The organism is Glaciihabitans sp. GrIS 2.15 (assembly GCF_035984695.1).
Lineage (GTDB): Bacteria > Actinomycetota > Actinomycetes > Actinomycetales > Microbacteriaceae > Lacisediminihabitans.
This window is the reverse complement of sequence record NZ_JAXCHU010000006.1, coordinates 173,014-230,684: the sequence shown is the minus strand read 5'-3', so window position 1 is coordinate 230,684 and position 57,671 is coordinate 173,014. Positions and strand designations below refer to the sequence as shown.

The 57,671-nt window shown below is 63.1% G+C and carries 50 protein-coding genes, 4 tRNA genes and 1 pseudogene (2 of these 55 only partly in view); 38 read left to right on the top strand and 17 right to left on the bottom strand.

Translation table 11 applies throughout. The features are described 5' to 3' along the window. Positions 1-35 (top strand): annotated as a pseudogene (locus RCH11_RS18180) (Tn3 family transposase); its annotated part reaches 184 nt to the left of the window's first position; the annotation flags it as partial. 267 nt (positions 36-302) lie between these two features. On the opposite strand, the gene RCH11_RS10820 reads toward RCH11_RS18180, so the two are convergent. From RCH11_RS10820 to RCH11_RS10810, 3 genes are all read right to left on the bottom strand, one after another. Beyond that, complete coding sequence (locus RCH11_RS10820) at positions 303-1,979, bottom strand: 2-oxo acid dehydrogenase subunit E2 (protein ID WP_327056998.1); 1,677 nt, start codon at positions 1,977-1,979, stop codon at positions 303-305. A gap of 72 nt (positions 1,980-2,051) precedes the next feature. Next, a complete protein-coding gene (lpdA, locus tag RCH11_RS10815; RefSeq protein WP_327056997.1) occupies positions 2,052-3,425 on the bottom strand; it encodes a dihydrolipoyl dehydrogenase in 1,374 nt (457 codons plus the stop codon). A gap of 103 nt (positions 3,426-3,528) precedes the next feature. Continuing rightward, entirely contained in the window at positions 3,529-5,040 is a 1,512-nt protein-coding gene (locus RCH11_RS10810) for a leucyl aminopeptidase (protein WP_327056996.1), read from the bottom strand. A gap of 125 nt (positions 5,041-5,165) precedes the next feature. On the opposite strand from RCH11_RS10810, the gene RCH11_RS10805 reads away from it, so the two are divergent. The 7 genes from RCH11_RS10805 (at position 5,166) to RCH11_RS10775 (ending at position 12,950) form a co-directional block, all read left to right on the top strand. Then, positions 5,166-6,095 carry a proteasome assembly chaperone family protein gene (locus tag RCH11_RS10805; RefSeq protein WP_327056995.1) on the top strand — a complete coding sequence of 310 codons (930 nt, stop codon included), beginning with the start codon at positions 5,166-5,168 and terminating at the stop codon, positions 6,093-6,095. Between the two features lie 46 nt (positions 6,096-6,141). Then, entirely contained in the window at positions 6,142-7,500 is a 1,359-nt protein-coding gene (locus tag RCH11_RS10800) for an MFS transporter (protein ID WP_327056994.1), read from the top strand. Positions 7,501-7,591: 91 nt separating this feature from the next. Continuing rightward, complete coding sequence (locus tag RCH11_RS10795) at positions 7,592-9,085, top strand: RNA polymerase sigma factor (protein WP_327056993.1); 1,494 nt, start codon at positions 7,592-7,594, stop codon at positions 9,083-9,085. An 8-nt stretch (positions 9,086-9,093) separates the two neighbouring features. Next, on the top strand, positions 9,094-10,443 hold the full coding sequence (locus RCH11_RS10790) for a MurT ligase domain-containing protein (protein WP_327056992.1): 1,350 nt from the start codon (positions 9,094-9,096) through the stop codon (positions 10,441-10,443). Next, the gene (locus RCH11_RS10785; RefSeq protein ID WP_327056991.1) at positions 10,440-11,207 is read left to right on the top strand and encodes a type 1 glutamine amidotransferase; all 768 of its coding nucleotides are present in this window, start codon (positions 10,440-10,442) and stop codon (positions 11,205-11,207) included. Before RCH11_RS10790 ends, RCH11_RS10785 begins: the two co-directional genes overlap by 4 nt. Positions 11,208-11,238: 31 nt before the next feature. After that, positions 11,239-11,910 (top strand): alanine racemase, encoded by a 672-nt coding sequence (locus RCH11_RS10780; RefSeq protein WP_327056990.1) that lies wholly within the window; start codon positions 11,239-11,241, stop codon positions 11,908-11,910. Then, positions 11,907-12,950, top strand: coding sequence for an alanine racemase (locus RCH11_RS10775; protein WP_327056989.1), 1,044 nt, complete (start codon positions 11,907-11,909; stop codon positions 12,948-12,950). Before RCH11_RS10780 ends, RCH11_RS10775 begins: the two co-directional genes overlap by 4 nt. A gap of 80 nt (positions 12,951-13,030) precedes the next feature. Here the strand turns inward: RCH11_RS10775 and RCH11_RS10770 are convergent, their stop codons facing one another. Continuing rightward, complete coding sequence (locus tag RCH11_RS10770) at positions 13,031-13,267, bottom strand: DUF7455 domain-containing protein (protein WP_327056988.1); 237 nt, start codon at positions 13,265-13,267, stop codon at positions 13,031-13,033. 223 nt (positions 13,268-13,490) lie between these two features. Here RCH11_RS10770 and RCH11_RS10765 point away from each other — a divergent pair, with 223 nt between their 5' ends. Further along, on the top strand, positions 13,491-15,590 hold the full coding sequence (locus RCH11_RS10765) for a DNA gyrase/topoisomerase IV subunit B (RefSeq protein WP_327056987.1): 2,100 nt from the start codon (positions 13,491-13,493) through the stop codon (positions 15,588-15,590). Between the two features lie 688 nt (positions 15,591-16,278). Here RCH11_RS10765 and RCH11_RS10760 read toward each other — a convergent pair. Then, complete coding sequence (locus tag RCH11_RS10760) at positions 16,279-18,741, bottom strand: DNA gyrase/topoisomerase IV subunit A (RefSeq protein WP_327056986.1); 2,463 nt, start codon at positions 18,739-18,741, stop codon at positions 16,279-16,281. 12 nt (positions 18,742-18,753) lie between these two features. On the opposite strand from RCH11_RS10760, the gene RCH11_RS10755 reads away from it, so the two are divergent. Then, entirely contained in the window at positions 18,754-19,911 is a 1,158-nt protein-coding gene (locus tag RCH11_RS10755; protein WP_327056985.1) for an alkaline phosphatase family protein, read from the top strand. Here the strand turns inward: RCH11_RS10755 and sepH are convergent. Next, positions 19,908-21,008: a septation protein SepH gene (gene sepH, locus RCH11_RS10750; protein ID WP_327056984.1), complete on the bottom strand. Its 1,101-nt coding sequence runs from the start codon at positions 21,006-21,008 to the stop codon at positions 19,908-19,910. The two genes, RCH11_RS10755 and sepH, sit on opposite strands and share 4 nt — an antisense overlap. Before the next feature lie 200 nt (positions 21,009-21,208). Between sepH and RCH11_RS10745 the strand changes: the two genes are divergently transcribed. After that, on the top strand, positions 21,209-21,502 hold the full coding sequence (locus RCH11_RS10745; RefSeq protein WP_327057050.1) for a DUF4193 domain-containing protein: 294 nt from the start codon (positions 21,209-21,211) through the stop codon (positions 21,500-21,502). A 16-nt stretch (positions 21,503-21,518) separates the two neighbouring features. Here the strand turns inward: RCH11_RS10745 and RCH11_RS10740 are convergent, their stop codons facing one another. Beyond that, the gene (locus RCH11_RS10740) at positions 21,519-21,998 is read right to left on the bottom strand and encodes a DUF3093 domain-containing protein (RefSeq protein ID WP_327056983.1); all 480 of its coding nucleotides are present in this window, start codon (positions 21,996-21,998) and stop codon (positions 21,519-21,521) included. Between the two features lie 103 nt (positions 21,999-22,101). Between RCH11_RS10740 and dut the strand changes: the two genes are divergently transcribed. From dut to dxs, 5 genes are all read left to right on the top strand, one after another. After that, positions 22,102-22,545 (top strand): dUTP diphosphatase, encoded by a 444-nt coding sequence (gene dut, locus RCH11_RS10735; RefSeq protein ID WP_442789041.1) that lies wholly within the window; start codon positions 22,102-22,104, stop codon positions 22,543-22,545. Positions 22,546-22,571: 26 nt separating this feature from the next. Next, positions 22,572-23,210, top strand: coding sequence for a DUF3710 domain-containing protein (locus RCH11_RS10730; protein WP_327057049.1), 639 nt, complete (start codon positions 22,572-22,574; stop codon positions 23,208-23,210). A gap of 5 nt (positions 23,211-23,215) precedes the next feature. Beyond that, complete coding sequence (locus tag RCH11_RS10725) at positions 23,216-23,935, top strand: DUF3159 domain-containing protein (RefSeq protein ID WP_327056981.1); 720 nt, start codon at positions 23,216-23,218, stop codon at positions 23,933-23,935. Positions 23,936-24,204: 269 nt separating this feature from the next. Further along, positions 24,205-27,033, top strand: a complete 2,829-nt coding sequence (locus tag RCH11_RS10720; protein WP_327056980.1) for an aconitate hydratase — start codon at positions 24,205-24,207, stop codon at positions 27,031-27,033. 9 nt (positions 27,034-27,042) lie between these two features. Next, complete coding sequence (dxs, locus tag RCH11_RS10715; protein ID WP_327056979.1) at positions 27,043-28,989, top strand: 1-deoxy-D-xylulose-5-phosphate synthase; 1,947 nt, start codon at positions 27,043-27,045, stop codon at positions 28,987-28,989. 119 nt (positions 28,990-29,108) lie between these two features. On the opposite strand, the gene RCH11_RS10710 is transcribed toward dxs, so the two are convergent. The 4 genes from RCH11_RS10710 to RCH11_RS10695 all read right to left on the bottom strand — a co-directional run bounded on the left by RCH11_RS10710 (position 29,109) and on the right by RCH11_RS10695 (position 34,472). Then, positions 29,109-31,247, bottom strand: a complete 2,139-nt coding sequence (locus RCH11_RS10710) for a 3-hydroxyacyl-CoA dehydrogenase NAD-binding domain-containing protein (RefSeq protein ID WP_327056978.1) — start codon at positions 31,245-31,247, stop codon at positions 29,109-29,111. Then, the gene (locus RCH11_RS10705) at positions 31,244-32,449 is read right to left on the bottom strand and encodes a thiolase family protein (protein ID WP_327056977.1); all 1,206 of its coding nucleotides are present in this window, start codon (positions 32,447-32,449) and stop codon (positions 31,244-31,246) included. The genes RCH11_RS10710 and RCH11_RS10705 overlap by 4 nt, the downstream gene beginning before the upstream one ends. Positions 32,450-32,526: 77 nt before the next feature. Further along, positions 32,527-33,705, bottom strand: coding sequence for a ribonuclease D (locus tag RCH11_RS10700; RefSeq protein ID WP_327057048.1), 1,179 nt, complete (start codon positions 33,703-33,705; stop codon positions 32,527-32,529). Between the two features lie 167 nt (positions 33,706-33,872). Further along, positions 33,873-34,472, bottom strand: coding sequence for a DUF3000 domain-containing protein (locus tag RCH11_RS10695; protein WP_327056976.1), 600 nt, complete (start codon positions 34,470-34,472; stop codon positions 33,873-33,875). A gap of 22 nt (positions 34,473-34,494) precedes the next feature. Between RCH11_RS10695 and RCH11_RS10690 the strand changes: the two genes are divergently transcribed. After that, a complete protein-coding gene (locus RCH11_RS10690) occupies positions 34,495-35,688 on the top strand; it encodes an alpha/beta hydrolase family protein (protein ID WP_327056975.1) in 1,194 nt (397 codons plus the stop codon). A gap of 2 nt (positions 35,689-35,690) precedes the next feature. Here the strand turns inward: RCH11_RS10690 and RCH11_RS10685 are convergent, their stop codons facing one another. The 3 genes from RCH11_RS10685 to RCH11_RS10675 form a co-directional block, all read right to left on the bottom strand. Then, positions 35,691-36,404, bottom strand: a complete 714-nt coding sequence (locus RCH11_RS10685) for a dihydrofolate reductase family protein (protein ID WP_327056974.1) — start codon at positions 36,402-36,404, stop codon at positions 35,691-35,693. Further along, positions 36,401-36,841: a SufE family protein gene (locus RCH11_RS10680; protein ID WP_327056973.1), complete on the bottom strand. Its 441-nt coding sequence runs from the start codon at positions 36,839-36,841 to the stop codon at positions 36,401-36,403. Before RCH11_RS10680 ends, RCH11_RS10685 begins: the two co-directional genes overlap by 4 nt. A gap of 91 nt (positions 36,842-36,932) precedes the next feature. Continuing rightward, positions 36,933-37,832 (bottom strand): sulfurtransferase, encoded by a 900-nt coding sequence (locus RCH11_RS10675; RefSeq protein ID WP_327056972.1) that lies wholly within the window; start codon positions 37,830-37,832, stop codon positions 36,933-36,935. 161 nt (positions 37,833-37,993) lie between these two features. Here RCH11_RS10675 and zapE point away from each other — a divergent pair, with 161 nt between their 5' ends. Continuing rightward, positions 37,994-39,019 (top strand): cell division protein ZapE, encoded by a 1,026-nt coding sequence (gene zapE / locus RCH11_RS10670; RefSeq protein WP_442789037.1) that lies wholly within the window; start codon positions 37,994-37,996, stop codon positions 39,017-39,019. A 21-nt stretch (positions 39,020-39,040) separates the two neighbouring features. Here zapE and RCH11_RS10665 read toward each other — a convergent pair whose 3' ends face one another. After that, positions 39,041-40,171, bottom strand: a complete 1,131-nt coding sequence (locus RCH11_RS10665; protein WP_327056971.1) for a Na+/H+ antiporter NhaA — start codon at positions 40,169-40,171, stop codon at positions 39,041-39,043. Between the two features lie 273 nt (positions 40,172-40,444). Between RCH11_RS10665 and RCH11_RS10660 the strand changes: the two genes are divergently transcribed. Both RCH11_RS10660 and RCH11_RS10655 read left to right on the top strand, forming a co-directional pair. Next, the gene (locus RCH11_RS10660; RefSeq protein ID WP_327056970.1) at positions 40,445-41,740 is read left to right on the top strand and encodes an ammonium transporter; all 1,296 of its coding nucleotides are present in this window, start codon (positions 40,445-40,447) and stop codon (positions 41,738-41,740) included. Positions 41,741-41,850: 110 nt separating this feature from the next. Further along, positions 41,851-42,873, top strand: coding sequence for a hypothetical protein (locus RCH11_RS10655; RefSeq protein ID WP_327056969.1), 1,023 nt, complete (start codon positions 41,851-41,853; stop codon positions 42,871-42,873). A gap of 39 nt (positions 42,874-42,912) precedes the next feature. On the opposite strand, the gene RCH11_RS10650 is transcribed toward RCH11_RS10655, so the two are convergent. Next, positions 42,913-43,812 carry an alpha/beta hydrolase gene (locus RCH11_RS10650; RefSeq protein WP_327056968.1) on the bottom strand — a complete coding sequence of 300 codons (900 nt, stop codon included), beginning with the start codon at positions 43,810-43,812 and terminating at the stop codon, positions 42,913-42,915. Positions 43,813-43,834: 22 nt separating this feature from the next. On the opposite strand from RCH11_RS10650, the gene RCH11_RS10645 reads away from it, so the two are divergent. Continuing rightward, the gene (locus RCH11_RS10645) at positions 43,835-44,656 is read left to right on the top strand and encodes a YqjF family protein (RefSeq protein ID WP_327057046.1); all 822 of its coding nucleotides are present in this window, start codon (positions 43,835-43,837) and stop codon (positions 44,654-44,656) included. On the opposite strand, the gene RCH11_RS10640 is transcribed toward RCH11_RS10645, so the two are convergent. Next, positions 44,616-44,688: transfer RNA gene (locus RCH11_RS10640), tRNA-Val, on the bottom strand. The genes RCH11_RS10645 and RCH11_RS10640 overlap by 41 nt on opposite strands. Before the next feature lie 120 nt (positions 44,689-44,808). Between RCH11_RS10640 and RCH11_RS10635 the strand changes: the two genes are divergently transcribed. From RCH11_RS10635 to RCH11_RS10555, 17 genes are all read left to right on the top strand, one after another. After that, positions 44,809-44,880: transfer RNA gene (locus RCH11_RS10635), tRNA-Gly, on the top strand. 46 nt (positions 44,881-44,926) lie between these two features. After that, a tRNA-Cys gene (locus RCH11_RS10630) sits at positions 44,927-44,997 on the top strand. Between the two features lie 23 nt (positions 44,998-45,020). Beyond that, positions 45,021-45,092, top strand: a tRNA-Val gene (locus RCH11_RS10625). 128 nt (positions 45,093-45,220) lie between these two features. After that, positions 45,221-45,709: a hypothetical protein gene (locus RCH11_RS10620; protein WP_327056967.1), complete on the top strand. Its 489-nt coding sequence runs from the start codon at positions 45,221-45,223 to the stop codon at positions 45,707-45,709. A 221-nt stretch (positions 45,710-45,930) separates the two neighbouring features. Then, positions 45,931-47,847 (top strand): threonine--tRNA ligase, encoded by a 1,917-nt coding sequence (thrS, locus tag RCH11_RS10615; protein WP_327057045.1) that lies wholly within the window; start codon positions 45,931-45,933, stop codon positions 47,845-47,847. 74 nt (positions 47,848-47,921) lie between these two features. Beyond that, a complete protein-coding gene (locus tag RCH11_RS10610; protein ID WP_327057044.1) occupies positions 47,922-48,449 on the top strand; it encodes an HIT family protein in 528 nt (175 codons plus the stop codon). An 86-nt stretch (positions 48,450-48,535) separates the two neighbouring features. Then, on the top strand, positions 48,536-49,441 hold the full coding sequence (gene pdxS, locus RCH11_RS10605) for a pyridoxal 5'-phosphate synthase lyase subunit PdxS (RefSeq protein ID WP_327057043.1): 906 nt from the start codon (positions 48,536-48,538) through the stop codon (positions 49,439-49,441). Further along, positions 49,431-50,051 (top strand): pyridoxal 5'-phosphate synthase glutaminase subunit PdxT, encoded by a 621-nt coding sequence (gene pdxT, locus RCH11_RS10600; RefSeq protein WP_327056966.1) that lies wholly within the window; start codon positions 49,431-49,433, stop codon positions 50,049-50,051. The genes pdxS and pdxT overlap by 11 nt, the downstream gene beginning before the upstream one ends. 195 nt (positions 50,052-50,246) lie before the next feature. After that, complete coding sequence (locus RCH11_RS10595; protein WP_327056965.1) at positions 50,247-51,008, top strand: YebC/PmpR family DNA-binding transcriptional regulator; 762 nt, start codon at positions 50,247-50,249, stop codon at positions 51,006-51,008. A 31-nt stretch (positions 51,009-51,039) separates the two neighbouring features. Further along, on the top strand, positions 51,040-51,618 hold the full coding sequence (ruvC, locus tag RCH11_RS10590) for a crossover junction endodeoxyribonuclease RuvC (protein WP_327057042.1): 579 nt from the start codon (positions 51,040-51,042) through the stop codon (positions 51,616-51,618). Further along, the gene (gene ruvA / locus RCH11_RS10585) at positions 51,615-52,229 is read left to right on the top strand and encodes a Holliday junction branch migration protein RuvA (RefSeq protein WP_327056964.1); all 615 of its coding nucleotides are present in this window, start codon (positions 51,615-51,617) and stop codon (positions 52,227-52,229) included. The genes ruvC and ruvA overlap by 4 nt, the downstream gene beginning before the upstream one ends. After that, positions 52,229-53,257, top strand: coding sequence for a Holliday junction branch migration DNA helicase RuvB (gene ruvB, locus RCH11_RS10580; RefSeq protein WP_327057041.1), 1,029 nt, complete (start codon positions 52,229-52,231; stop codon positions 53,255-53,257). Before ruvA ends, ruvB begins: the two co-directional genes overlap by 1 nt. A gap of 71 nt (positions 53,258-53,328) precedes the next feature. Next, positions 53,329-53,754, top strand: coding sequence for a preprotein translocase subunit YajC (yajC, locus tag RCH11_RS10575; RefSeq protein WP_327056963.1), 426 nt, complete (start codon positions 53,329-53,331; stop codon positions 53,752-53,754). Positions 53,755-53,860: 106 nt separating this feature from the next. Continuing rightward, positions 53,861-55,600, top strand: coding sequence for a protein translocase subunit SecD (secD, locus tag RCH11_RS10570; protein WP_327056962.1), 1,740 nt, complete (start codon positions 53,861-53,863; stop codon positions 55,598-55,600). Further along, positions 55,600-56,595 carry a protein translocase subunit SecF gene (gene secF, locus RCH11_RS10565; RefSeq protein ID WP_327056961.1) on the top strand — a complete coding sequence of 332 codons (996 nt, stop codon included), beginning with the start codon at positions 55,600-55,602 and terminating at the stop codon, positions 56,593-56,595. The genes secD and secF overlap by 1 nt, the downstream gene beginning before the upstream one ends. Continuing rightward, positions 56,592-56,930 carry a rhodanese-like domain-containing protein gene (locus RCH11_RS10560; RefSeq protein WP_327056960.1) on the top strand — a complete coding sequence of 113 codons (339 nt, stop codon included), beginning with the start codon at positions 56,592-56,594 and terminating at the stop codon, positions 56,928-56,930. Before secF ends, RCH11_RS10560 begins: the two co-directional genes overlap by 4 nt. A gap of 113 nt (positions 56,931-57,043) precedes the next feature. After that, positions 57,044-57,671, top strand: partial view of a RelA/SpoT family protein gene (locus RCH11_RS10555; RefSeq protein WP_327056959.1) — the 5' portion only. Its footprint extends 1,664 nt past the window's final position; the window shows 628 of its 2,292 coding nt (coding positions 1-628); the start codon lies at positions 57,044-57,046; its stop codon lies beyond the right edge, outside the window.

Below are 57,671 nucleotides of genomic sequence, written 5' to 3'. Positions count from 1 at the left end.
GGAACGTCCGCTATATCGACACCGTCTCGGACGAGCTCCGCGGGGAAGGGCAACGGTCGGCCGACGATGTGAAAGTCTTGTCGCCCCCGGCCATGAACTCGCCAACTTACTCGGGCGATGCCAATTCAGCGTGCCGGAGCTTCCGCCCCACCGACTTCACCCGCTGCGCGTTCCGAACAGCCAAGACTCAACGACCGAGCCCGCGACCGACGCGTTCGTTCCACTGCCACTGGAACCGCGAACTGTTCCGTCGTGGCGGGCTGCTATCCAGCGATGTAGCCGAGGTCGCAGTAGTCGGCGTCTCAGTAGCCGAGATTGGCAGCGAAGTCGCCGCCCTCCAGCCGCGCCTTCACTGCGACGAGGAATCGGGCCGCATCCGCACCGTCGACGATGCGGTGATCGTACGAGAGCGCGAGGTACACCATTGAGCGGATCGCGATGGCATCGAGGCCGCCACTCGAGACGACGACCGGCTTCTTGGCAACGATTCCCGTTCCGAGGATCGCGGACTGGGGCAGGAAGACAATCGGGGTATCGAACAGAGCGCCACGTGAACCGGTATTGGTCAGAGTGAAGGTGCCTCCGGCCAGTTCGTCCGGCTTGAGCTTATTGTCGCGGGTGCGGGCGGCCAGATCGGCAATCTGCGCGGCCAGGCCGGCAAGATCGAGTGAACCGGCATCCCGGATCACCGGAGTCAGTAGCCCACGCTCCGTGTCGACAGCGATAGCCATGTTTTCCTGCGACGGGTACACGATCGAGTCCCCATCGATCGTCGCGTTGATAATCGGGAAAGCCCTGAGGGCCTCGGCGGCGGCCAGCGCGAAGAACGGCAGGAACGACAGCTTCTGGCCAGTCTTGGCCAGAAACTCCGCCTTCACTGCATCGCGGAAGTTGGCGACGATCGTGACGTCAACCTCGACCACCGAGGTGAGCTGTGCCGAGGACTGCATTGAGATGACGGCTCGTTCCGCGATTACCTTGCGGAGACGCGACATCGGAACGCTTGTGCCGCGGAGAGGTGAGGTCTCGAGGGCCGCCGCCGGAGCTACTGGTGCCACATCGGCAGAGCCGACAGCGGTGGCGATCTCACTCTGGACGGCGAGCAGGTCTTCCTTGCGGATGCGTCCCCCAACGCCAGAACCGGTGATCGTGGAAAGGTCGATGCCCTTTTCGTTAGCGAGTTTGCGCACCAGCGGGGTGAAGTAGCCCGGTTTTGAGTCGAGGGCCGGAGCGGCCGGTGCTGGGGTAGCCGGTGCTGGAGTAGCCGGGGCAGGAGCAGCCGGGGCAGGAGCAGCCGGTACTGGGGTAGCCGGTGCCTCCGGTGCGGTGGTGGCGGCAGGCGGCAAAGCGACGGGAGCGACTGCGACGGGAGCGACTGCGACGGGAGCGACTTCGACGGGAGCGACTGCGACGGGCGCCGCTGCGACGGGCGCCGCTGGCGCGTGTTGTTCGGGCGCAGGGGCGTACGGGGACGGCGCTTGAGCTACCGGCTCGGCGGCTGCAACCGGCGGCTCCTGTGGAGGATCGGGGATCTGCTCAGGGAGGGCAACGGGAGCTGCCACGGGTTCAACAGTGGCTGGTATGGCTGGGGCTGGTACGGCGGGGGCTGCTACGGCGGGGGCTGCTACGGCGGGGGCGGGCGCTACCTCTGCGGCGGGCTGAGCATCCTCCGGGAGAGTGGGTGTGACAGCCTCGGTGGCATCTGCCGCCGGTACCTCCGGGGTCGCATCCGTGGAACCGGATCCATCGCCGATGGTCACGAGGGGAGTACCCACCTCGACGGTCTCGTCCTCGGCCACAAGAATGGCTTCGATCACACCGGCGATTGGCGAAGGGATTTCGGTGTCGACCTTGTCGGTAGAGACTTCGAGCAGCGGCTCGTCCACCTCGACGCGGTCGCCCACGTTCTTCAACCAGCGGGTTACCGTGCCCTCGGTGACACTCTCTCCGAGTGCCGGGAGGTTGACGGATTCGCTCATCAGTGATGCTCCTTTAGACCAGTTCTATTTACTTAGCTTAGTTTGAGTACAGTGCGCTCCTCGGAGCGACGCTTACATCGCGTGAAGCGGTTTTCCGGCAAGCGCCAGGAAGGCTTCCCCGAGCGCCTCGTCCTGCGTGGGGTGCGCGTGCAGCAGCGGAGCCAGATCTTCCGGGTAAGCCTCCCAGTTGACGACAAGCTGGGCTTCACCGATGAGTTCGCCGACGCGGGCTCCGATCATGTGCATACCAACAATCGGCCCATCGTTCACCCGTACGACTTTGATCGAACCAGAGGTGCCAATGATGTGACTCTTCCCGTTGCCGGCGAGGTTGTAGTCGTAGGTGGTCACTTTATCGGCGCCGTACTTCTCCTGTGCCTTGGCTTCGGAGAAGCCGACCGAAGCAACCTCTGGGTCTGAGTAGGTGACCTTGGGAATGTTGAGGTCGTCGATCACGATCGGGTTTAGTCCGGCGATCTCTTCCGCCACGAAAATGCCGTGTTGGAAGCCGCGATGAGCGAGCTGAAGGCCGGGAACGATGTCTCCCACGGCATACACATGGGGAACGCTCGTCAACAGTCGGTCATTGGTTATGACGAAACCGCGATCCATCGTGACACCGACTTCTTCATATCCGAGGTTTGCGGTCGCGGGCCCCCGACCGACGGCCACGAGCAAAAGCTCGGCGGCGAAAGTCTGACCGTCTTCGAGCGTCACGACGACCCCGTCGTCGTTCTGGGTCACACTTTGAAAGCGGATCCCGAGGCTGAAGCTGATCCCGCGCTTACGGAACGCGCGCTCGAACTGCTTGCTGATCGACTCGTCCTCATTGGGAACAAGGTGCGGGAGTGCCTCGATAATTTGAACGTCGGTACCCCAGGACTTCCAGACGCTCGCGAACTCGACGCCAATCACGCCGCCGCCGAGCACGAGCACCTTTTTCGGCACAAAGTCCAGTTCTAGCGCCTGTTCAGAGGTGATGACGCGGCCCCCGATCTCGAGACCGGGCAGTGTACGCGAGTAAGACCCGGTAGCGAGGACCACGTTTTTGCCCACGATGGTGTCGTCGCCGACCGTGACGGTGTTGGCAGCGGTGAGACGACCTTCACCCTCAACTACCGTGATGCCGCGAGCCTTGATCAAGCCCTGGAGTCCCTTGTATTTACTGGCGACGATTCCCTCGCGGTAGGTCGTGACCGCGGCGATGTCAATACCCTCGAACGTGGAGGTGACCCCGTATTTCGCGGAATCGCGGGTAACATCCGCAACTTCGGCGGAGTGGAGCAGCGCTTTGGTCGGGATGCAACCGACATGCAGGCACGTACCGCCAACCTTGCCCTTCTCGACAAGGGCTACCGACAACCCCAATTGGCTTGCTCGCAGTGCGGCGGCATATCCGCCGCTTCCCGCTCCGAGGATGACTACGTCGAAGTTTTGCTCAGGCACCCGGCGACTCCCTTGGGTCTCTTTGGCTTTTGCGTTGGTCCGGCTCACGAAGGTGGGCTGCGGACCTGTGCAGACCGATTATTTTCCGGCCATAAAGACCTTACTACGAGAGCGAAATCTCCTCGGCCAGCGCGATCAGTGTTCGCACAGCCACACCGCTTGGACCTGGGCCAACGAAGCCGTAGCCGCCGCCAGCATTGTGGGCCGGCCCGGCGATATCGATATGCGCCCACGGGATACGTCCGGCTGTGGTGTCAGCGCGGGGTCCGATGAATTCCTGCAAAAAGACCCCCGCGAGCAACATTCCCGCAGCAGTGTTCCCGATCTTCGCATTCGCGATGTCCGCGACATCCGATTTCAGCATTGCTCGAAGTTCTCCGGGCAGGGGCATCGCCCAGAATTGCTCACCGACGGCGCGCGCCGTCGCTGTCACCTGGCCGACGAGACTCTCGTCCCCCATCACTCCTGAATACCGGTCGCCGAGTGCAACGCGCTGGGCCCCGGTGAGGGTAGCGATGTCGATGATCGAATCCGGAAACTCCTCACTCGCCGCAACGAGGCCGTCTGCCATCACGAGACGCCCTTCCGCATCGGTATTGAGCACTTCCACCGTCGTTCCACCGCGAATCGTGAGTACGTCGTTGGGGCGCACGGCAGAGCCCGACGGCATGTTTTCTGCGAGACAGAGCCAGGCGGTGAGGCGGATGTCGAGGCCGAGCCGCGCCGCAGCGAAGACCACGGCCATCACAGTGGCCGCCCCGGTCATGTCGTACTTCATGCCGACCATGCTGGCCGGCGGCTTGAGTGACAGCCCGCCGGTGTCGAAGGTGATGCCTTTGCCCACCAGGGCGATGTGTTGGCGCGCGGTAGCAGGGGAGTAGCTGATCTTCACCAGCCGGGGGCCACGGCTGGAGCCCTGACCGACGCCGAGAATACCGCCGAATCCTCCTGCAAGAAGTTCGTCATCCGCAAGCACATCGATGTCGACGGGAATGTCCTCGGCGAGTTCGAGCACCGCGTCGGCGAAGGTCTCGGGGTAGAGGTCCGAGGGCGGCGCGTTGACAAGATCGCGTACCGAGTGGATGGCGCCAGCAACAATTGCGGCGCGGGCTACCAACTCGTCGTCTGATTCGATTCGGGCCGCAAAGGTTGTCTCGCTGGCGATGGTGATCTCGGGGGCAGGCGGCTTTGTCTTCCCGAGGGACGTTGACCGATACGTCGTGTAGGCATATCCGCCGATCGCCGCGCCTTCCAGCACGGCAAGAAGCTCTGCGGATGACGTGGTGGGCAGAGCGATCACGAGAGAGGAGACGCCTGTAATGCGACGAGCAGCCGTTCCTGCGGCGTAACGCAGGTTGTCGGCTCCGGGTGCGGAGCTGCCGAGCCCGACGAGCGCGATGCTGCGAGCGTTGCCGATTGACGTGGGTAGGCGCACCAGTTCGTCTGCGCCACCGGTAACGCCGATCGCAGCGAGACTCGACGCGAGCTCGGCGAACGTAGCGTCAGCCCAGAGCAGCTTGGGGCCGTCATCCGTGTCACGAACCCCCAAAACGAGCACATCTGTGTCGAGGGAGAGAGGAGATTTGCGAGCGATCGAGAGGAAGGGAACCGTCATTTTGCCATCGTATCCGCCGACCTCGCCGCTCGACGCCTCGTCCCGGTTGTGGTGTTCGCTACGGGCACCAAGCCAGGAGGGCGCCCTCCGCTCTGCCGCGCGCACGCGGCGATTAGAGTTAATGCATGCAGAATTCCGACGGTCTTTACGAGCTGAATCCGGCCGTTGACGACGTTCCGGAAGGGCTTCATCTCGTCGCGGGCCTCACTGGGTTTGCCGACGCAGGTTCGGCTGTCACCCAGTTGAGCGAATATCTCGTGACCAGGGTGGATCACCGGGAGCTCGCGACCTTCGACGCCGACATTCTCTTGGACTATCGCGCTCGTCGTCCCACGGTCTATTTCGATCAGGACCACCTCGCTGACTATCGGCCCCCTAAACTCGCGCTATATCTCGCGACCGACGAGATCGGCCAGCCTTTTCTCTTCCTCACCGGGTTTGAACCCGATTTTCAGTGGGAGCGATTCAGCGCGGCGGTGATACAACTCATCGCGCGCTACAAGGTCAAGACCACGACCTGGGTACACGCCATCCCGATGCCTGTGCCCCACACCCGCCCCATTGGCGTGACCGTGAGCGGAAACCGCACCGAACTCATCGACGCGATGTCGATCTGGAAGCCGCGCACCCAGGTACCGGCCAATGCTTTGCACCTGGTTGAGTACCGTCTGCAGCAACAGTTGCACCCCATCGCGGGTTTCGTCTTGTTGATTCCCCATTACCTCGCTGATACGGAGTTTCCGGATGCCGCGGTGAAGGCCTTGGAGACGATCAGCGCCGCCACCGGGCTCATCTTCCCCACTGATTCCCTTCGCGAGGACGGCCGTGATTTCCTCTCCAAGATCGACAGCCAGGTCGAGATTAACCCGGAGCTCGCGCGCCTGGTGGGAAGTCTCGAAGAGAGACACGATTCCTATATGGAGGGCAATCCGTTACGGTCGCCACTCACCGACATTGACGGCGAACTGCCCTCGGCCGACGAGATCGCTGCGGAACTCGAAAGCTTCCTCGCCGCCCGCCACAACGGCGAAGACAACGAGCCGTTTTCTCGCTAGTGTGCGCTCCGCCGGAGGGTGAGGTACCCCGGGCTACAGTGGACAGGTGAATTCGCGGCGGTCCTGGCTTGTTTGGAGCGTCGCGGTTTTCGCGTACATCGTTGCGGTGATGCAGCGGACCTCCCTTGGTGTCTCCGGCATAGAGGCCGCTCATCGCTTCGATATCTCTGCGTCGGCGCTGTCGAGTCTCGCCGTGGTGCAGCTGGTGGTCTATGCCGGTCTTCAAATCCCCACCGGAGTCCTGCTTGATCGTGTGGGGCCCAAGGCGTTGATCTCTGTCGGTGCGGTCTTGATGCTCGGCGGTCAGCTCACTCTCGCCGTCGCACCGTCGATCGGCATCGCTATTTTCGGACGCATCCTTGTGGGTGCGGGCGACGCGCTCACTTTCATCTCCGTGATCCGTTTGCTTGCTTCCTGGTTCCAAGGCAGACTCCTTCCCCAGGTCTCCCAGTGGACCGGAAATATCGGCCAGCTTGGCCAGGTGCTCTCCGCAATTCCGCTTTCCCTCCTGCTGCACCAATACGGGTGGACGCCAGCCTTCCTGTCTGCGGCAGCCCTGTCTCTCATCGCTGCGGTGCTCGTCATCATGCTCCTGTCCAATGGCCGCGTCCCCATCCGAGTCGCGGAGGAGGCTGGATCCGACCGCGCCGCTAGCTGGCCGGCAGCCTTTCGACAGTTGCGTGAATCCCTCGCTCGCCCGGGCACGCAGCTCGGCTTCTGGTCGCACTTCGTCACCCAGTCGTCGGGAACTGTGTTCTCCCTGCTCTGGGGATTCCCAATGCTCACCGCCGGGCTCGGCTACTCGCCGGGCGCGGCGTCGGGGCTGCTCACGCTCATCGTCGCGGCCGGAGTGGTGAGCGGGCCGATACTGGGCATTCTCACCGCTCGTTATCCCCTGCGCCGCTCCAATTTGGTGCTCGGCATCGTGTCGATGATCGGGATTGTTTGGTCGACGGTGCTGCTCTGGCCGGGTCATCCTCCCGGGTGGCTTGTGGTCACGCTCGTCATCGTGCTCGGCATCGGGGGTCCCGGTTCTCTCATCGGTTTCGACTTTGCGCGCACATTCAATCCGATGCGAAGTCTCGGCTCGGCGAGTGGAGTTGTCAACGTCGGTGGCTTCCTCGCGAGCTTCGTGATGATGTACCTGATCGGGCTTGTTCTCGACATAGCGGATACTGCACGGGTCTCTGGGGGTGGTGCGAGCGACGTCTTCGCCTGGGACTCCTTCCGAATCGCGCTGCTCGTGCAGTACCTCGTGATCGGCGCCGGAACGGTGTTTCTCATCCGGGCGCGGCGACGCACGCGCCTCCAATTGCACGCCGACGAGGGAATAGAAGTGGCCCCGTTGTGGGTTTCACTGGCAAGGTCGTGGACACGCCGCACGCGAAAAGGTCGCTCTATATAGCGATCTAGTCGAATTGGCAAGGGTGATCGTGAATCCGTGCAATAATTGCGGTAAGGCCCGTTCAGATTCTTACACTTCGTAGCCAGTTGCAATGTGCGAAGCGCAAAGACTTGACATGGGTCTTAGTGCTGCCCGAAAAACCCGTTGGATCAGCGCAATGGGCGAGAGTAGTCCTACCAGTGATGGGCGTGTAACGCCTAAAGAGAAACTAGTGAAAGGTGTCCAGATGGCCACCCAAACCAAAACCTCCGCGATTGCGGAAGCGGAAATCACCACTGGGGTCAATGTCGACCTCGCCAATACCGCCGTCGCGCCCGGAAAGAAGACGGCGACGCCCGTGAAGAAAGCGGCTCCCAAGACCGCCGCTGCGAAGACCGCCGCTGCGAAGGCCCCGGTTGCGGCGAAGGCCGCGATTAAGAAGGCGCCGGTCAAGCGTGGAACGAAAATAGCGGCACCCGAGGACGAAGAGGGTGGCCCCGACGACGAAGCAGAAGCAGAAGTCGTCGTCGTAGAAGACTCTAAGGGTGACGATTCCAAGGACGACACAGCTGAGGACGTGGACGACGAAAAGGAAGCCGCATCAGCCGAAGTGCTGCCGTCGGGTGCGCTCGTACTATCCCTAGTGGATGACGAAGACGAGGTACCGGTCTACTCGTCCGCCATCACCGGCGCGACTGCCGACCCGGTCAAGGACTACCTGAAGCAGATCGGGAAGGTCGCGCTGCTCAACGCGGCGGAAGAGGTCGAGCTCGCCATGCGTATCGAGGCCGGACTATTCGCCGAAGACAAACTTGCCGACATGACGCCAGCAGAGCTCAAGTCGCAGCTCGGTCGCGAACTCTCGTGGGTTGCCAAGGACGGGCAGCGGGCCAAGAGCCATCTGCTCGGTGCAAACCTCCGGCTGGTTGTCTCGCTCGCCAAGCGCTACACCGGCCGCGGAATGCAATTCCTCGACCTCATCCAGGAGGGCAACCTCGGTCTCATCCGTGCCGTGGAGAAGTTCGACTACACCAAGGGCTTCAAATTCTCGACCTATGCCACGTGGTGGATCCGACAGGCCATCACCCGCGCCATGGCGGACCAGGCCCGCACCATCCGTATCCCGGTGCACATGGTCGAGGTCATCAACAAGCTCGCGCGCGTCCAACGCCAGATGCTTCAGGATCTGGGTCGCGAACCCACTCCTGAGGAGTTGAGTCGCGAGCTCGACATGACCCCGGAGAAGGTCATCGAGGTCCAGAAGTACGGTCGCGAGCCGATCTCCCTCCACACGCCTCTCGGCGAGGATGGCGACAGCGAGTTCGGTGACCTCATTGAGGACACCGAGGCGGTCGTTCCCGCGGACGCCGTTGGCTTCACGATGCTGCAGAAACAGCTCGAGTCCTTGCTCGACTCGCTCTCCGAGCGTGAGGCCGGCGTGATCCGCATGCGCTTCGGACTCGGGGACGGCATGCCGAAGACGCTCGACCAGATCGGCGACACATTTGGGGTCACGCGCGAGCGTATCCGTCAGATCGAGTCCAAGACAATGGCGAAACTTCGGCACCCCTCACGGTCGCAGTCACTGCGCGATTACCTCGAGTAAACCGCGCTGTGAGCCAGTCACAATCGAGTACGGCACGGCAGCGTGTACCCAACGGGCTGAAGTACTTCCTTCCGGTTGTCGCGGGGAAGGCGGTGCGCGCCCTCGCGAAGCTTCGCGGTGGGGGGTCCGCCTTCCCCGGCTACGTCACGACGAAGCTCGCGCCGAACTTCCTCCGGGATGTCACGAGCCAGTTTCGTTACGGCATCGTCTACGTCCTCGGCAGCAACGGCAAATCCACGACGACTCATATGCTGACCGAGGTACTGCGTTGGCACGGTCTGAAGGTCTTCACCAATCCCTCCGGGGCTAACCTGCCGCAGGGCATCGCGTCGTCGATCCTCGGGGAATCCAGCGTGCTCGGTCGGCTCGATGCGGACATCGGAGTGCTCGAGGTGGATGAGGCGTTTGCGCTTGAGTTCGCCGCCGTTGTGCCTCCGTCCACCGTGTTGGTGCTCAATACCCAGGTCGACCAGCTCTACCGGTTCTATGAGACCGAGCGCGTCGCTGACATGATGCTCGACACGGCCCAGCAGGCATCTCTGCACGTCGTGACCAATCGCGAAGATCCCTATCTTTCGAAGATCGCTCGACGCTACTCCGACGGGGACCAAACAACCGCGCCGGACATCACCTACTTTGGGGCGTCGCGGGAGGTCATCGCAAGTGCGCCCCATGGCCTGTTCAACGCCACGGATTACCGCGATGCCACCGTCGCGCCCGAGTCTCATCATGCGCTGGCAGAACTGGTGGCTACCGATCGCGTGGGAGCGAAAATCATCGTCGACGGCACACCGGTCGACGTGACCCTTCCGGCCAAGGGCCTCCACTACGCGATCGACGCGGCGGCGGCGCTGGCCACGGCGGCGGTCATCCTCGGAGATCGTTTTGATGGTGCGTCCTCGGCCGCGGCGTTCGCCGCGATGAAGCCCGCTTACGGCCGGGGCGAGCTGCTCGACTTCAGAAACCGCGATGGCGTCAACGAACAGGTCGAATTCGTGATGTTCAAGAACGCCGCGAGCCTTCAGCTCAACCTTGATGCGCTTCCAGAGCCTCCGCAACAGGTGCTGCTCGCCATCGACGAGGGGACGCCTGACATCTCCTGGATCTACGACATCGACTTCGCCGCGCTCGACCACGTCGACGTGATTACCGGTGCGAAGGCCTGGCAGATCGCCCTACGTCTTGAGCACGAAGGAATCGCCATCGGCGCTGTCGAACCCGACCTCAAAAAGGCGATCGACATCATGCGTGCGCTTGCTCGGCCGTCAACGGGGCTCAAGACCTGGATCGTCAACTATGAGATTATGATGCTTGCGCGGAAGCAGATCGGTTTCCTCGAAATGGAAAACCAGCGATGAGCGACCTGACAATCGTGCAGCTCTATCCCGACGAGCTCGGCGTGGCCGGTGACCGGGGTAATGTCATGGCATTGACAGCCCGACTCACGCACGCTGGGCATTCCGTTACTGTCGTCGCCCACGAGGTTGGATCTAAACTCCCGACGGATGTAGACCTTGTCATCGTCGGTAACGGACCGCTGTCGGCGATGCGAAACATCCATGCCGACCTGCTGGCGAACGGTGACCGGCTTCGCGCGCTCCGCGCGAGCGGCGTGTCGGTGTTCGCTTACGGGTCCGGTGCCGAGCTACTCAGCCATTCGATCACTCTCATCGATGGCACCTCGCTCGAGGGGCTCGGCATCCTGCCGTTCTGCGTGACACGCATTTCCACTCGTGCGGTTGGCTATGTGATCGTCGGTTCGCCGTTTGGCCAGATCGTCGGGTTCGAAGACAATGCGTCTCGCTGGACACTTGATACCGGCGCAAAGCCCCTCGGCATCCTCGACGCCGGAAGCGGCAATGGCGAGGGTTCGATCGAGGGCGTCCTCGACACGGGTACCGTCGGCACCGTAGCGAGCGGCACGATCGCAATCGGTACGCAGGTCGGTGGCCCGGTATTGCCCCTCAATCCGCTGATCACCGATGCGATCATCGCGTCGATCGGTAAGCGCCGTGGATTCACCGTTGTTCAGTCAGAGCTGAACGAAAGCCTCGAGCACTACGCCACGCGGGCCCGAGAAGTGATCATCGCCCACGCGAAGCACGTATTCTCAAGGATCTAGGTTCTCGAGCATCGTTTGTTCAGTCCGAAAGGTGACGATACTGCCCGTTTCACGCATTCACAGTGCGAGCATCGATCTCTTGGCGATCCGCGACAACGCGGCCGTGCTCGTTCGCCGGGCCGGTTCTCGAATCGTCGTGGCCGACGTCAGGGCGGATGCCTACGGTCATGGCCTCACTGCGGTGATTGGCGCCGCCGTCGATGGTGGTGCCGGTGCACCTGACATCGATTCCGCCGCGTCGTTGGGCCCCGATGCGAAGTTCGTTTCTGCGGGTTCGGCTCTCTATGGACTTTCGCCGGATCTCGAGCTGAAGCCGGCGATGCGGGTCAGCGCTTTGGTGGTGGGCACAAAGACCATCGACGCCGGCGAAAGCGTCTCTTACGGATATACCTGGACCGCGATCTCGCGCACCAATCTCGCGCTCGTGGGAATCGGATATGCCGATGGCCTGGATCGCATCGCGAGCAACAGAGGATCCCTCCGACTCCGTGGAGCGCTGCGTCGCATCGTCGGTCGCGTGGCGATGAATGCCCTTGTGCTCGATATCGGGCAGGACTCGGCACTGATCGGTGACGAGGCGGTCGTTTTCGGGGACCCTTCCACTGGCGAGCCTGCCGTCTGGGACTGGGCGAAAAGCCTCGGGCGCCCGAGTGCGGAGATCGTCTCCGTCTTCGGCAGTCACCTGCCTCGGGTGTATCGATGAATGGGCCAACGGCCACGATCGACCTCCCCGCCTACCGACGTAACCTCGCTCGGCTCGCGGAGAGGGTCGCTCCGGCCGCCCTGATGGCCGTCGTCAAAGCGGATGCTTATGGGCACGGTCTCCTGCCGGTTGCGCGCGCGGCCGTCGCGGCCGGGGTCGCTTGGATCGGTACCCTCGACATTGAAACCGGCCTCGAGTTGCGGGAGAACGGTATCCCGCGCGATGTGGCCGTGTTCACCTGGCTACTCGGGCCCAACGAGGACTACAGCAGGGCGATCGAGGCCGAGCTTGACTTCGGGGTCTCGACACTCAGCCAGTTGGAGGCGATTGCGCGGGCCAGCGTGTCCGGTCGGGCGCGGGTGCACCTCAAGATCGACACCGGCCTTCACCGAAACGGCGCCAGCATCGAGGACTGGCCAGGCCTGGTGACTCGCTCGCTCGCGTTATCTGACCGCATCGAGCTCGTCGGTATCTGGACTCATATCGCGGAGGCATCCGACGGCGACGACACCGTGGCGATTGAGCGGTTCCGCTCGGCGATCGCGGTCGCGGAGAGACTCGGAACGAGCGTCACCGTGCGGCATCTTGCGGCCAGTGCCGCCGCGTTCGGTCGCGCCGATTCTCGGTTTGACCTGGTGCGGATCGGCGCCTTCTCCTACGGAATCTCGCCTGGCGGGGGGGTCAGCCCGTCTTCGCTCCGGCTCGAACCGGTAATGACGCTTACCGCACCGGTAATCGCGAAGGAGGAGGGCCTTGCGACCCTCGGAATTGGTTACGGTGACGGAATCCCCAGCTCGGCTGTGGGCACGGTGCAGGTCTCGATTAACGGAGCGCGATTCGAGGTCGTCTCGGTGCAACTGGACCGGCTGACGGTGGACACAGGGGATTCCCCCATTCAACTCGGTGATACTGCAGTGCTCTTCGGTAGCGGCACGGCCGCTGAGCCGACGCTACAGGAGTGGGCAGACCAACTCGGCACGATCGGCGAGGAGATCGTCACCCGCCTGAGTCCGCGCATCCGCCGCCGCTTCCTCGAGTGACGTCTCATTCGCTAAGAGGAGACAACACAGCGCCCCCGGTATAACCGAGGGCGCTGAAAGATCACGGGCGGAAAATGAAATCAGGAGCGGTTGCCCTGAAGCAGGCGGTCCGACTCGTCGTGCCAGTTGCTAGCGATGGTCGCTAGCTTCTCCTGGTACTTCTTGCCGTGGTGGGCGCAGAACAACAGTTCGCTTGAACCGATGGCGACTCGGATGTACGCCTGCGCGCCACAGCTGTCACAACGGTCCGATGCGGTGAGCTGGTGGTTTGCGTCGAGCATTTCCACCGACGTCGTGTCGGGTGCACTCTGAGTCATGAGTTGCTCCTCGTTTCCTATCAATAACTTGTTCCTCCTATACAAACACGGCTGTGTTGAATCACGACGACAAAACCTGCGTATTTCGCTGTACGCGTACGCACCCAGTCGTGGGGGTGTCGGATGCCGGCGAGCGCATCCGCTGTCATTAGTGTTGAACCCGGCCCGGCCACCAACCATTCCCTGCTCTGACGATGACGGCGGCGCCACGAAGGAGATTCACGTGGCGAGCTCAGACTATTCCGCACGACACCTGTCGGTGCTCGAAGGACTCGAGGCCGTACGCAAGCGTCCCGGCATGTACATAGGATCCACCGACTCGCGGGGCCTGATGCACTGCCTGTGGGAAATCATTGACAATTCTGTCGACGAGGCGCTTGGAGGCAGCGGCGACAAAATAAGCGTCGTGCTGCACAAGGACAACAGTGTAGAAGTGCGTGATCGCGCCCGGGGTATCCCGGTTGATATCGAGCCGAAAACCGGACTTTCTGGAGTCGAGGTGGTGTTCACCAAACTCCACGCCGGCGGCAAGTTCGGCAGCGGTTCGTATGGCGCCTCCGGGGGCTTGCACGGAGTCGGTGCATCCGTCGTCAATGCTCTCTCAGAGCGCCTGGATGTCGAAGTTGACCGCGATGGCAAGACTTGGGCGATGTCATTTCACCGTGGTGAGCCCGGCATCTTTGCCGACACCGCCGAGGGGCCGAGAGTGGACGCGGTGTTCACCCCGTTCGAGAACAAGAGCGAATTGCGCGTGGTCGGCAAGGTAGCTCGCGGTGTCACCGGCACCCGGATCCGCTACTGGGCGGATCCGCAAATATTCAGCCGCGGTACGACCTTCCAAACGGAGGAGCTCGCGGCCCGTGCGCGTCAGACCGCATTCCTGGTGCGTGGCCTCGGCATCGACATCACCGACGAGCGTGGCGCCGAGCCCACCCATGAACTGTTTCGCTTCGACGGTGGCATCGCTGAGTACGTCGACTTCCTCGCCCCGGACAGTGCCCTCACCGAGACCTGGCGAATGACCGGCTCCGGCACGTTCCACGAGACCGTTCCCGTGCTCGACGACAAGGGCCACATGGTCGCAACCGAGCTTGAGCGCGAGTGCGAGGTCGATATTGCCCTCCGCTGGGGCACCGGGTACGAGACGGTGTTCCGAAGCTACGTGAATATCATCGCCACCCCGAAGGGCGGCACTCACCAAGCCGGTTTCGAAGCGGGAATGCTCAAGTTTCTCCGCGCGCAGGTCGAACAGAACGCGCGACGGCTCAAGGTCGGTACGGGCGCGAACAGCACCGAGAAGATCGAGAAGGACGATGTGCTTGCCGGCCTCACGGCGGTGTTGACCGTGCGCCTGCCTGAGCCACAGTTTGAGGGGCAGACGAAGGAGATACTCGGAACTCCCGCAGTTCGAAACCTAGTCGCCGCAGTGGTGGCAAAGACCATGGCGGAGAAGTTCGGCTCATCGAAGCGCGACGACAAGACGCAGTCGGCTCTCGTGCTCGACAAGATTGTTGCGGAGATGAAGTCCCGCATCTCGGCGCGCGCGCACAAGGAAACCCAGCGACGCAAGAATGCCCTCGAGAACTCGTCCCTTCCGGCGAAGCTCGTTGACTGCCGAAGCTCGGATGTCGCCAATAGTGAGCTCTTCATCGTGGAGGGCGACTCGGCGCTCGGAACGGCGAAGCTGGCCCGCGACAGCGAATACCAGGCCTTGCTCCCGATCCGGGGAAAGATCCTGAACGTGCAGAAGGCCACCGTGTCGGACATGCTCGGAAATGCCGAGTGCGCTTCGATCATCCAGGTGATTGGCGCCGGCTCCGGCCGCAGCTTCGACCTCGCGACCGCGCGGTACGGCAAGGTGATCATCATGAGCGATGCGGATGTCGATGGCGCGCACATTCGCACGCTGCTGCTCACTCTGTTCTTCCGTTACATGCCCGACATGATCCGCGACGGACGCGTCTACGCCGCGGTGCCGCCACTGCACCGGGTTATCGTGATGAATCCGGGTACGAAGCCGAATGAGACGATCTACACCTACTCCGAAGCCGAGCTCAACGGGGTGCTCGCCGGACTCAAGAAGGCGAACAAGCGCTACCAGGATCCGATCCAGCGTTACAAGGGTCTCGGCGAGATGGATGCCGACCAGTTGGCAACCACTACCATGGACCGGCATCACCGCACGCTCCGTCGCGTGCAAATCACCGACGCTGTCAACGCCGAGCGAGTGTTCGAGCTGCTCATGGGCAACGATGTCGCCCCCCGCAAGGACTTCATCATTGCGGGGTCGGACGGGCTGTCACGCGAACGCATCGACGTGTAGCCGGCGACGCATCCGTGAGGCTTGCCAATCGATCGGCCCCCGATTCGGTGTGCAGACCGGATTGTCCAGCGCATGGCGCTGTTGCGCGTGCAGGTTTCCGCACCTGTTGTGCACAGCCCTGTTGCGCATCCAGCCGTGTCGCGCATCCAGCCCTGTTGCGCATCCAGCCCTGTTCGAAATGCAGGATCGGGTGTGACGGGTGTTGCGGATGAGGCACTCCCGTCACTCCTGTCACGCAGAGTCCTGCATTTCGCGCGGCTCTGTTCACCGCACCAGCCAGTCGTGCCTACCTCTGTTCACCGCACCAGCCAGTCGTGCGTACCTCTGTTCACCGCACCAGCCAGTCGTGCGTACCTCTGTTCACCGCACCAGCCAGTCGTGCGTGCAGCCCCGTTGCGCATCCAGCCCTGTTCGAAATGCAGGATCGGGCGTGACGGGTGTTGCGGATGAGGCGCTCCCGTCACTCCTGTCACGCGGAGTCCTGCATTTCGCGCAGGATGTGTTCAGCGCGCCAGCAGGTTGCGCATCCAGCCGTGTTGCGCATCCAGCCGTGTTCGAAATGCAGGATCGGGTGTGACGGGTGTTGCGGATGAGGCGCTCCCGTCACTCCTGTCACGCGGAGTCCTGCATTTCGCGCAGGAGACGGCACCGGAGTTCGTACCGCGGGAAGTCACGATCGACGCAGCGCTCAACGGATCGGGGCGCCGATCGACTCGACGATACTCTCGAGCGGCGTGCCCGATGCGTCGCGTTTGGCACCGGCATCCGGAAGAGTCCGCACCCCGCCATCAGTTCCCACAGCGAGCGCTGGGGACGGCCCTGCCCACGCCACGGAGAGCATATCTTCGCCTCTGAGAAAGGCGTGGGCTCGCACACCACCGGTCGCCCGCCCCTTGCCAGGGAACTCGGACAGCATCGAGACCTTCGCCCGTCCGGAGTCCATCCCGGCGATAGTCGCGCTGCTGCTCGACACTGTCGCTACGGCGACCTCAGCTGTGGGGTCGACCGAGCCGAAGAAGATTACGGTGGCCTTCGCGCCAAGATTGATGCCAGCCATTCCACCGGCGGAGCGCCCCTGCGGTCTCACCGTCGATGCGGGAAAATGCAAGAGTTGCGCCTCCGAGGTGATGAAGAGCAAATCATCCGTCTCCGCGGACTGGCGCGCCCCAACCACCGCGTCCCCCGGCTTCAGCGCGATCAGCTCGAACTCGGGCCGGTTGGCCCAGTCTCCGGGAGTTAACCGCTTGACCACGCCCTGCCGGGTACCGATAGCGATCGCATCAGAGGATGTGAGCGAGACAAGCGCGAGCACCCGTTCCTTCTTGGCGTCGATAGCGAGGTAGTCCGAGATCCGCGTGCCTGCGGCGAGCTGGATCGAGTTCTCCGGTACGACCGGCAGGTCGACAGGCGTGAGACGGATGAGCCGCCCGAGCGAAGTGACCGCGCCGATCTCTGACCGGCTGGTCGTCACGATCGACGACAGGATCGCATCGTGCTTGGTGCGCCGGGCAGCGCGCTCCGGCAACTCCGAGGCACCATCGAACAGGTCGACACGGATGGCCCGCCCGGTCGTCGACAGGAACACCAGGCAGGGCGTGTCCGCGATCTCCAGCACGGCCGCGGCAGCCCGGGCGGCGACTGTTGTCCCGACCGGCGGTCGCGCCTCGGTGAGAAGTGTGCGGCGTGGGGTACCGAAGCGCTCGGAGACCTCCTCCAGCTCGTCGGAGACCAGCTGGCGCACGCGCTCTGGGCCGGTGAGCAGTTGTTCAAGGGTGGCGATCTCGGCGAGCAATTGGTCGCGCTCCGCCTCGAGTTCGATTCGAGAGAATTTGGTGAGTCGACGTAATCGCAGTTCGAGGATGTACTCGGCCTGGATCTGGCTGAGGTCGAAGACATCCATCAGCCGCACTCGGGCCTGCTCGCCGTCATCGCTCGCGCGGATCACCTGGATTACCTCGTCGATATCGAGGATGGCCACGAGCAGGCCTTCGACGAGATGCAGCCGCTCGTTCTTGCGCGCCAAGCGGAACTGGCTGCGTCTGGTGACGACGGAGATGCGGTGGTCGACATAGACCTGAAGCAGTTCACGAAGGCCAAGAGTCTTCGGCCCTCCATCCACGAGGGCGACGTTGTTAATATTGAACGAATCCTCGAGCGGGGTGAAGCGGTAGAGCTGCTCGAGCACGGCATCCGGGCTGAATCCGGTCTTGATGCCCACCACGAGGCGCAGGCCGTGTTTGCGGTCGGTAAGGTCCGTGACATCCGAGATGCCGTTGAGCTTCTTGGAGTTGACTCCGTCCTTGATCTTCTCGATCACCCTCTCCGCGCCGACCATGTAGGGCAGCTCGGTGATGATGAGTCCTGCCTTGCGTGCGGTGATGTTCTCGACGGATACTCGCGCCCGAGTGCGGAAACTGCCGCGCCCTGTCTCGTAGGCGTCGCGGATTCCGGAGAGGCCGATGATCGTGCCTCCGGTCGGCAAGTCGGGGCCGGGCACGAACGACATGAGGTCGTCGAGCGAGGCGTCCGGGTGCGCAATCAGGTGTCGTGCTGCGCCCACGACCTCGATGAGGTTGTGCGGTGCCATGTTGGTCGCCATACCGACTGCGATTCCGGATGCGCCGTTGACCAGCAGATTGGGGAAGGCCGACGGCAGCACCTCCGGTTGGGTCAACTGATTGTCATAGTTGGGCACGAAATTGACCACGTCTTCGTCGAGGTCCTCGGTCATGGCCATTGCGGCGGCGGTAAGGCGGGCTTCGGTGTAGCGCGGCGCAGCCGGCCCGTCATCCAGGGTGCCGAAGTTGCCATGCCCATCGATCAGCGGAACACGCAGGATGAAGCTCTGGGCGAGCCTCACCATCGCGTCGTAGATCGAAGCATCGCCGTGCGGATGCAGCTTGCCCATGACTTCGCCGGTGACCCGCGCCGACTTGACGTGCCCACGATCGGGGCGCAAGCCCATTTCGGTCATCTGGTAGAGGATGCGACGCTGCACCGGCTTCAGGCCGTCGCGTGCGTCCGGAAGGGCCCGGGAGTAGATCACGGAGTACGCGTATTCGAGGAACGACCCCTCCATCTCGGTGGAGACGTCGACGATATCGATGCGTTCCCCACGGGGCTCTGCGGTGGGGATTTCGGGAGTAGTCATAGGATTGCCCCCATGCTACCGGCCACCAAATCGCACCGGTTCAGCCTTGCCGATGTCGTTCCAAGTTCACTTCTCGCAATTTCTCACGAGGCGAACCCCCTGTCTCTCCCGCCGGTCGAAAAGGCGATCGTACTGCTCGTGGACGGCCTCGGAGCATCCGCTCTCACTGCCCGCGCCGGTCACGCCCGCACCCTTGCTCCGATGCTCACCGCGGCGTCCACGATCGGTGCGCGCTTTCCGTCAACCACTGCATCGGCGCTTGCCTCGCTCACCACGGGCGAGACCCCTGGGATCCACGGGCTCGTCGGGTATCGTGTGCTCGACGCGGTCAATGACCGCATCGTGAACCAGCTGAGCGGATGGGACGACCGCCTCGATCCGGCGACCTGGCAGCGGGTGCCAACGCTGTTCGAGAAAGCTCGGGATGCCGGTATCCCGAGTTTCGCGATAGGCGCCGAGCGCTACCGGTCTTCCGGATTCACCCGCGCGGTGTTGCGGGGGGCCGAGTATCGCAGTGGAGGGACGATGTCCGAGCGTTTCGACGAGGCGCGTCGTGTTCTCGACGAGATCGATCGCGGACTGATCTACCTGTACGTGCCCGAGTTGGACCAGGCCGGCCATTCCGCTGGCTGGCAGTCCCCGCTCTGGACGACTGCGCTGGAAGAACTTGACCGGTCTGTTCGCTCTTTCGTGCCGATGCTCGGCCGGGGTGAGGGGATGCTCTTAACAGCCGACCATGGGGTGCTCGATGTGTCGGAGCATTCCCAGGTGCTGTTCGACTCCGAGCCACGTCTCATCGACGGTATTCGTTTTATTGGCGGTGAACCCCGGGCACTGCAGCTTTACTTCGAGCCCGACGCCACGAGCGATCATCGCGCGACAGTGCTCGCCTCCTGGCGGGAGATCGAGGGCTCACGATCCTGGATCGTGTCGCGCGCTGAGGCGATTGAGTCGGGATGGTTCGGGCCAACGGTGGATTTTGAGGTGATTCCTCGAATTGGCGACATCATCGTCGCGGCACGCAAAAGCATCGCGTACTACGACTCGAGAGTTGTAACCAACACCGGCCGGAGCATGGTCGGCCAACACGGGTCCTGGTCCTCAGAGGAACTCGCGATTCCCCTGTTGCGATTCGGCGCGTTCGCCGCAGCACAGGGGGTGAGAGCTTAGAGGTCGTCGTCCGACCGCGCACCAAAGACAATCTCATCCCAGCTCGGCATTGCCGCTCGGCCCTTCCGCGAGGAGGCACGAGGCTGGAAGACATTCGGTTGGGGTGCGGTGTTGCCGGGGCGATCGTCGTTCTCGTCTCCGAACACATCGAGAGGCACGTCGACGAGGCGGATAGTGCCAGTAGACGGATGCGCAGACTTGGAATCCGAGCCCGAAGTTTCGTTACCGAAGCCAGCCGATTCGCGTTCCCCGCGTCGACGCCGGAGCGCCTCCAGCAGGTCTGCGGTCTGGTTGGACTCGGGCTCGTCGGTGACCGGCGCGCGGTTGATAGCCGCATCGGAGACGGCGGCGGGCGCGTCATCGAGGCGGCCGTAGGGGACTGCTTCGAGACGGGACACTCCCTCGCGACGGCCGCCGAGCGGGGCCGGCTCCTGCTGGGCAAGCTCCTCGTTGGTGAACGCGCCACTGTCGAAGCGTGACTGGTCGGGCTGGCGTTCTTCATCCCCGACGGCGCGCAGTCGGGGCACAAGGGCTCCGGAGGGGTCTCCCTGTTGGGAGAGGGTGATGGCTTCGTTATTGAGCGGGGAGAGCGCGGCTTTCTTTGGGTCGAAGCGCCAGCGGGCATCCCGCTCGGTCTGCTCGGTGTTGAAAGCGAGTTTCACGACCCAGCCTCCGCCGACCTCTTTCCAGCTTGCCCACCGCTCATCGATCGCCCCGAGATCGTAGAGACGCTCTCGGATTACGGTGCCGAAGGTTGACCCATCACCGAGGGGGTCAGTTTCCATAGCGGTGTGCACCGGCACACCGAGAGCAGAGTTGACGACGAACTCGCGCTCGGCGAGCACCGGTCCCTCGAACTTCCGGATGTAGTCGACCGGAACACCGGTGATGGATGCGACGTCCTGCGCCGACATCCCTGACCGGATGTGGGCCTGGATTTCGCGCGGCGCCAGCTTCCGCCCGGATCCTGGGTCCGGGATCGACTGTCGAAGTTTTGACTGCATCACTTCGTCGATGGCGATGCGGTACTTGGTACCTTCGTCGGATGCGACGAGGAGTGCGCCGTTCTCCACTCCGATGACTCTCAGGTCTTGCATACTGAACGCCTCTCGCGGTCATTTACCGTCTATAGAGTCGCACGGCCAGTCTCTAAATCCGGGGAATATCCCGGGCGTGCCGCAAGTTGCACAGAAGTCGGACTCACGGTTATTTGGTAGTGGTTTGCTATTCGCAAACTAATGATGCAAACTGTGGCCGCCGATTGAGACCAATCGATATTTTCAAGAACTGGATGAGCATGGCAACCGACTACGACGCACCTCGTAAGACCGACGACGACTCTGAGTCGATCGAGGCTCTGAAGGAGCGCGTCCCGGACAAGATGTCCGGCGTGGTCGACGTCGATGACGCCGACAACCCCGGAGGGTTCGAACTCCCGGGCGCAGACCTCTCAGACCTCGATCTCGACGTCGTGGTGCTGCCACCGCAGGCCGACGAGTTCACCTGTGTGAGCTGTTTCCTCGTGAAGCATCGCTCCCAGCTGGACCACGAAGAGAAGCTTGGCTTGATTTGCCAGGAATGCGCGGCCTGACCCCGCTTCGGTGCTTCTAGGGCGCCTTCGCTGTCGAAACCGCGGCAACGAGCGCATCGGGAGTCCGGGTGGACACGATCCAGTAGGGAGTCGGGTCGTTCTCGTCGGAGAGTTCAATCTTCACGACGGGAGACACCCAGCCGCGGATCAGAAGCCAGGCTCGAGCGTCGAGCATACGGCCGCGCTGGAGGGTCGCCTCCTCGCCGTCGAACGCTGTAACTGTGCTGATGAGATCGACCGGCACGCGCGCCCGACCAGCGACAAGCTCATTGAGTGAGACCGAGATCACCGGGGACGTTGCCACGAGAACCAACACGATCGCCCCGTAGAGCGTGATGGCGACGATCACGCCAGCGAGAAGGTTGATCGGGAGGAAGACCAGCAAGCTGGCCGGGATGACGAGAGCGGTCGAGAGGAACACCCAGGGCGATGGCCAGATTCGTTCGCGATAAAGTGTGCGGATCGTCTTCGGGCCGTCAGGGCTGTTCACCGTCATGGCCCTATTCGATCAGACTTTCCGGTGCTCAGACAGCGCGGTCGTTCTGCACTACCCTCGTGAGGTGGCTCAAACCGTGGAAGTACTGATCGTCGCTGATCGGATGCCCGCCTATTCGCACCCCGGGGACGCTGGCGCCGACCTCACCGCGGCTGTGGCCGTGCAACTCGCGCCCGGGGAGCGCGCAACCGTTGCGACCGGTGTTGCGATCGCCCTCCCTGATGGCTATGTCGCGTTCGTCGTTCCGCGCAGCGGGCTCGCGGCGAAGCACGGAATCACCATCGTAAACAGCCCGGGTACAGTGGACGCCGGCTTTCGGGGGGAGATCAGCGTCACTCTCCTGAATACAGACAGCTCCGTGCCGTACTCTGTCGCGGTCGGTGATCGGATTGCCCAGCTTGTGATTATGCCGGTGACGAAGGCGCGGTTCATCCCCGTCTCCACGCTGCCCGGTAGCCAGCGAGGAGGGTCCGGCTTCGGGTCGACCGGCTACACGACTATCGACAGTGAATCACTTAACGACGACCCAAAAGGAGAGCTCCTGTGAGCGACACCAATTCGCCGTCAGGCGATATCGAGCCGATCGATAGCACCGAGTCGAGTCTTTCGGATGAGCAGCGGAAGTCGGCTCCGGCCGATCGCGAGTCGGAAGGTCCGCTCGACGAGTCCGAAGCAAACCCTGTGCGGCCCTATGTCGACCTTGGCGGGGTCAAAATCCTGCCGAGGGAGGGGCTCCAGTTGCGGCTGGAGGTGGAGGAAGGCAGCCAGCGGGTGGTGGCAGTCGGGCTCGACTATGCCGGTTCGACCCTGCAGGTGCAGCCTTTTGCCGCACCGCGGAGCTCGGGTCTCTGGCACGAGATCCGCGACCAGATCGCCGATCAGATCGCGAAGCAGGGCGGGACCACGCGTTTGTCGGTCGGTCCATTCGGACCGGAGCTGCTTGCGGAGATCCCCGCGACGATGCCAGGCCAACCCGATTCGACCCGCCTCGCTCGCTTCATCGGAGTCGATGGGCCACGGTGGTTCCTCCGTGGCGTGATCGCCGGCGATGGCGCCGTCGACCAGGAGGCCGCGTCGAAGATAGAGGATCTCTTCCGAAGCGTGGTTGTCGTGCGTGGGAAGACCCCGATGCCGCCCCGCGACCTCATCCCCCTTCACATGCCCAAGACGGCTGCTCCCGCCGACGACCTGCCCTTCTCGCCGGGCGCCTGAGTCTGTTGGCAGTCGACGACGAGTCCCCGCCGACAGGATTCCGCGACGCGTTCGCGGACGCCATGCGCAAGAGCGGTCTCGGCCAGGTCGCGCCGGGTGAAGTGCCGACCGCTGGGTCGCTTCTGAGAGCGGTTGGGGGCCTGCGCGGGCTGGTCGAATCGATCCTCCCGGGGCTTGGGTTCCTGATCATCTATACCCTCACGAAGAGCCTTATTTTCTCCGTTCTCGCGCCGGTCACTCTCGCCGTCGTGTTTGTGTTCGTGCGTCTGGCGACGAAAACGCCGGTCACGCAGGCTCTCGCCGGGATCGCGGGAATCGTGCTGTCCGCACTACTCGCGCTCATCACCGGCAGAGCAGAAGCAAACTTCATCCCCGGGATCGTCATCAACGTCGTGAGCCTCACCGTGCTGCTGGTGAGCATCCTGATTCGGTTGCCGCTCATCGGGGTCATTTTCGGTTTTCTCACGAATGACAGTTTCGGGTGGCGGAAGGCGAAGGCCAAGCGGCGGGTGCTCTATCTGACGACCTGGCTCTGGGCGGCACTGTTCGCGCTTCGTCTCGCGGTGGAGGTCCCGCTCTATCTGGCACAAAATGCCGAGTTGCTCGCCGGCGCGAAGCTGATCCTCGGGGTGCCGCTCTACGCGGGAATGCTCTGGGTGACCTGGCTTCTCGTGCGGGCCGTGTACGGGCGTCTTCCAGACGACGGGTCCGAGACCGCTCGCTAGGCACTGATACGACTGCCCCGATGTGACTGCCCCTGCATGCTAAACTATCTTGACATCAAGACAGTTTTGATGTCGGTGCGATACCTCGAAGAAGCGCTCAAGACTTAGGCTTGCCGAGAGGGCACCCGCGGTGGTCGAGATTCAGGATGAGGTCCGAGCACCTGGTGCAGATCAGGTCGTTCAGCACGGTACGACCTGGTTCAGCACAGCACAGCACAGCTTGGTTCAGCACAGTACCGCTTGGTTCAGTCCAGCAAGGGAGTCGCGCAATGTCGCAGGTCAACAGCTTCGGTTCGAAGGACATCCTGACGGTCGGTTCCACCGACTACGAGATCTTCCGGGTGGACCGCGTACCCGGGTACGAGAAGCTCCCCTACAGTCTCAAAGTGCTGCTGGAGAATCTCCTGCGCACCGAAGATGGCGCGAACGTCACGAAGTCGCAGATCGAGGCACTCGGGTCCTGGGAGCCGACAGCGGAGCCTGACACCGAGATCCAGTTCACCCCCGCCCGTGTGATCATGCAGGACTTCACCGGCGTGCCCTGCATTGTCGACCTCGCCACCATGCGCGAGGCTGTCTCTGCCCTCGGAGGAGACCCCAAGAAGATCAATCCGCTGGCTCCGGCCGAACTCGTGATTGACCACTCCGTGATTGCCGACCTGTTCGGCTCTGAGAACGCTCTCGAGCGCAATGTTGAAATCGAGTACGAGCGCAACGGTGAGCGATACCAGTTCCTGCGCTGGGGCCAGACCGCCTTCGACGACTTTAAAGTCGTGCCCCCGGGAACCGGAATCGTGCACCAGGTCAACATCGAGTACCTTGCCCGCGTCACGATGACACGTATGGTGGGCGGAGCGCTGCAGGCCTATCCGGACACCTGCGTCGGCACCGACTCGCACACCACCATGGTCAATGGCCTCGGTGTGCTCGGCTGGGGCGTCGGCGGTATCGAGGCCGAGGCGGCAATGCTCGGCCAACCCGTCTCCATGCTCATTCCCAAGGTCGTCGGTTTCAAGCTCACCGGCATCATCCCCACCGGTGTGACCGCAACGGATGTCGTTCTGACAATCACGGAACAATTGCGCAAGCACGGCGTGGTCGGCAAGTTCGTCGAGTTCTACGGGGCGGGAGTCGCTGCAGTGCCCTTGGCCAACCGCGCCACCATCGGAAATATGAGTCCAGAGTTCGGTTCAACGGCCGCCATGTTCCCGATCGACGATGTCACCCTCGACTACCTGCGCCTCACCGGACGCAGCGATGAGCAGGTCGCTCTGGTCGAGGCTTATGCCAAGCTCCAGACCCTCTGGCACAATGCGGACTCTGAGCCCGCCTTCAGCGAATACCTCGAACTTGACCTCTCCACGGTTGTTCCCTCGATCGCGGGACCGAAGCGGCCTCAGGATCGGGTCATTCTCTCGTCGGCCAAGGCGCAGTTCGCGAAGGACCTTACGAGCTACGCCGAGATCGATCACGACCTGGTCGACCTTGGCATCTGCGAGTCTTTCCCGGCTTCCGATCCGCCGAGCAATCAGCCGGAGGATGACCACAGCCACCACCATCACACCCACGTCAGTCGCGCGCCGTCGTCCGTCTCCCGCCCCACCGACGTCACCACAAAATCCGGCCAGTCTTATGTCCTTGACCACGGAGCCGTCGCGGTCGCCGCCATTACCTCCTGCACCAACACCTCGAATCCCTCGGTCATGATCGCGGCCGGTCTCCTGGCTCGCAACGCCGTCAAGAGGGGCCTCACGTCCAAGCCGTGGGTCAAGACGACCCTGGCTCCCGGCTCAAAAGTGGTCACCGACTACTACGCAAAGGCCGGACTCACCGACGACCTCGAGGCACTCGGTTTCTACACGGTCGGCTACGGCTGCACCGTCTGCATCGGCAACACCGGTCCGCTGATCGAAGAGGTCACCGACGCGATCAATAAGAACGATCTTGCCGTCACCGCAGTGCTCTCCGGCAACCGCAACTTCGAAGGCCGGATCAGCCCCGACGTGAAGATGAACTATCTCGCAAGCCCGCCGCTGGTCATCGCGTACGCTCTTGCCGGTTCGATGAACTTCGACTTCGAGACCGACTCTCTCGGCATCGGAAGTGACGGCACCGAGGTCTACCTCAAGGACATCTGGCCGGATGCCGCCGAAGTGCAGTCCACCATCGACTCCTCGATCGACACCGCGATGTTCACAAAGGAATACGGCGAGGTCTTTGACGGAGACGAGCGGTGGCGCTCGCTCCCGACTCCGGACAGCGAGGTTTTCGAGTGGGACAGCGAGTCGACCTATGTTCGCAAGCCCCCGTACTTCGACGGCATGACTCTTGAGACCACCCCGGTCGGCGACATCGCTGGAGCCCGCGTGCTGGCAACGCTTGGCGACTCGGTCACCACCGATCACATCAGTCCGGCTGGCAACATCAAGGCCGACAGCCCGGCGGGGAAGTACCTGGCCGACCGCGGAGTCGACCGCAACGATTTCAACTCCTACGGGTCGCGCCGCGGAAACCACGAGGTGATGATCCGCGGTACCTTCGCGAATATCCGCCTGCGTAACCAACTCCTCGCCGATGCCAACAATGGTTCCGGTGTCGAGGGCGGATTCACCCGCGACTTCACCCAAGCGGATGCGCCTCAGTCGTTCATCTATGACGCCAGTCAGAACTACGAGGCCGCAGGTACGCCGCTCGTGATCTTCGGAGGTAAGGAGTACGGCTCCGGTTCGTCGCGCGACTGGGCAGCCAAGGGCACGAGCCTTCTCGGTGTCAAGGCGGTCATTGTGGAGAGTTTTGAGCGCATCCACCGGTCGAACCTGATCGGGATGGGCGTCGTTCCGCTGCAGTTCCCGGCCGGAGAAAGCTGGGCGAGCCTCGGTCTCGACGGCACGGAGGTCGTGAGTATCTCTGGTCTCGATGAACTGAACGGGGGAACCACGCCGAAGACAGTCCACGTTACTGCGGCCCCGACCGAGCACTCCGCGGCGGGCAAGCAGACCGTTGAATTCGACGCGGTCGTGCGCATCGACACCCCCGGTGAGGCAGACTACTACCGCAACGGCGGCATCCTCCAGTTCGTTCTGAGATCGCTGGTTTAGGCTGCCATCATGAGTCTTCTGCAGAGTATCCATGGCCCTCGAGACCTGGACCGACTCTCGCAGAAGCAACTCGTGGAGCTCGCAGCTGAGATCCGCGAATTCCTGATCGGTGAGGTCTCAAAAACGGGGGGCCATCTTGGCCCGAACCTCGGTGTCGTCGAGTTGACGATGGCTATCCATCGGGTATTTGACTCACCCCACGATGCCATCGTTTTTGACACCGGGCACCAGTCATACGTGCATAAGCTCCTCACCGGTCGGCAGGACTTCAGTCATCTGCGTGAGCGGGGGGGACTGGCCGGCTACCCGCAACGATCGGAATCCGAGCACGACATCGTCGAGTCCTCCCATGCCTCCAGCTCGCTGAGCTGGGCGGACGGCATCTCTCGAGCCTTCCAAATGACCGGACAAAAGGATCGTCATGTGGTCGCAATCGTCGGAGACGGCGCTCTCACCGGCGGAATGACCTGGGAAGCCCTCAACAACATCAGTGACGACAATTCGCGCAACCTCGTGATCGTGGTGAATGACAATGGGCGCTCTTACGCGCCGACTATCGGCGGGATGGCCCGTTTCCTCAACGATGTGCGCACCCGTCGCTCCTACCGCAGTCTGTACGCCTCAAGCCGCCGGTTCTTCGATCTCTTCGGTGGTCCGGGGCGCGCCCTCTATCGCGGCATCCGCGGGGGTACCCATGGGTTCCTCAGCCGCTTCTCCAACAATGAGGCGCTGTACTCAAACCTCGATATCAAGTACATCGGTCCGATCGACGGCCACGACCTGCGCGCGATGCAAGAGGCGCTGACCCAGGGAAAGAACTACGGTGCCCCGGTGATCGTGCATGCCATCACCCAGAAGGGCAAGGGATTCGAACCCGCGGTGATGGATGCAGCGGACCAATTCCATGCCGTGGGGCACATCGATCCCGAGACCGGGGAGCCGATCGGCGCTTCGGATAAGCAGTCCTGGACGTCGGTCTTCGCGGAAGAGCTGGTCGTTCTCGCCGACAGCAACCCCACGATCGTGGGTATCACCGCCGCCATGCTCCGTCCCACCGGCCTGCAGCCCCTCGCTTCCAAGTATCCGTACCGGGTGTTTGACGTCGGTATCGCTGAGCAGCACGCAGTGACTTCCGCCGCGGGACTCGCCTTCGGAGGCCTGCACCCCGTTGTCGCTCTGTACGCGACATTCATCAACCGGGCCTTCGACCAGGTGCTTATGGATGTCGCGCTGCACAAAGCCGGCGTCACCTTCGTGCTCGACCGGGCCGGGGTCACGGGTCCGGACGGACCGAGCCATCACGGCATCTGGGACCTCGCGATCCTCCAGGTGATTCCGCACATCCGGCTGAGCGCGCCGCGCGATGCGATTCGGTTGCGCGAGGAACTGGGGGAGGCCGTGGCAGTCAAGGACGCGCCAACCGTCGTTCGTTTCCCGAGGGGCGCTGTGGGGGGCGAAATAGCCGCTGTGCGCCGCCTGCCCGACGGTGTGGATGTTCTGAGCGAAACGCCGCACAAAGACGTGCTGATTGTCACCGTCGGATCGATGGCCGAGATCGGTCTCGAGGTGGCCGTCAGGCTAGCAGATCAGGGAATCGGAGCCACCGTCATCGATCCGCGCTGGGTGGTGCCGGTGCCGAAGAGCGTGATCGAACTGGCGGCAGAGCACCGTCTCGTCGTGACCATCGAGGACGGCATCCGGGTTGGTGGAATCGGAACACGCATCCGCCAGGAGCTTCGGGCCGCTGGGGTGGACACTGCGCTAACGGAACTTGGGGTGCCTGATGAGTTTCTCGAGCACGGATCTCGCGCCCAAATTCTCGAGGAAGCCGGCCTCACCCCGCAGCAAATCGCCCGCGATGTGGTGGAGCAGGTGCTCGGTAGCAAGATCCCGGTGGCACGACCGCTCACCGATGTCGCGCACCAGGAGCGTTCGCTTGGGTCGGACCGCAGCTAGCTTCGAGCCTGACCCGCTCAACCGGTAGGTACGCGATCGAGTGAACCACTCACGGGCCGTTCGAGATCCGTAAGGGTCTCGAACGGCCCGGGTGCTTGTTCCTCGGACGCCGACGGACCCTACTGCACGCCGCGCAGGATCGGGTGGTGGAAGGTATCGTGAAACACCCGCTCTGAAGCCCCTACGCGGTCGAGATACGGCGTCACACCACCCATCTGGAAGGGATAGCCCGCCCCGAGAATGAGGCAGAGATCGATATCCTCCGCCGCCTCGACCACCTTGCTTTCGAGCATTCGATGCACTTCGTCGGCAAGGCCGTCTTCAATGCGGATGCGAAGCTCCTCCGCGGTCATCGGAGTCGTACCGCCAGCAACGATGGCACGCGCTTTTTTGTCGATGCCAGTGACCTTGCCGTGTGAATCTCGCTCGAAGATGTGACCGAGTTCGGCGAGCTTATGCAGGTTCTCGCTCTCGAAGAAGCGCTCGGGGAAGGCGGCGTGGTGGGTGTCGAGCACGTGCGCACCGACCTTGAGCCCGACAAGCTCAAGCAACTCGAACGGGGTCATCGGAAGCCCGAAAGGCTTCGTGGACTCCTCCACGGTTTCGAAGGGTGTTCCGGTGTCGACGGCGTTCATGGCTTCGCCGAGCACTTTGGCGAGAATGCGGTTGACCACGAAACCCGGCGTGTCTGTCGTGATCACCGCGTTCTTGAAGAGCTTGGCGGCCGTGACCATAGCGGTGGAGAGGGTTGCGTCATCCGTCTGCGGGGTGTTCACGACCTCCACGAGCGGCATCACGGCGACCGGGTTGAAGAAGTGGAAGCCAACAAGACGTTCCGGGTGCTTCAACTTCGCACCGATCTGCTCTACCGAAAGAGACGACGTATTCGTCGCGAGTACGGCGGTCTCGGAGAGGTACTGTTCCACGTCGGCGAAGACCTCCTGCTTCACACCAAGTTCCTCGAACACGGCCTCGATCACCCAATCGCACTCGGCGAAGTCGGCCTTGTCGATGGTGCCGGAGACGAGAGCTTTCAAACGGTTCGACTCATCCGGGGAGATGCGCTTCTTCTCGAGAAGCGTGTCGATCTCGGTATGGATGTAGGCCACCCCCTTGTCGACCCGTGTCTGGTCCAGGTCCGTGATGATCACGGGCACCTTGAGGCGCCGTACGAAAAGCAGTGCGAACTGGCTGGCCATGAGACCCGCACCGATCACACCGACCTGAGTGACCGGCTTCGCGAGCTTCTTGTCCGGCGCACCGGCGGGGCGCTTGGTCCTCTTCTGCACGAGGTTGAACGCGTAGATGCTGGCCTTGAACTGGTCGCCCGAAATGAGCTCGGCAAGGGCTTCGTCCTCGGCGGCGAAACCGGTCGCACGATCGGTGTTCTTCGCGGCTTTGAGGAGCTCGAGGGCCTTGTAGGGAGACTTCGCGACCCGCCCGATACGATTCTCGAGCATTTTCGTGGCGACACCGATTGCGATATCCCATTTCACCGCCCGCTCGATCTTGCCGGGAGTATTCGCTCGCTTCACCTTCGTGGTGCCGGCGATGACTCCATCGGCCCAGGCGATGGAGTGTTCAAGGAACGACACCGAGTCGAAAATCGCGTCAGCGATACCGAGGGTGAAGGCCTCCTGGCCTGTGAGCATCCGGTTATTCTTCAGAGGATTCTCGATGACCACCTTGAGAGCATTCTCGATGCCGATGAGGTTCGGCAGAAGCCAAGCGCCTCCCCAGCCGGGGATGATGCCAAGGAATACTTCGGGGAGCGCAACGCCCGGTGTGTTGCGGTCAATCGTGCGGTAGTCGGCATTGAGGCCGATCTCGAGTCCGCCACCGAGCGCGAGCCCGTTGATGAAAACGAATGACGGCACTCCGAGCTCGCTGAGCTTGCCGAGAGCGTAATGACCCAGCTCAGCCATTTGCTTTCCGATAGCCCGGCTCGAGATCGACCCCACCTGGGAAAGGTCGGCACCGGCGGCGAGAAAGAACGGCTTGCCGGTGACAGCGACACCGGCGATCTCTCCGCGCGCCGCACGCTCCTTGAGCGTGTCGAGTGTCGCAGCGAATTCGACGAGAGCGACCGGGCCGAGCGTCGTCGGGCGGGTATGGTCCCGACCGTTGTCGAGTGTTACCAGTGCGAGTGTGCGGCCCGCAGAAATGGGAACATCACGCACGAAGGAGTGAGTGACGACCTCGTCGTCGGATGCTGCGATGAGTTCCGCAAATCGGTTCTGTTCGACGACGTTCGTCATTTCTTCTTCTTCTTTCCATCGAAGTACGGGTTCTCCCAGATGACCGAGCCGCCCTGGCCGAGGCCGACACACATTGCGGTGAGGCCGTAGCCCACATCCGGGCGCTCCTTAAACTGTGCGGCGAGTTGAATCATCAACCGCACGCCGGAGGAGGCGAGAGGGTGTCCCATCGCTATTGCGCCACCCCACTGGTTGACGCGCGGGTCGTCGTCGGCGATACCGAAGTGGTCGAGCAGGGAAAGGACCTGAACCGCGAAAGCCTCGTTGAGCTCGAAGAGCCCGATGTCGGTGATCGACAGCCCGGCCTTTTTGAGCGCCTTCTCGGTCGACGGCACGGGGCCGATGCCCATAATCTCGGGTTCCACCCCGGCGAATGCAAAGCTCACGAGCTTCATCTTCGCGGTGAGGCCGAGCTCCTTCGCGGCGGCCTCGCTTGCGAGCAGGCTAATGGTGGCGCCGTCGTTGAGTCCGGAGGCATTACCCGCGGTCACCCGGCCGTGGGGCCGAAACGGTGTTTTGAGGCCCGCAAGCCCCTCGAGTGTGGTTTCTGGGCGCAACGCCTCATCCCGCGTGGCGAGCCCCCAACCGGATTCGGAGCGGATCGAGACGGGGATCAGATCGGGCTGGAGCTTGCCGTTCTCATAGGCAGCGGCGGCCTTCTGCTGGCTGGCCAGCGCGTAGCGGTCGGACCGCTCCTTCGTGAGTTCGGGGAAACGATCATGGATTCGCTCAGCGGTTGAACCCATATTGAGCGCTTCAGCGCTCACGAGCTTCTCCGAGAGAAAACGTGGGTTGGGGTCCGCGCCGAAGCCCATCGGATGACGGCCCATGTGCTCGACGCCGCCCGCGAGGGTGAGATCGTAGGCTCCAAAAGCAATGCCTCCGGCCAGCGTGGTGACCGAAGTCATCGCTCCCGCACACATACGGTCGATCGCGAAGCCGGGCACAGACTTTGGCAGGCCGGCGAGTAGAGCGGCCGTGCGTCCGAGAGTGAGCCCCTGGTCGCCCTGCTGTGTGGTCGCGGCAATCGCGACTTCGTCGATCCGGTCCTGTGGCAGATCCGGGTTGCGCTCGAGCAGGCCGACGATGGCCTTGACGATCAGGTCGTCTGCTCGGGTGTTCCAGTACATTCCCTTTTCGCCAGCGCGTCCGAACGGGGTACGAACCCCATCGACGAACACGACTTCATGTCTCTCGGCCACAATGCCTCTTTTCGCTTATCGGTAATAGGAAAGAGCCTAAACGGGCAAAAAACCCCCTGAGAATCGTTTGACTGTTCCTACGAAACCGGCTCGACACCCGGTTCGATAATTTGGTCGCCATCGACAAAGGCATCGAGGATCACCTGTGCGATAGCGTCAACCTGCCATTGCCGCGCGCCGAACCCGATGAGGTCGGAACGAACGCTGCCGATCTCGAGCGGCTCGGGTGGAGTCCAGGCGAGACGTCGCAGCAACTCCGGCGTCAAGAGGTTCTCGACCGGGATTCTCGTCTCGATCGAGACGACAGTGATTGCGGCGCGCGCCGCCTTGAGGCGCTTATCTGCCTCCGGATTGCGGTCGCTCCAGACTCGGGGCGGGGGCATCGCCTCACTCGTCACTCGCAGAGCGGGCAAGTCCTCGGTCGTGCGGCCGATCTCGATTGCGGCCCACCAGCGCGGCAATTCCGATCGACTGGCGCGACCGCTGAAGTCGCGCAGAGACGCGAGGCCGTGGCGAGATTCAGGCATCGCTTTCGCGGCGGCGATGAGCGAGGAATCAGGAATCAACCGCCCGGGAGCTGTATCGATTTCTCGGGCGAATCTGTCGCGTGCCTCCCACAGTTCGCGAGCGATAGCGAGATTGTGTACACCGCGCACCGTGTGTAGCCCGGAGAGCCGTCGCCAGGCGTCACCGGTGACGATTTTTGCCTCTCGGGTGAGCACTGCGGAGAATTCCTGGCGAGCGATCTCGGACTTGCCCGCGTCCTCGAGAAGTGCGGCCATCGCATCCCTCAGATCGGGAAGCAATTCCACATCGAGGGCCGCGTAGACGAGCCAGGACTGCGGCAGCGGTCTCGTCGACCAGTCCGCTGCAGAATGCTCCTTGGCAAGGTGGATGCCGAGCAGGTCTTCCACGACCGTGCCGAGGCCGACCCGGGGAAGGCCAGCAAGCCGCGCGCCGAGCTCGGTATCGAAGATGCGGGTGGGATCGAGTCCCACTTCGCGCAGGCACGCGAGGTCCTGGCTTGCAGCATGCAGCACCCACTCCTCGTCGCGGATGACGGCGTCGAGTTCCGCGAAGGAACCGATCGCGGGAGGGTCGAAGAGGAAGACCCCGGAACCACGGCGGAAAACCTGGATGAGATAAGCGCGTTGCGAATAGCGGAAGCCGGATGCGCGCTCGGCATCGATTGCGATAGGGCCGGTACCGGATGCGATCGCCGAGACGGCCTCGAGGTACTCCTCACGGGTTTCAATGACGTGAACTTCAACGTGAGGGGCCTGCTCGGCCTCGACCGGGGGAGTCTCGACCGGGGGAGTCTCGCCCGGTAACGCGGGCAGCACGCTCCGCTCGCTCGCAGTCACTTCGGCACGGTCATGGGACTCCGTACCGTCGAGGAACACCGGCTCTTTTCCGGTGTCGCTCACGTCCGATCTCTGCGGGCCGCTAGCACACTCACTCCTTCGACAGCCGGCGGCAGTCCCGCCAGCATGCACAGCAATTCCCCCCAGCCTTCCACATGCGAGGTGATGTCGTGGGCATCGAGGGGAGTCCAGGAGGCGCGAAGCTCGATTTGCGCGCCGTCCCCCTGTGCTGCGAGCTCTCCAAAACCTGCGGAGAGTATTCGCGTTGCGGTGCCTGATTCCAAGTTGTAGCGGGCACCGCGGGCATCGAGTGCGTCGACAAGCCACGACCACGCGACATCCGCGAGAAAGGGGTCGAGGCCGATATCGGTTTCCAGCGGGGCCTGCGCGTAGCACACCACGCGAAAGACCCCGCCCCACGCCTCGGGAGCGGAGGGATCGTAGAGCAGGATAAAGCGCCCGGTACCGACGTCAGAATCCGAATCATGACGGGCTGGGGTGACGTCCGCCGCGAGGGCGATGCTGAATGGGGCGAGATCGCCGCCAGGCGACGGGATTTCGGTCAGCACAAGCTCTGGCCGAAGGGCGGCACGACGGATGGCATCGAGTGCGGCGCGGAACGGGGCCGGCTCCGGTTGTCCTCTGGCGGTTTCGGGCACGACTGAAGACTAAAGTTCAGCTGTGGCAGATTCCCGGCGGCACGCCGTTAAAGCGGTTCCCTGGATTCCTGGAGCGCTCGCTGTGGCCGGAGTCGTGGCGACTATCGCCGCCACGACCGTCGCTGTGGTGACTCTGCTCGTGGCGCGCACCGTCGTCACACCCCCGAGGCGCCGACCGGAGGACACCCGAATACTCTCGGTCGATGGGGCCGGAGACCTGGTGACGCTCTCCTCGAACGTGGATTCCCGTCTCCCCGGCGAATACAGCCTGTTTTTCGCCGACGGGAGCGGACACGCTCGCGTCGGCGATATCGTCGCGCAGACACCGGACGCCGTCATTCGTCGCCTGCTCGGTGTGGACCGCGGGGACCTCGCGCGCGCCCGTCGTGGCCGTTTCAGCGGCTGGTTCTACACCGGTCCAGCCGATCTCGGATTTCCGTTCGAGGACGTCGACATAGAGACGGAACTGGGCCCTGCGCCCGCCTGGGTCGTGCCGGCGGAGGCGCCGACCACGCGCTGGGTGATCGAGGTGCACGGGCGTGCCGTGCGCCGGGAGGAGACCTTGAGGGCCGTTCCCGTGTTTCGGGCGGCCGGGTTCACTGCGCTGCTCGTCTCGTATCGCAATGATGGGGATGCTCCGTCCAGCCTCGATGGGCGCTACGGCCTTGGCGACACCGAGTGGCATGACGTCGCGGCGGCCATCCGATTCGCGGTGGATCACGGCGCCACGGATGTGGTGCTCATGGGCTGGTCAATGGGTGGAGCGACGGTGCTTCAGACAGTGACTCGCTCTGATCTCGCCGGGGTGGTGCGCGGGATTGTGCTGGATTCGCCGGTGATCGATTGGGTGACGGCCCTCCGTTTTCAGGGCGGACTCCTCGGACTACCGAACCCGATCCGCTCGGGAGTGATCGCACTGCTCGGGATGAAGTGGGCGGGTCGGCTCACCGGCCAGCATGAGCCGATCGACCTCCCACGGCTCGACTTCGTGCGTCGATCCGCCGAACTGCACGTGCCCATCCTCTTGATGCACAGTGACGACGACGGGTTCATTCCCGCCACGGCATCATTGGCACTTGCCGCCGCGAGGCCCGACATCGTGACCTACGAGAGATTCACTGTCGCTGGACACACCAAGTTGTGGAATTTCGATCGCGACCGCTGGAACGCTGCCATCCGTCACTGGCTGGCTACTGCGCCGTTGTCAGCGGACTAACTTCAGGCCAGAACGCGCCACCGAGCATAAAGAGTGCTTGTATCGTCGACAAGCAACTGGGCCAGTTCGAGCCGGTGTGACGTGACCGCCGCGCTGCCGAATATGGGAAGGAACACCCCTCCGGCGATCGGACTCGTGGAGAGGCACAATTCATCTACCAGACGGGCATCGAGCATCTGCGCGGCAAGCGACGGGCCGCCTTCGCAGACGATGCGGCGGAGCCCGCGGGCCCGCAGGGTAGACACGATGTCGATGGCGGACATCCGTCCGGCGCGGTCCGGTACAACCACGATCTCTGCGGCGGGAAGGGCGGCGCGAGCGGTTTCGGCCGCCGGGGCCGGACAGAGCACGATCGGTGGGAAACGATCGGGGTCGACGGTGAGGCGGTGGCCACCGAGATCCCCGGTGCTCGTGACGATGGCAAGGGGTGCGGTGCGGGGAAGCTGGTAGCCCTCGGCACGAACGCTTGCCGCACCCACGAGCACCACATCGCTATCGCGCCGGATGACGCCGAGGATCTTGCGATCCGCGCGATTGGTAAGCGTCTCGGAGGTGTCGTCCCCGCCAGCTGCGCTCCCACTGACCGTCGCGACAAGGTTGATGCGCAGGGTGTCGACCCCGGGCAGCGCGTACAACTCGGCGAGCCTTGTGCGGGCGTCCGCGGTCTCGAGCTCGATCGCTTGGCCAGCCTCGGGGAACAGCCGCCGCACAATCATGCGGTGGTTTTCTCGCGCAGCTGACGCTTGGCGCGCGCCAGCATCGCGGTCATGCCCCGAATTCGCAGCAGGCTGACCGCCTCGGTGAGCCCGATGGTGTTGGGGAAGTCATCGGGTACTTCGAGCACCTCTTCGACGGTGAGCCCCGAGAGCCCCTGCACGAGGATCGAGGCGAAGCCGCGGGTCGTCGGCGCCTCCTTGGGAGCAGTGGCATGAAGGTGAACGAGCCGCTTGTCATCCACTTCTACAAAGATAAACACGGGTGACTGGCATTCCACGACGCGTTCGAGAAGGTCGGGATGTTCTGCATAGAGCGGCGGAAGCGCGGGAAGTTCGTTCGCAAATTCGAGCAGGAGAACGAGCCGGTCGCTCCGGTCGAGTTCGCGGAAGTCCTCGCGAATCTGCACGAGGGAGTCGGGAAGTTTGCTGCTGCTCATAGAACTCAAGTATTCCATCTGCCGGAGTGTTGACACCTGTCGATCGGCCGTACGCGGGGGTTATTGATGGTGAACGCGGTACTAGTGGCGATCAGTGGTTCGGTACCGGGCCTGACTCAGAGCCCATGGCGATCGGTACCCGCACAGCGGAGCCCCATTCCGTCCACGATCCGTCGTAGTTGCGCACTCCTTCAAAACCGAGCAGATGGGTGAGCACGAACCAGGTATGGGCGGATCGTTCCCCGATGCGGCAGTAGGCGATCACGTCGTCACCGTCCGAAAGTCCCGCCCCGGTGCGGTAGATCGCGTCGAGCTCGGGAAGTGGTCGGAACGTTCCATCCTCGGCGACCGCCTTGGCCCACTGCACATTTTGAGCGCTCGGGATGTGTCCGGCTCGCAGTGAACCCTCCTCCGGATAGGCCGGTGCCGTGGTGCGCTCACCACTGAATTCCTCGGGTGAACGCACGTCGATCAGCGGGTTACCAAAGTGGGCGAGCACGTCGTCTTTGTAGGCACGGATGGCGGAATCGTCACGTTCGACCACCGGGTACTCGACCGCGACCGGTGTCGAGGTCTTGGTGACGTACTCGCCCCCCTCGGCCTCCCACTTTGCCCGTCCGCCGTCGAGCAGGCGCACGTCTTTATGGCCGAAGAGGGTGAACACCCAGAGGGCATAGGCCGCCCACCAGTTATTTTTGTCGCCATAGATCACGACGGTCGTGTCGCGGCCGATGCCTTTGGAGCCGACCAGTGCGGCGAACTGCGATCCGTCGATGTAGTCGCGCTCCACCGGGTGGTTGAGATCGGTGTGCCAGTCGATCTTGACAGCGCCGGGGACATGTCCGGTCTCGTAGAGGAGTACGTCTTCATCAGACTCGACGACGACAAGCCCCGGTGTGCCGAGGTGAGCACGGAGCCAGTCTGTGCTGACGAGACGCCCGGGGTGCGCGAATGCCGTGAAGCTAGGGGATTGGTCGACCTCGACGGTCATTTGGTACCTCCGGTTGGCGCCTCGACGGGCGGCGATTTGGCTGTGGGCAGAGAGCTAGGCTCGTAACTCACCGTTATGAATCTACGCACCCGACCTGATAGACAGATCGTTTTCGTAAGACTTCGACACATCTTTCCGCAAGCGTGAGGGCCCATCGATACGTGACCGCCGACCAGGTGATTTCCCGAGGTAGCCTTCTCGATCGGGACTCTTCGATCACCCCAGCAGAAATGGTGAAGCACCTGGTTCCGCCGCGTCAATTTGAGACGGCAACTCTCGACTCCTACCGACCGGACAGGGACTATCCGTCGCAGGGCGCCGCCGTTGCGGCCATCCGTAATTTTGCGCACGTTTTCTCACGGAAGAACAGCGGTGGATTGTTCTCCCGGCGCAAACCACCGGTCGAGCTGCCGGGTATTTATCTCGACGGGGGTTTCGGCGTCGGTAAGACCCACCTGCTCGCGGCTCTCTGGCATCTCGCTCCCGGACGCAAGTATTTCGGCACCTTTATCGAATACACGGCGCTTGTCGGAGCGCTCGGCTATGCCGGTGCTGTCTCGCAACTGAAGGGTGCGACGCTGGTCTGCATTGACGAGTTCGAGCTCGACGACCCTGGAGACACCCGACTCATGTCGCGCCTGCTCTCGGAGCTTGTCGCCTCAGGCTCCCGCATCGCCGCGACTTCGAACACCCCGCCAAATGCGCTTGGTGAGGGTCGCTTCGCCGCCCAGGACTTTCTGCGCGAAATCGATGCACTCGCCGCCCGGTTCACCACGATCCGCATAGACGGACTGGACTATCGCCGCCGGGACATGGAGGGGCAGGCGATCAGCACCGGTGACAGCGAGTTCGGCACAGCGCTGGAGCAGCTTTCGGGAGTCGTGACGGTCGACACCTTTGACGCCGTGATTGCGCATCTGTCCACGGTGCATCCGTCCCGATACGTGCGCATGATCGATGGACTTGACGGAATCGCAGTGACCGGCGTCCGTGGCCTTTCCAACCAGACGGATGCCCTCCGTCTTGTCGCTTTCGTCGACCGGCTGTATGACGCGCAGGTTCGCATCCTCGCCACTGGGACGCCCCTCGACCAGGTGTTCGACGAGGACATGCTCGCCGGCGGCTACCGCAAGAAGTACCTTCGTGCGGTGTCGCGCCTCATCGCGCTGACCGCCGGCCAGGTCTAGCGATCGAGCATGCGCAAAAAGCTAGGCGTCGATCGAGCGGTAGTGGCGCGCCCGTATCGCCGTGAGAATCACGCCGATGACCGCCGCGATCACCGACGCGATGAGAACAGCAAGCGTGCCCTCAACAGCGACCTGCGGCTGCTTCGCGTACGCGAGTTCATTCATCAACAACGAGACGGTGAAGCCGATTCCGCCGAGACCGGCAACGGCGACAATGTCGCCGAGGGGAATGCGCTGGCGCTTGGAGGCAAACCGATTACCCACCAGTGCCCCGCCGGTGATGCCGATCAGTTTGCCGACCGGCAGGGCGACGATGATGGCCCAGAACACGGGGCTCAGTTCGCCGATGCCCACTGACGGAAGCACAACGAGCGCGGCGACGAACGCGAACACGGGCAGGATGATGCCGTTGCTCCACGGTTCGAGTGCGTGCCGCGTGCGACCGCCGCTCTTGCCCGCCATAATCAGCCCGAGCGCTACTCCGGCGATCGTGGCGTGGATGCCCGAGAGGTGCACGAGCACCCAGGCCGCGATGCCGAGAACGATCAGCAGGCCCGCGATCGGTGCCGACCGGGCGCGCCTGCTCAGCCACCCGAAGAGGAGTACGGCGGGCACGGCGGCGATCAGCGGAAGCGGTCGGAGATCATCGGTGAAGAAGAACGCGATGATGAGGATCGCGATGAGATCATCGATCACCGCGAGAGCCAGCAGCAGGGCCCGGATCCGCGAGGGAAGTGCACGACCGACGAGTGCAAGCGCCCCGAGTGCGAAAGCGATGTCCGTCGCCGTGGGGATCGGCCAACCCTTGGAGAGATCACGGTCGGGCACCATCAGCAGGAAGATTGCGGCAGGCGCGATAACTCCACCCACCGCGGCGATGGTTGGCACGAGGGCTTTTCGTGCACTGTCGAGCTCGCCGTGCGCGAGTTCGTGCTTGAGCTCGATCGCGGCGAGGAAGAAGAAAATAGCGAGTAGCCCATCGGTGACCCAGTGTCCGACGGAGAGATCCAGCCCAAGCCACGAGATGGGAAGATGCGAATCCCGAAGGCCCTGAAGTGCAGGTCCGAGCGTGGAATTCGCGAGAATTACACCGAGAATCGCTGCGCCTAGAAGAAGAAATGCGGCGTAACGCTCGCTTCGAAAGAATTTCATCTAGCCACTGATCCCATCCCGCTCAGTCTACGAGGAACCTCAGGGAGCGAGGCTCACGCCCCGATCGCCCGCGGGCGGCGCTTCGGAAACAGGATGTTTACATACGCGGGCAGCACGTAACAGCGGTGAAACACGGGGACACGCTCGTGGAAATATCGGCCAACCAAACTGTCCCCATCCCGAGGTGGATCGACGCACCGCAGCCCGGTGTCAGGCATCGTGCACAACGCCCCGCAGGAGTCCTGTGGAAAAAGAGAGAGGCAACCCCAACCCATGGTCGAATTGTCCGTGCTTACCAATGCCACGACCGACGGCATAACATCCAATCTGAACTCGCTCTGGCTGCTGGTAGCCGCGGCACTCGTGCTCATCATGACCCCGGGTGTCGCCTTCTTCTACGGGGGAATGGTGCGCGCCAAGAGCGTCATCAGCATGATGATGATGAGCTTCGGCGCGATGGGGCTCATCGGTGTGCTGTGGGTGCTGTACGGCTACGGCCTGTCCTTCGGAAAAGCGTCGATCCCGCACTTCCTCGGAACCCCGGACTGGGGACTGAGTAGTTTGATGGGCAAGGACGGGATCACACCCGATCTAAGCGGTCTCGCGTTCGCAGGATTCCAGGCCACGTTCGCGATCATCACCGTCGCGCTGATCTCGGGAGCAATCGCCGACCGCGCCAAATTCGGCGCTTGGATGGTCTTCGCGGGCGTGTGGGCGACCCTGGTTTACTTCCCCGTCGCGTACTGGGTCTTCAACCTCGCAGACGGCTGGGCACCCGCAGTGCTTCACGTCAATGACTTCGCTGGTGGTACTGCGGTGCACATCAATGCGGGTGCTGCGGGTCTTGCACTTGCCCTGGTTCTCGGCAAGCGCGTTGGCTTCAAAAAGGGCCTATCCAAACCTCACAACGTGCCGCTCACACTGCTCGGCGCCGCACTGCTGTGGTTCGGATGGTTCGGATTCAACGCCGGCTCCGAGGCCGCGGTCGACGGTGTCGCCGCAATCGCCTGGATCAACACGCTCGCCGCCCCGGCCGCTGCAATCCTCGGCTGGCTGATTGTGGAAAAGATTAAAGACGGCAAGCCGACCTCAATCGGTGCCGCATCGGGAGCGGTGGCAGGTCTCGTGGCGATCACACCTGCCTGCAATATCCTCACTCCCGGGTTCGCACTTCTTCTCGGTATCCTCGCCGGTGCGGTTTGTGCCCTCGCGATCGACCTGAAGTTCAAGCTCGGCTTCGACGACTCCCTCGATGTGGTGGGCATTCACCTCGTCGGGGGTTTGCTCGGCACGCTCTACATCGGCATCTTCGGATTTACCCACTTCTACGACGCAAAGGGCGTCGCCACGAGCGACTTCTCGAGTCTTCTTTATGGTGGGAGTTTCTACCAGCTGGTAGTTCAGGCTGTCGGAGCCTTCGCCATCTTGATCTACTCGTTCGGTCTCGCTTGGATCATCGGCACCGTCATCCAGAAGACCATGGGCTTCCGCATCACCAACGAAGACGAGGTCGCTGGCGTCGACACCATCGTCCACGGAGAAGAGGGCTACGCCCTCGAGACCGTCTAGCCCGGCCTCTGAGGGCAGGGCGCTGTCCTTCGGGACGGCGCCCTGCCTGTGTCCGCCCTAGTGTTGTCTGGGACGGCGCCGCGCAGGTGCCCCTCGCAGAAGGGCATCAGATGGATGGTGTGAGCCTGGGCTTCAGCGCACTTGCCATCGTCTCGATCCTCGCGGTCACCGTTCTCCTTGCCTTCGTCGAGAAGCGCATCGCACCCGGGGACTGGGCGCGAACGGTCCTGGTAGCCGGCACGGGTGGAGCGATCGTAACCATCGCGTGTTCGATCGAGCTCATCGTCCTTCCCCTACTGCTCGTCGGTCCGCTCGCAGCCCTTGGCGCCCTGTTCGCGACCCTCGCTACGTCACTGCTGGAAACAGAATCGGTGCCGAAGCGGCTCGTGGTTGCCGGTGCTGCGACAGCGATCGTCTTCTTGCCGGTGGCGTCGACGGTGTTCGCCACTCTCTTCGACCCGTTCGGCACCCGACTGGGAGTCATCGACCTGGGGGGAGCGCTGCCCACCCTTGTCGCTGGTGGTGGCGTGGCGATCGGCACCGCACTGGTCCGTCGGCCTCCGGATGCCGTGCTCTCATCCCGTGCAGAGGGCTGGCCGATCGTGGTGCCCTCAGTTCTTGTCTGTTTCGCGACAGTCGGCTGGGTGGTCGGCCTCGAACTCGCGGCAGACGACATGGTGCCGATCATCGTGGTGAGCGCGCTCGTGATTCCGGCGGTCGCGGCGGCCGCGGCATCCGTCGTCGAACGCCTCCGTTTCCGTCGCACGACTGCGTTCGGCTTCGTCACCGGACTCCTGGCCGGGGTGGCTGCCGCAGTGCCGGCCTGCGCGTTCGTGATGCCGCCACTCGCGGCCGCAATCGGCATTGTGGCGGGAGCCGTCTGCGCTCTTCTTCCCGATCGGCTGCGTGCCTGGCCGGTGGCGACGCTGGCCGTCGGCGCGGCCATCAGCGTCGTACTCCTCGGGGCCCTCGGCACGAATATCGGCTACATCTACACCGGTCAGCCAGAGTTGGTGCTCGGGCAGGTCTTCGTCACGGTCGTCTCTATCGCCGGTGGAGGACTTGTCGGGGCGGGGTTCGGGTGGCTGGTGCAGCGGTGGCCGTCGCGTGAACGTTCGTTGCCACGCCGATAGCCTTCGGTGGCTGGGGTGACCGGGTGATATTTCTGGCGTTCAGCCCGCCATAGATCGCGCGACGACCGCTCGGGCTGCGGTGCCCTCGGGGATTGGCAGGATCGGGAACACGTGAATCATGTCCGGCACCTCGTGGTAGTCGATCGCGAGTCCGGCGGCGCGGGCGAGCGACAGGAATTTCGTGGCATCCGCGTTCAGGATGTCCCTCGTGCCGCTGAACATCGTGAGGGAACCCAGTCCGTGAAGGTCACCGTAGAGGGGGCTGACACGAGGATCGGTTTCGAGCAGGGCACCCCGATAGACACCGCCAGCGAAGTGAGAGCCGGGCACGGCGAGCCAGGGATCGTGCGGAGCAATCACCGCAAGCTGTGGGTCGGTGCCGGTGATGTCGAGCCAGGGCGAGATGAGCACGGTGCTGTGTGGAGCCGGGATGCCACGATCCCGCAGCTGCATCGCCACGGCGAGTGCCATGCCTCCACCGGCTGAATCACCAAGAACACTCGTATTCTCACTTCCCACCTCCTCGATCAGCCCGACCGCGAGATCCGTGGCCTTCGGCACGATGGTGTCGGCCGTTTCCGCCGGGGCAAGCGGATAAATAGGCACCAGGAACCGCGTGTTCGTCTCGACGGCAAGCTTTGCTACGAAGAGCCAGTGCTGCAGCGCGATTTCGAACACGTAGCATCCGCCATGCAGGTAGAGAGCGCGTCGGGGTGGGGTCTTTCCCTTCGGACTGATTTCGTAGACAGTCCAGTTCGCGATTTCCCGCACGCGGATATCGACAGTTTTTGACAGGCGCGCTGGCGGAGTCGATTTGGGCGGCCGACCGGCCGACTGGCGGACGAGCTTGCGCTGCATCGCCTCGGCCGAGGAGAAAACGCGCTTCGCCCCACGCAGGGTCATCACAGCGGGCATGAGGCGGCTGGCAAGACTTGACATTGGGCAAGCATAGGCTGGGCTTGTGGAGCCAATCTCGCAGACCGCGCCAATTCTTCCGGGGCGCCCGGTGCTGCAACAGTTCTGGGCCGACGTTACCTTCCTGCATTGGAGAGTGGACGCCTCGGTGGTCGCTCCGCTTCTGCCTCCCGGGATTGTGCCCGATGTCTTCGGCGGAAGCTCCTGGGTCGGTCTCATTCCGTTCCGCATGATCGGCTCCGCGTTCTTCGGAGGACCGCCCGTGCCGTACTTCGGTACTTTCACCGAGGTGAATGTGAGGCTCTACGGAGTGGACGAGTTCGGGCGACGGGGTGTCGTCTTCGCGTCGCTCGAAGCATCAAGGCTCGTTGCGGTTGTCGCCGCCCGCGCGGCGTTTGGACTCCCGTATTTTTGGGCCTCCGCGAACTTCGGGCGGGACGGGCAGGACTACCGCTACGAAAGCCGACGCATCGGGCGTGATGGTCCGACGACAAGGATCGTGAGCCGGGCGTCAGCGCTTCCGGTGGCAGACGATCCGCTGGCCGACTTTCTCACCGCACGCTGGCGACTCTTTGTCGGACGCGGCGGGAACACCGCAGTGCAGGCGAATCAACATGGCGCCTGGCCTCTGGTCAGCGCCGAACTCCTCGATCTGGACGACAACCTTCTCGCCGCCGCTGGGTTGCCTGGGCTGGCCGATCGACCGCCGGACTCCACGCTGTTTTCGCCGGGAGTGCTCACACAGTTCAGCGGTGCGCGGCCCTTGGTGGAACCGGTCCGAAAAAACTTGCCACTCCTCGGAGGAGCAACGGCGCCAGGAAGGGTTGTGGGCGATACCGGACTCGAACCGATGACCTCTTCGGTGTGAACGAAGCGCGCTACCAACTGCGCCAATCGCCCTGACTCGCCAATACTGCCATATCTAAGCGCGGTCCACGTCGCCACGCCGGACCGTCGAACGGTTTGGCGAGACTCGGGGCATCAGCTAGAGTCAGGGACGCAAGCAGAAATGCGAGCAGTGCGGATGTGGCGCAGTGGTAGCGCATCACCTTGCCAAGGTGAGGGTCGCGAGTTCGAATCTCGTCATCCGCTCGAGTGAAGTAGATTTCACTGTAAGTGACTCGCGAGAGTCATGCGCGGTGGCGTGGCCGAGAGGCGAGGCAGCGGCCTGCAAAGCCGTCCACACGGGTTCAAATCCCGTCGCCACCTCGAAGGATGGAATTACACAGTTTGAGCGATTGGCGCAGCGGTAGCGCGCTTCCCTGACACGGAAGAGGTCGCTGGTTCGATCCCAGTATCGCTCACACCGGCAAGGCCCTGAACCATGGTTCGGGGCCTTGCCTTTTTCCTCGCAGACAACGGCGATGACCACTGCGTCTGTCCCGCCTAGTGGGGAATATCCTTCGCGGCCACCGTCGCGCAAAATGGTCTCATGAACCCGGGAAGCGATGACACGTCCGCCGAGGGTGCCGCTTTCGCCGATCTGCTCGTCGAATCGGGGCTTGTGTCGAACGGGCAACTGGCTCGTGCCCTTCTCGAACACACTGTCTCGGGAGTGGCGATCGACGCTGTGCTCGTAGCCGAGGGAGTCGTCGAACCAGTAGCACTCCGGTCGGTACTCGCGCACGCGTGGAATCTTCCTGCCCTCAACCTCGCCCGAACGCATGTGGATTACGAGCTGGTGGACCAGTGGCCCGACGAGGTCTATCTCGCGGAGAACTGGTTTCCGGTGCGTGACCAGGCGAATGGAACCGTGCTCGTCGCCACCTCCCGCATTCCGGATGCCTCGAGGGTCGAGCACATCGCAGCGGTGATCGCCTCTCCGGTCGAGTTCGCCGCCGTGGCATCGGCGGACATCTCCGCCGCGGTCGCGCGGGCAGTGAAGCGGCGCACCCGCGGAAGAGGACTGTTCCTCAGCTGAACTGTCGCGCGTCGACGGTGAGCGACGCCGGACGGATCCCTCCACGACGCTAAAGTTGATACACCGCCCATTCAGTTCTGAGCCTCAGGCTCCCACGCACCCCAAGGAGCACATCCGTCGTGTCAGATTCGCCTGCCGACAACGAGTCCGTTCTCGAGTCGATCACGGCGGCGCAGACGACCACCGGGTTTGAGCTCTTCACCGACCGAAAGATCGTTGCGATGAGGGTCGGGGATGAACTGCGTGACCTCGCCGCGGCTGTAGCCGCCGGCGAGACTGCGGAGCCGGTGCTGATCTCTTCGCCCGATGGGCTGAGTATCCTGCGTCATTCTGCGGCTCACGTGGTCGCGCAGGCACTCCAATCGATCAACCCGGCGGCGAAGCTCGGAATTGGCCCTCCGATCACTGACGGTTTCTACTATGACTTTGACGTTGAGACGCCTCTGACCCCCGATGACCTCAAGGCAATCGATAAGGCGATGGAGCGCATCATCAAGTCGGGCCAGCGTTTCGTGCGTCGTGTCGTCTCCGATGAGGAGGCCCGTGCCGAGCTGGCGAACGAGCCATACAAGCTTGAGCTCATCGGCCTCAAGGGGCACCCCACCGAGGGCGCCGGAGGCACCGACGACAATGAATCCGTAGAGGTAGGGGGAGCCGAGCTCACCATCTACGACAACGTGGATCCGCGCACGGGTGAGACCGTCTGGAAAGACCTCTGTCGGGGTCCGCACCTGCCGAATACCCGTCTGATTGGAAACGGCTACTCGCTCACCCGGAGCGCCGCTGCCTACTGGCGCGGCTCGGAGAAGAACAAGCAGCTGCAGCGTGTCTACGGCACTGCGTGGGCCACCAAAGACGATCTGCGCGCGTACATCACGCGGCAGGAGGAGGCGGCCAAGCGCGACCATCGCAAGCTCGGAGCCGAACTCGACCTGTTCTCTTTCCCCGACGAGATCGGGTCCGGCCTTGCGGTGTTCCACCCCAAGGGCGGAATCATCCGCGCCGAGATCGAGAACTACATGCGCGAGCGTCTCGTCGCCAACGGCTATGAGCAGGTTTACTCGCCGCACATCACCAAGGGCACACTGTTCGAGACCAGCGGGCACCTGCAGTGGTACAGGGACGGCATGTTTCCCGCGATGCACCTCGATGAGGAGGTGGATGACGAGGGCCACGTCACCCGGCAGGGCCAGGACTACTACCTCAAGCCGATGAACTGCCCGTTTCACAACCTCATCTTCCGCGCCAGGGGACGCAGCTATCGCGAGCTTCCGTTGCGCCTCGCTGAATTCGGCACAGTGTATCGCTACGAGAAGAGCGGAACACTGTCGGGACTTACCCGCGTGCGTGGACTCACCCAGGACGACGCGCACATCTACGTCACTCCCGAGCAGGTGAAGGAGGAGATCGCCAGCCAACTCGACTTCGTCTTCGAAACGCTTCGCGGCTACGGCCTCGACGACTTCTACCTTGAGCTGTCGACTCGCGACCCCGAGAAGTCCGTCGGCACCGATGAGGCGTGGGATGACGCGACGGAGACCCTTCGCCAGGTGGCGAGCGAATCCGGACTCGAGTTCGTGATGGACCACGGGGGGGCGGCGTTCTATGGCCCCAAGATATCCGTGCAGGCGCGCGATGCGATCGGGCGCACCTGGCAGCTGTCGACAGTGCAGCTGGACTTCAACCAGCCCGAGCGGTTTGGACTGGAGTACACAGCCGCCGACGGCACCCGCCAGCAGCCCGTGATGATCCACCGTGCCCTTCTCGGCTCGATCGAACGGTTCTTCGCGATTCTGCTCGAGCACTATGCCGGGGCTTTCCCGGTCTGGCTGTCACCGGTGCAGGTCGTCGGAATCCCGGTGGCCGAACAATACGAACAGTACCTGGGCGACGTCATCCGCCAGTTGCGGCAGGTCGGAGTGCGTGCGGAGCTGGATGACTCCAATGACCGCATGCCGAAGAAGATCCGCAATCACACCAAACTGAAGGTACCGTTCCAACTCATCGCCGGCGAAGAGGACCGAGCGGCCGGCGCCGTCAGCTTCCGCTACCGCGACGGCAGCCAGGACAACGGAGTGCCGGTCGCTGAGGCGATCGAACGGATCACCTCCGCGATCGCGACCCGGGCACAGGTGTGAGCGTGCCCGGCGACGACGGCATACCCATCAACGGGGCGAGCCAGTATGACGCAAGCGACTTCGATGGTGTCGAGATCGAGTTGTCTGAAGACTTTGCCGCGGTTCCGGATGCGTTCCAGCGCCTGTGGACACCGCACCGACTCGTCTACATCACAGCTGGCCCGCAGCCCCACGCAGACGAATGCCCCTTCTGTATCGCTCCCTCGTTGAACGACGAGAAGTCCCTCATCGTCGCGCGCGGAAAGACCTGTTACGTGCTACTCAACCTGTTTCCCTACAATGCCGGTCACCTGCTGGTGTGCCCCTACCGCCACGTCGCGAGCTACGACGATGCCACCGTCGAAGAGGTCGCGGAGATAGCGGCCCTCACCCAAACGGCGATGCGAGTATTGCGCAAAACCTCACACTGCGACGGCTTCAACATTGGCATGAACCAGGGTGGTATTGCTGGCGCGGGGATCGCGGAGCACCTCCACCAGCACATCGTCCCGCGCTGGGCGCAGGATTCAAACTTCTTCCCGATCATCGCGGGGACAAAAGCGATGCCGCGCCTCCTCGGTGAGGTGCGTGCCGAGGTCGCGGCGGCCTGGCCGCACCCGTAGTCCACCGCAACGCTCAGTTTCCCCGGCTTAGAATGGAGTCGCTCCGCGGCACCTGCGGAGCATCAGAGAGGCGAGAAGTGAACGACATCACCACCAGCAGCAGCAGCACAGAAAACCTTGGCTCGAGTCGCGTGAAACGCGGTCTCGCCGAGATGCTCAAGGGAGGCGTCATCATGGACGTCGTGACCGCCGCTCAGGCACGCATCGCGGAAGATGCCGGCGCCGTCGCGGTCATGGCCCTCGAGCGTGTTCCCGCCGACATTCGCTCCCAGGGCGGTGTCGCCCGGATGAGCGACCCTGACTTGATCGAGTCGATCATGGCCGAGGTTTCGATCCCGGTCATGGCGAAAGCACGAATCGGTCACTTTGTCGAGGCGCAGATTCTGCAAAGCCTGAAAGTGGACTACATCGACGAGTCCGAGGTGTTGTCACCGGCGGACTATGTGAACCATATTGACAAGTGGCCATTCACCATCCCCTTCGTCTGCGGCGCGACGAACCTTGGTGAGGCGCTTCGTCGGATCAACGAGGGCGCGGCGATGATCCGCTCCAAGGGTGAGGCAGGCACCGGCGACGTCTCCGAGGCGACCAAGCACATCCGCACCATCACCTCGGAGATCCGCGCCCTTGCGGCCAAAGGACACGACGAGCTGTATGTCGCGGCAAAAGAACTGCAGGCACCGTATGAACTCGTACTCGAGATCGCGCGCACGGGCAAGCTTCCCGTCGTGTTGTTTACGGCCGGTGGCGTAGCCACCCCGGCAGACGCCGCGATGATGATGCAGCTCGGCGCCGACGGAGTTTTCGTCGGGTCGGGTGTCTTCAAGTCCGGAAACCCCGAAGCGCGTGCGGCGGCCATTGTGAAGGCGACCACATTCTTCGACGACCCGTCCGCCATCGCGGACGCGTCCAGAGGCCTCGGAGAAGCGATGGTCGGCATCAACGTGTCCGACCTCCCCGCGCCGCACCGCCTCGCCGAACGTGGCTGGTAGTTCGGTCCCAATCGAGCAGGCCGCACCGATCGTCGGTGTGCTTGCACTCCAGGGCGACTTCCGCGAACACATCGCGCTGCTCAAGTCGCTCGGGGCGGATGCCAGAGCCATCCGCCGCCCGGAAGAGCTTGCCCAGGTGGCGGGCCTCGTCATTCCGGGCGGCGAGTCATCCGTCATGGACAAGCTGTCGCGGATGTTCGGGCTCGCTGGCCCGCTGAAGAGTGCCATCCGATCCGGGCTTCCGGTCTACGGCACGTGCGCTGGCCTGATCATGCTCGCCGATCGGGTGCTCGACGCAATCGCCGGACAGGAGAGCCTCGGTGGCCTCGATATCTCCGTGCGTCGCAACGCGTTCGGCTCGCAGCGGGACTCCTTCGAAACCGATCTGGCTATTCCCTCTCTTGGTGCGCTGCCGATGCACGCGGTCTTCATCCGCGCACCCGTGGTGGAGCAAGTGGGTGAGGGAGTCGTGGCCCTCGCGACTCTCGCTGACGGTCGTGTGGTCGCGGTGGAACAGGGCAATCTGCTCGGCACGAGTTTCCATCCCGAGATGACCGGGGATACCCGTTTCCACGAGCACTTCCTTAACGTGGTGCGCTCGCGCGGCTGACCCTCTGCGGCTGACCCTCTGCGGCTGAGCTGGATCGGCGCGCGGTGCTTCACCCCGGCAGGGGCGAGGTGGTTTCGGCGGGATGACCTGCTTCGCCCCGCCTCATCCCGCCGAAAGCGGCTCGGCGGCCGGGGTCGGCGGGTGGGCGGCGGAGTCGAACGGGTGGGCGGCCCGCCGCTGGCTAGAATGTTGATCATGTCAGGCCACTCCAAATGGGCAACCACCAAGCACCAGAAGGCGATTAAAGATTCTCGCCGTGCCAAGTCGTTCGCCAAACTCATCAAGAACATCGAAGTCGCCGCCAAGCTCGGGGGTGCAGACCTCTCCGGCAACCCGACGCTCGTTGACGCCATCCAGAAGGCGAAGAAGACCTCGGTGCCGAACTCGAACATCGACTCTGCGGTCAAGCGGGGGTCTGGCCAGCTCGGTGTAGCGGTCGATTATCAGACCATCATGTACGAGGGCTACGCGGCCGGCGGCGTCGCCCTGTTGATCGAGTGCCTCACCGACAACAAGAACCGTGCGGCAGCAGATGTGCGCACCGTGATGACCCGTAATGGCGGCACCATGGGGGACCCGGGCAGCGTCGCCTACAACTTCAGTCGCAAGGGCGTGGTCTCGGTGACCAAGACCGATGGCGTCACAGAGGATGACATCCTCGTGGCCGTGCTCGATGCTGGCGCCGAAGAGGTGAACGACCGCGGGGCCGGGTTTGAGATCATCACCGAGCCGCACGACATGGTGGCCGCGCGCACCGCTCTTCAGGATGCCGGCATCGAATACGACTCGGCCGATGTCGAGTTCGTACCCGGTGTCACTATCGAAGTCGATGCCGAGACCGCGCGCAAGATCTATCGCCTGATCGACGCGCTCGACGATAACGACGATGTGCAGAACGTATATGGCAACTTCGACGTGCCCGCCGACGTGCAGGCCGAGCTCGACGACGAGGAGTAGCCGCCCGGTGGTTGCACCGCGCGGGGCCACGATCCGAGTGCTCGGTATCGATCCCGGACTTACCCGCTGCGGTGTGGGAATCGTGGATGTCACGGCAACCCGCACGGCGACACTGGTGGATGTCGTGGTGATCAGGAGCGGCGCAGAGCTACCACTCGAGCAGCGCCTGCTGTTGGTGGGCAACGAGATTGAGCGCCTGCTCGACCTGCACCAGCCGCACGCCGTCGCGATTGAACGCGTCTTTGCGCAACAGAACCTCACTACGGTGATGGGTGTTGCCCAGATCAGTGGGGTGGCATTGCACCTCGCAGCCAAACGTGGGCTCGTCGTGGGGCTGCACACCCCGTCGGAGGTGAAGTCCGCGATCACCGGGTACGGGTCGGCCGATAAGAAACAGGTTGCCACCATGGTGGCGAAGGTGCTCGGTCTGGCCGAGGTGCCCAAACCGGCGGATGCCTCGGATGCCCTCGCCATCGCCATCTGCCACGCCTGGAAGCGCGGGGCAGCCGTCGCGAGCCCCGGTGGATCCCTGACCAAGGCACAGGAGACATGGCTCGCCGCGGAACGGTCCGCGGCGAAGTCGCCGCCCAAACGTAGGCTGGGGTCATGATCTCCTCGGTGCGCGGAACGGTACTTGGCGTGTCCGGCACCAGCGCAGTGATCGAGGTCGGGGGAGTCGGTCTCGCCGTCACCGTCACGCCCCAGCATGCGCTCTCGTTGCGGGTCGGCGCGGAGACGACGGTTCGCACAGCACTCATTGTCAGAGAAGACGATCTCGCCCTTTTCGGCTTCGTCGAAGCGGACGAGCTCGAGGTATTCGACCTGCTTCGCGGAGTGACCGGCGTTGGCCCGAAATCGGCCATGGGTGTGCTCGCCGCCCTGAGCCCTCGGCAGGTGGCTTCCGCGGTCGCTTCCGAGGACGAGGCGGCTTTTCGCAAGGTCTCTGGCATCGGTCCCAAGACCGCCAAACTCATCATCATCTCGCTGGCAGGAAAGATTCAGGTGTCGTCCGGTGCAGCATCATCCGCACCGACGGTGACCGCGTCTGTCAGCGAAAGCGTGCTCGTTGCACTGGTTGGGCTCGGCTGGTCGGAGCGGATCGCAGCCCAAGCGGTGGAGGATGCCCTCGGTGGCGCGTTCGTACAGGAGTCGACCACGGTCGCTGCACTCTTGCGCCTCGCCCTCAGCCAGCTCGGACCGCAGCAGGTGGGCACACGATGATGAACGATCCCTCGGTCGACATCGTGCGACTGACCCCGGAATCTGAGGCCGAACTCGTTTTCGAGGGAGCGCTGCGCCCCAAGACCCTCGCCGAGTTCGTGGGTCAGGCAAAGGTGCGGGCGCAACTGCAGCTTTTGTTGCAGGCGGCTAAGCTGCAGAACCGTACGCCCGACCACATCCTGCTCGCTGGCCCTCCCGGGCTTGGCAAGACCACGCTGGCGATGATTGTTGCCGAGGAGAGCGGTCGGCCGCTGCGCATGTCAAGCGGTCCCGCCATCCAGCACGCTGGTGATCTCGCGGCCGTATTGTCCTCTCTCGTGCCGGGCGAGATTCTCTTCATCGACGAGATCCATCGCATGGCACGCTCCGCCGAGGAGATGCTCTACCTGGCGATGGAGGACTTTCGAATCGACATTATGGTCGGTAAGGGCGCGGGTGCGACATCCATCCCGCTCGACCTCGCTCCGTTCACGCTGGTGGGCGCGACGACCCGGTCCGGGATGCTTCCCAATCCGCTCCGCGACCGGTTCGGATTCACCGCCCATCTGGAGTTCTACTCCGAACCGGAGTTGGAGCAGGTGCTGACCCGCGCAGCGACATTGCTCGACCTGGCCGTGGATCGTGAGGCCCTCGCCGAGATTGCCGGCCGCTGCCGGGGCACTCCGCGAATCGCGAATCGGCTTCTTCGGCGAGTGCGCGACTATTCGCTCGTGCACGGAGTCGCTGGTCTCGAGGCCGTACATGCAGCGCTGGAACTCTACGACGTCGACGCGCTCGGCCTTGACCGGCTGGACCGCGCCGTGATGGACATCATCCTCACCCGATTCGACGGGGGACCCGTGGGGCTCAACACCCTCGCCGTGTCGGTGGGTGAGGAGGGCGAGACAATCGAATCGGTGGTCGAGCCCTTCCTCGTGCGGATCGGGTTGATAACCCGCACGCCCCGTGGACGAGTCGCGACGAAACAGGCGTGGGCCCACTTCGGCATCCCCCGCACCGAATCGGCGCTCTTCGCGGATGACCTATAATTCAAGCTGATAACAGTGCGCAGGGTATGACTCCCCGTGTTCTCTACACGCCCCTGAAAGGCTCTTTCCCTATGGATCCCACACTTATTCTCATCGCCGTTGCACTCGCGGTGTTCGTCTTCTTCCAGTTCCGCTCCTCGCGGAAGCGCGCCAAAGAGACCGCCGCCCGCCAGGCCGCGATCGAACCGGGTGTGGAGATCATGACGAACTACGGCCTCTACGGCACGATCCTCTCGATCGACGAGGATACCAACATGGCGCTCATCGAGACGACGCCGGGAACGGTGCTGAAAATCCATCGCCAGACAATCCTCAAGGCTGTTGAGGATGAAACTCCTGCCGCTTCGGAGACCGAGGCCGACGCCGTGACCGAGCCGGTCGTTGAGCTCAATAAAGACAGCGCGATCGGAGTCGGAGAACCCGAATTCGGTGAGCGCACCGAGACCGCCGCTCAGAAGCCCGTGCGCAAAGCAGCACCGAAGAATAGCGACGACTAACCACTAACCTGATGTGTGCTCGCGTATCGTTCGTGCGCGAGCTTCATCCTCCCGTGCGGTCGCGGTCAATCGCGGTTTCGTACTCGTAGAAAGCTGAGTTTCCCCGGTGGCACGTACTACACCCGTCAGGAAGGCGTGGCGCTCACTGACCTGGCTGCTCATTATCATCGCCGGGCTGACCGCGATCAATGGTGGATCGACACTCTTCAGCAACGGATCTTGGGCGCCTAAACTCGCGCTCGACCTCCAGGGCGGAACCGAGATCATCCTCAGCCCACAGGTGGCCAACGGTGCCGCGGCTCCCACCGCGGATCAGCTCCAACAGGCGGTGGCGATAATCCGTCAGCGCATCAACTCGAGCGGTGTCTCCGAGGCAGAGATCAACACGCAGGGCAACCAAAATATCGTCGTCGACATCCCCGGTAAACCCGACAAGGCCACCCTCAGCCGAATCGAGTCTTCCGCCAAACTCGAGTTCCGCGCGGTTCTCGTTGGGGGTGCCGCGGCCACGAGTTCTACGGGGGGTTCGGCTTCTCCCTCACCGAGCGCTTCACCGACAGAGGCACTGCAATCGACCCCGAGTACGAAACCAACGAATGGAAGCGACGCCGCTTGGATTACCCCCGCCCTGCAGCAGAAGTTCACCGACTTCACCTGCTCGACCGCGAACCTGGGGAAGGCGAATGTCGCCGACCCCAAGGTGCCGCTGATCACGTGTGACACTAACAATCAAAACAAGTACATCCTCGGGCCGGTTGAGGTGTCCGGCGAGACGATCGCCGATGCGACGAACAGCCTGGTGTCCAATTCCCAGGGCGCCAGCACGGGACAGTGGGGCGTCAACATCGTGTTCAACGCGAAGGGCAGCGCTGAGTTCGGCGCGGTGACCACGCGCCTCTTCAGCGAGACGGGTGTGAAGAACCAGTTCGCCATCGTGCTCGACGGCCGCATCATCTCGGCGCCGACCACGAACACGGTGATCACCAACGGAAAGCCGCAAATCACCGGCTCCTTCACTCAGGTGTCTTCAAAGACCCTCGCCGACCAGCTCAAATTCGGCGCGCTGCCGATCGGCTTCAAGGTGCAGAGTCGCGAAGTAATCGCCGCGACACTCGGGGCAAGCCAGCTGCAGAGTGGACTCATCGCCGGAGCCATCGGACTGCTCCTCGTCTTCATCTACTCGCTCTTCCAATACCGTCTTCTCGGCCTGGTAACAGTCGCGTCTCTCATCGTTGCCGCCGCTCTCACCTACCTGGTCATTGCGATAATGTCGTGGCGAAACGGGTTCCGATTATCTCTCGCCGGTGTGGCTGGCTTAATCGTGGCCATCGGATTCACGGCCGACTCCTTCATTGTGTATTTCGAGCGAATACGCGATGAGTTGCGCGAAGGCCGGGCTCTCGAGAGTGCCGTCGAAGCCGGCTGGAAACGTGCGCTTCGCACCGTATTCGCGGCAAAGGGTGTCAACCTCCTTTCGGCGGTCGTGCTCTTCGTGCTCGCGATCGGCAATGTGAAGGGTTTTGCGCTGACCCTCGGAGTCACCACGGTGATCGACGTGCTCGTCGTTGTGCTGTTCACGCATCCGATACTCCAGTTACTCGCGACCACGCGATTCTTCTCAAGTGGAAATCCGCTTTCCGGGCTCGATCCGACGGCACTCGGCGCCGTCTATCGTGGACGGGCTCAATTCCGCACCCCGGGAGGCGGGAATAAGGGTCTTGCCTCGAAGGGCGTTGGCGCGTCCCGAGAAGCGGTACTGCGACAGACCATCGCCGAGCGCAAAGCAGCGGAGATAGCGAGCAAGGCCACTCCGAAGAGTGGATCTGCGAAGGAGAAGAAGTCCTGATGGCCAGTCTCGTGAACTTCGGAAATGACCTTTATACCGGAAAGCGTTCGGTCGATTTCATCGGCAAGCGCAACATTTGGTACGCGATAGCAATCGTGCTGATCATCGCGTCGGCGATCGTGCCTCTCGTGAACGGCGGCTTCAACTTCGGCATCGAGTTCCGTGGGGGATCGCAATTCCAGATCATTCGGGCCAGCTCGATCAGCCAACAGCCAGCGGTCGACGCTATCAAAGTGGTAGTTCCGTCCGTGGTCCCGAAAGTGACCACCGTCGGGACGGATGGGCTCCGCATTCAGACAACGCAGTTGACCGACAGGGAGACTTCCACACTGACCGACGCGCTCGCGAAGGCATATGGAGTTCCCTCGAAAGACGTGACGACCTCGTTCATCGGCCCGAGCTGGGGAGCGGATATCACCGCGCAGGCACTGCGGGCGCTCGTCGTGTTCGTCGTACTCGCAGCGATCGCGATGGCGTTCTATTTTCGTACCTGGAAGATGGCGCTCGCGGCAATAGTGTCGCTTTTGCACGACCTCGTGATCGTCGCGGGAGTCTATGCCGCGACGGGTTTCGAGGTTACACCGGCGGCAGTGATCGGCTTCCTCACGATTCTTGGCTTCTCCCTGTACGACACCGTTGTGGTGTTCGACAAAATCCGGGAGAACACCGCTCAGTTGGGGGGCGAATCCCGCTATACCTTCGGCGAGTCGGTAAACCTCGCAGTCAACCAGACCCTCGTACGGTCGATCAACACCGGTGTCGTCGCGGCGCTCCCGGTCGCATCCATTCTCTTCATCGGTGCGTTCGTGCTCGGTGCGAACACGCTGCAGGACATCTCGCTCGCCCTTCTCGTCGGAATCGTCGTCGGAACATATTCGACGATCTTCATTGCCGCTCCCCTCTACGCCCAGCTGCGCGAGGGCGAGAAAGGTGTACAGGCGAGCAACCGTCGAACTATTGCGGCGCGCGAGAAGAGCCGGACTGTCTCCGTGTGAGCGGGGTAACGGAAGTCACCGCCGAAGAGGCGATAGCACTCACCGAGAGCGGCGCCTGGTTGCTTGACGTGCGTGAGCAGGATGAGTGGGACCGCGGGCACTCGCCACGTGCGCACCTTGTACCACTGCGTGAGCTCGGTTCTCGCATGGCCGAAATTCCTGCGGACCGGCCGGTGCTGGTCGTGTGTCTTTCCGGTAGCCGGTCACTCCGCGCGGCGAGAGCGCTGGTGGGTGCAGGGGTGGATGCGGTGAACGTCTCCGGGGGAATGCTCGCATGGACGGCGGCTAACGGCCCGCTGGTTTCCGACGGTGAGGCTGCGGCTCACGTCGAGTGAGACTTGGGCGCGATGACCATCATCGGTAATGGACACCGGCTTGGCATCGTGCCGTGAGCGAACGAGCGAAGAGCACCCCGTCGCGATGATAGTTTTGAAGCAGGAGGAAACTGATGGTTGATACGACTACGTCAGACACCTCCGCGCCTCCGGTACCGGGCCCTAATGCTCAGAGCACCGGGTCATTGCGTACCCTTCTGCCGCGCATCTTCTCGAAGGCCCAGCCCGTTGGGGCGGTTGACCGCCTGATTAAGACGGCACGGATGCACCATCCGAAGGCCGACGTCGGCATCATCGAGCGCGCTTACGTGAGCGCCGAACGTGCCCATCGCGGGCAGAAACGGCGCAGCGGAGAGCCCTACATTACGCATCCGGTTGCCGTTGCCCAGATTCTGGCCGATCTCGGTATCGGGCCGAAGACCCTGGCCGCGGCTCTCCTTCACGACACGGTCGAGGACACCGACTATTCCCTCGACCTCCTCCGCCGCGACTTCGGTGATGAGATCGCCATGCTCGTCGATGGAGTCACCAAGCTCGACAAGCTCAAGTATGGCGACAGCGCGCAGGCAGAGACCGTGCGCAAGATGGTTGTCGCGATGTCGAAAGACATCCGGGTGCTGGTGATCAAGCTCGCAGACCGGCTGCACAATGCGCGCACCTGGGGATTTGTGCCGGCGGAATCTGCCACTCGCAAGGCGCAGGAAACCTTGGAAATCTACGCGCCACTCGCTCACCGGCTGG

What these genes read in the sequence shown, in the direction of transcription:
- dxs (WP_327056979.1), top strand. Translation starts at nt 27,043, where the DNA reads ATGAGTCTTCTGCAGAGTATCCATGGCCCTCGAGACCTGGACCGACTC.
- RCH11_RS10810 (WP_327056996.1), bottom strand. Translation starts at nt 5,040, where the DNA reads ATGACGGTTCCCTTCCTCTCGATCGCTCGCAAATCTCCTCTCTCCCTC.
- RCH11_RS10740 (WP_327056983.1), bottom strand. Translation starts at nt 21,998, where the DNA reads ATGACGGTGAACAGCCCTGACGGCCCGAAGACGATCCGCACACTTTAT.
- RCH11_RS10675 (WP_327056972.1), bottom strand. Translation starts at nt 37,832, where the DNA reads ATGACCGTCGAGGTCGACCAATCCCCTAGCTTCACGGCATTCGCGCAC.
- RCH11_RS10805 (WP_327056995.1), top strand. Translation starts at nt 5,166, where the DNA reads ATGCAGAATTCCGACGGTCTTTACGAGCTGAATCCGGCCGTTGACGAC.
- RCH11_RS10650 (WP_327056968.1), bottom strand. Translation starts at nt 43,812, where the DNA reads ATGTCAAGTCTTGCCAGCCGCCTCATGCCCGCTGTGATGACCCTGCGT.
- ruvA (WP_327056964.1), top strand. Translation starts at nt 51,615, where the DNA reads ATGATCTCCTCGGTGCGCGGAACGGTACTTGGCGTGTCCGGCACCAGC.
- RCH11_RS10820 (WP_327056998.1), bottom strand. Translation starts at nt 1,979, where the DNA reads ATGAGCGAATCCGTCAACCTCCCGGCACTCGGAGAGAGTGTCACCGAG.
- RCH11_RS10595 (WP_327056965.1), top strand. Translation starts at nt 50,247, where the DNA reads ATGTCAGGCCACTCCAAATGGGCAACCACCAAGCACCAGAAGGCGATT.
- secF (WP_327056961.1), top strand. Translation starts at nt 55,600, where the DNA reads ATGGCCAGTCTCGTGAACTTCGGAAATGACCTTTATACCGGAAAGCGT.
- RCH11_RS10745 (WP_327057050.1), top strand. Translation starts at nt 21,209, where the DNA reads ATGGCAACCGACTACGACGCACCTCGTAAGACCGACGACGACTCTGAG.
- RCH11_RS10760 (WP_327056986.1), bottom strand. Translation starts at nt 18,741, where the DNA reads ATGACTACTCCCGAAATCCCCACCGCAGAGCCCCGTGGGGAACGCATC.
- RCH11_RS10720 (WP_327056980.1), top strand. Translation starts at nt 24,205, where the DNA reads ATGTCGCAGGTCAACAGCTTCGGTTCGAAGGACATCCTGACGGTCGGT.
- RCH11_RS10755 (WP_327056985.1), top strand. Translation starts at nt 18,754, where the DNA reads ATGCTACCGGCCACCAAATCGCACCGGTTCAGCCTTGCCGATGTCGTT.
- RCH11_RS10770 (WP_327056988.1), bottom strand. Translation starts at nt 13,267, where the DNA reads ATGACTCAGAGTGCACCCGACACGACGTCGGTGGAAATGCTCGACGCA.
- RCH11_RS10665 (WP_327056971.1), bottom strand. Translation starts at nt 40,171, where the DNA reads ATGAAATTCTTTCGAAGCGAGCGTTACGCCGCATTTCTTCTTCTAGGC.
- thrS (WP_327057045.1), top strand. Translation starts at nt 45,931, where the DNA reads ATGAGGGTCGGGGATGAACTGCGTGACCTCGCCGCGGCTGTAGCCGCC.
- RCH11_RS10685 (WP_327056974.1), bottom strand. Translation starts at nt 36,404, where the DNA reads ATGATTGTGCGGCGGCTGTTCCCCGAGGCTGGCCAAGCGATCGAGCTC.
- RCH11_RS10655 (WP_327056969.1), top strand. Translation starts at nt 41,851, where the DNA reads ATGGATGGTGTGAGCCTGGGCTTCAGCGCACTTGCCATCGTCTCGATC.
- RCH11_RS10785 (WP_327056991.1), top strand. Translation starts at nt 10,440, where the DNA reads ATGAGCGACCTGACAATCGTGCAGCTCTATCCCGACGAGCTCGGCGTG.
- RCH11_RS10710 (WP_327056978.1), bottom strand. Translation starts at nt 31,247, where the DNA reads ATGACGAACGTCGTCGAACAGAACCGATTTGCGGAACTCATCGCAGCA.
- RCH11_RS10660 (WP_327056970.1), top strand. Translation starts at nt 40,445, where the DNA reads ATGGTCGAATTGTCCGTGCTTACCAATGCCACGACCGACGGCATAACA.
- yajC (WP_327056963.1), top strand. Translation starts at nt 53,329, where the DNA reads ATGGATCCCACACTTATTCTCATCGCCGTTGCACTCGCGGTGTTCGTC.
- RCH11_RS10620 (WP_327056967.1), top strand. Translation starts at nt 45,221, where the DNA reads ATGAACCCGGGAAGCGATGACACGTCCGCCGAGGGTGCCGCTTTCGCC.
- RCH11_RS10795 (WP_327056993.1), top strand. Translation starts at nt 7,592, where the DNA reads ATGTGCGAAGCGCAAAGACTTGACATGGGTCTTAGTGCTGCCCGAAAA.
- RCH11_RS10680 (WP_327056973.1), bottom strand. Translation starts at nt 36,841, where the DNA reads ATGAGCAGCAGCAAACTTCCCGACTCCCTCGTGCAGATTCGCGAGGAC.
- ruvB (WP_327057041.1), top strand. Translation starts at nt 52,229, where the DNA reads ATGAACGATCCCTCGGTCGACATCGTGCGACTGACCCCGGAATCTGAG.
- RCH11_RS10775 (WP_327056989.1), top strand. Translation starts at nt 11,907, where the DNA reads ATGAATGGGCCAACGGCCACGATCGACCTCCCCGCCTACCGACGTAAC.
- dut (WP_442789041.1), top strand. Translation starts at nt 22,102, where the DNA reads ATGCCCGCCTATTCGCACCCCGGGGACGCTGGCGCCGACCTCACCGCG.
- sepH (WP_327056984.1), bottom strand. Translation starts at nt 21,008, where the DNA reads ATGCAAGACCTGAGAGTCATCGGAGTGGAGAACGGCGCACTCCTCGTC.